32 protein-coding genes (1 of these 32 only partly in view) are annotated in these 41707 nt (G+C 67.2%); 8 read left to right on the forward strand and 24 right to left on the reverse strand.

Going from position 1 to position 41707, the window contains the following annotated elements:
• From VVD47_RS16620 to amrB, 10 genes are all read right to left on the reverse strand, one after another.
• Positions 1-1529, reverse strand: partial view of a methyl-accepting chemotaxis protein gene (locus tag VVD47_RS16620; RefSeq protein WP_327604602.1) — the 5' portion only. The gene continues 85 nt to the left of window position 1, outside the view; 1529 of the gene's 1614 nt are visible here — the first part of the coding sequence; the start codon lies at positions 1527-1529; the stop codon falls past the left edge of the window.
• Between the two features lie 261 nt (positions 1530-1790).
• Positions 1791-2096: a hypothetical protein gene (locus VVD47_RS16625; protein WP_327604603.1), complete on the reverse strand. Its 306-nt coding sequence runs from the start codon at positions 2094-2096 to the stop codon at positions 1791-1793.
• A gap of 247 nt (positions 2097-2343) precedes the next feature.
• Positions 2344-3819, reverse strand: coding sequence for a metalloprotease TldD (tldD, locus tag VVD47_RS16630; RefSeq protein WP_327604604.1), 1476 nt, complete (start codon positions 3817-3819; stop codon positions 2344-2346).
• A gap of 97 nt (positions 3820-3916) precedes the next feature.
• Complete coding sequence (locus tag VVD47_RS16635; protein ID WP_327604605.1) at positions 3917-4456, reverse strand: DUF2059 domain-containing protein; 540 nt, start codon at positions 4454-4456, stop codon at positions 3917-3919.
• A 112-nt stretch (positions 4457-4568) separates the two neighbouring features.
• A complete protein-coding gene (locus tag VVD47_RS16640) occupies positions 4569-5396 on the reverse strand; it encodes a carbon-nitrogen hydrolase family protein (RefSeq protein WP_327604606.1) in 828 nt (275 codons plus the stop codon).
• Complete coding sequence (locus VVD47_RS16645) at positions 5393-9511, reverse strand: YhdP family protein (RefSeq protein ID WP_327604607.1); 4119 nt, start codon at positions 9509-9511, stop codon at positions 5393-5395. The genes VVD47_RS16640 and VVD47_RS16645 overlap by 4 nt, the downstream gene beginning before the upstream one ends.
• Positions 9512-9576: 65 nt before the next feature.
• Positions 9577-10293, reverse strand: coding sequence for an alpha/beta hydrolase (locus tag VVD47_RS16650; RefSeq protein ID WP_327604608.1), 717 nt, complete (start codon positions 10291-10293; stop codon positions 9577-9579).
• A 22-nt stretch (positions 10294-10315) separates the two neighbouring features.
• Positions 10316-11389, reverse strand: a complete 1074-nt coding sequence (gene amrS / locus VVD47_RS16655) for an AmmeMemoRadiSam system radical SAM enzyme (protein WP_327604609.1) — start codon at positions 11387-11389, stop codon at positions 10316-10318.
• Positions 11390-11391: 2 nt separating this feature from the next.
• Positions 11392-11973 (reverse strand): AmmeMemoRadiSam system protein A, encoded by a 582-nt coding sequence (gene amrA / locus VVD47_RS16660; protein WP_327604610.1) that lies wholly within the window; start codon positions 11971-11973, stop codon positions 11392-11394.
• A gap of 14 nt (positions 11974-11987) precedes the next feature.
• On the reverse strand, positions 11988-12803 hold the full coding sequence (gene amrB / locus VVD47_RS16665; RefSeq protein ID WP_327604611.1) for an AmmeMemoRadiSam system protein B: 816 nt from the start codon (positions 12801-12803) through the stop codon (positions 11988-11990).
• Positions 12804-13030: 227 nt separating this feature from the next.
• Here amrB and VVD47_RS16670 point away from each other — a divergent pair, with 227 nt between their 5' ends.
• Positions 13031-13354, forward strand: coding sequence for a hypothetical protein (locus tag VVD47_RS16670; protein ID WP_327604612.1), 324 nt, complete (start codon positions 13031-13033; stop codon positions 13352-13354).
• 37 nt (positions 13355-13391) lie between these two features.
• Positions 13392-14051, forward strand: a complete 660-nt coding sequence (gene pssA, locus VVD47_RS16675) for a CDP-diacylglycerol--serine O-phosphatidyltransferase (RefSeq protein WP_327604613.1) — start codon at positions 13392-13394, stop codon at positions 14049-14051.
• Positions 14052-14061: 10 nt separating this feature from the next.
• Here pssA and VVD47_RS16680 read toward each other — a convergent pair whose 3' ends face one another.
• The 11 genes from VVD47_RS16680 to VVD47_RS16730 form a co-directional block, all read right to left on the reverse strand.
• Positions 14062-14640, reverse strand: coding sequence for a DUF1003 domain-containing protein (locus VVD47_RS16680; RefSeq protein WP_327604614.1), 579 nt, complete (start codon positions 14638-14640; stop codon positions 14062-14064).
• Between the two features lie 24 nt (positions 14641-14664).
• Complete coding sequence (locus tag VVD47_RS16685; RefSeq protein ID WP_327604615.1) at positions 14665-16197, reverse strand: YiiX/YebB-like N1pC/P60 family cysteine hydrolase; 1533 nt, start codon at positions 16195-16197, stop codon at positions 14665-14667.
• The gene (locus VVD47_RS16690) at positions 16194-17216 is read right to left on the reverse strand and encodes a hypothetical protein (protein WP_327604616.1); all 1023 of its coding nucleotides are present in this window, start codon (positions 17214-17216) and stop codon (positions 16194-16196) included. Before VVD47_RS16690 ends, VVD47_RS16685 begins: the two co-directional genes overlap by 4 nt.
• Positions 17217-17423: 207 nt before the next feature.
• Entirely contained in the window at positions 17424-18458 is a 1035-nt protein-coding gene (locus tag VVD47_RS16695) for an HD domain-containing phosphohydrolase (protein WP_327604617.1), read from the reverse strand.
• On the reverse strand, positions 18455-22219 hold the full coding sequence (locus tag VVD47_RS16700; protein ID WP_327604618.1) for a PAS domain S-box protein: 3765 nt from the start codon (positions 22217-22219) through the stop codon (positions 18455-18457). Before VVD47_RS16700 ends, VVD47_RS16695 begins: the two co-directional genes overlap by 4 nt.
• Positions 22220-22489: 270 nt before the next feature.
• A complete protein-coding gene (gene pelA, locus VVD47_RS16705; RefSeq protein ID WP_327604619.1) occupies positions 22490-24031 on the reverse strand; it encodes a pectate lyase in 1542 nt (513 codons plus the stop codon).
• A gap of 324 nt (positions 24032-24355) precedes the next feature.
• Complete coding sequence (locus tag VVD47_RS16710; RefSeq protein WP_327604620.1) at positions 24356-26098, reverse strand: polysaccharide lyase; 1743 nt, start codon at positions 26096-26098, stop codon at positions 24356-24358.
• 194 nt (positions 26099-26292) lie between these two features.
• Complete coding sequence (locus VVD47_RS16715) at positions 26293-26895, reverse strand: PqiC family protein (protein ID WP_327604621.1); 603 nt, start codon at positions 26893-26895, stop codon at positions 26293-26295.
• Positions 26892-27887 (reverse strand): MlaD family protein, encoded by a 996-nt coding sequence (locus VVD47_RS16720; RefSeq protein ID WP_327604622.1) that lies wholly within the window; start codon positions 27885-27887, stop codon positions 26892-26894. The genes VVD47_RS16715 and VVD47_RS16720 overlap by 4 nt, the downstream gene beginning before the upstream one ends.
• Entirely contained in the window at positions 27884-28690 is an 807-nt protein-coding gene (locus VVD47_RS16725; protein ID WP_327604623.1) for an ABC transporter ATP-binding protein, read from the reverse strand. Before VVD47_RS16725 ends, VVD47_RS16720 begins: the two co-directional genes overlap by 4 nt.
• A gap of 4 nt (positions 28691-28694) precedes the next feature.
• On the reverse strand, positions 28695-29816 hold the full coding sequence (locus VVD47_RS16730) for an ABC transporter permease (protein WP_327604624.1): 1122 nt from the start codon (positions 29814-29816) through the stop codon (positions 28695-28697).
• 130 nt (positions 29817-29946) lie between these two features.
• Between VVD47_RS16730 and ispD the strand changes: the two genes are divergently transcribed.
• The 4 genes from ispD (at position 29947) to VVD47_RS16750 (ending at position 34061) form a co-directional block, all read left to right on the forward strand.
• Positions 29947-30651, forward strand: coding sequence for a 2-C-methyl-D-erythritol 4-phosphate cytidylyltransferase (gene ispD / locus VVD47_RS16735; protein WP_327604625.1), 705 nt, complete (start codon positions 29947-29949; stop codon positions 30649-30651).
• A gap of 1 nt (position 30652) precedes the next feature.
• The gene (gene ispF, locus VVD47_RS16740; RefSeq protein ID WP_327604626.1) at positions 30653-31228 is read left to right on the forward strand and encodes a 2-C-methyl-D-erythritol 2,4-cyclodiphosphate synthase; all 576 of its coding nucleotides are present in this window, start codon (positions 30653-30655) and stop codon (positions 31226-31228) included.
• Positions 31229-31234: 6 nt separating this feature from the next.
• Positions 31235-31792 (forward strand): 2'-5' RNA ligase family protein, encoded by a 558-nt coding sequence (locus tag VVD47_RS16745; RefSeq protein ID WP_327604627.1) that lies wholly within the window; start codon positions 31235-31237, stop codon positions 31790-31792.
• A gap of 211 nt (positions 31793-32003) precedes the next feature.
• On the forward strand, positions 32004-34061 hold the full coding sequence (locus VVD47_RS16750) for an Ig-like domain-containing protein (protein ID WP_327604628.1): 2058 nt from the start codon (positions 32004-32006) through the stop codon (positions 34059-34061).
• A 73-nt stretch (positions 34062-34134) separates the two neighbouring features.
• On the opposite strand, the gene VVD47_RS16755 is transcribed toward VVD47_RS16750, so the two are convergent.
• The 3 genes from VVD47_RS16755 to VVD47_RS16765 form a co-directional block, all read right to left on the reverse strand.
• Positions 34135-34962 carry a methyltransferase domain-containing protein gene (locus VVD47_RS16755; RefSeq protein WP_327604629.1) on the reverse strand — a complete coding sequence of 276 codons (828 nt, stop codon included), beginning with the start codon at positions 34960-34962 and terminating at the stop codon, positions 34135-34137.
• 575 nt (positions 34963-35537) lie between these two features.
• Positions 35538-36968: a pectate lyase family protein gene (locus tag VVD47_RS16760; RefSeq protein ID WP_327604630.1), complete on the reverse strand. Its 1431-nt coding sequence runs from the start codon at positions 36966-36968 to the stop codon at positions 35538-35540.
• 133 nt (positions 36969-37101) lie between these two features.
• Entirely contained in the window at positions 37102-38181 is a 1080-nt protein-coding gene (locus VVD47_RS16765; protein WP_327604631.1) for a pectate lyase, read from the reverse strand.
• Positions 38182-38876: 695 nt separating this feature from the next.
• Between VVD47_RS16765 and VVD47_RS16770 the strand changes: the two genes are divergently transcribed.
• Both VVD47_RS16770 and VVD47_RS16775 read left to right on the forward strand, forming a co-directional pair.
• The gene (locus VVD47_RS16770) at positions 38877-40994 is read left to right on the forward strand and encodes a TonB-dependent receptor (RefSeq protein WP_327604632.1); all 2118 of its coding nucleotides are present in this window, start codon (positions 38877-38879) and stop codon (positions 40992-40994) included.
• 68 nt (positions 40995-41062) lie between these two features.
• Positions 41063-41515, forward strand: coding sequence for a Fur family transcriptional regulator (locus tag VVD47_RS16775; RefSeq protein ID WP_327604633.1), 453 nt, complete (start codon positions 41063-41065; stop codon positions 41513-41515).
• The last annotated feature ends 192 nt before the right edge of the window (positions 41516-41707 follow it).

Consider the following 41707-nt stretch of genomic DNA (forward strand, 5'->3'; position numbering starts at 1 on the left):
GACGTGTCGGACTCTTCCACCATGCGTGCGATGTGTTCCACGTTGTTGGCGATGCTGTTGCTGGCCGCGGTCTGCTCGGCCGTGGCGTGGGCGACGTCACGTATCTTGGCAAGCGTCTGCTGCGTTTCCGAGGTGATGCCGGAGAGCGCCTCGGCGGCTTCCTCCGACAGCGCCACGCCGCGTTCCACCAGCGGCCGCACCGCGTGCATGCTGGCCACCACCGAGTCCGTGTCGTGCTGCACGGCGGTGATGGTCGTCGCGATTTCCGCGGTGGCCTTGGTGGTGCGTTCGGCCAGCTTGCGCACCTCGTCGGCGACGACCGCGAAACCACGGCCCTGTTCGCCGGCGCGTGCCGCCTCGATGGCCGCGTTGAGGGCCAGCAGGTTGGTCTGCTCGGCGATCTCCTGGATGGTGCTGGCGATGCCGCCGATCTGTCGCGTGCGCGCCGCCAGGTCGGTGATCCGGGTCGAGGCCTCGACCACCGTGCCGGACACCGCGTGGATCGCCTCGGAGGCGGAGCTGACGCGATCCCCGCCGCTGCTGGCGAGCTCGGCAGAGCGGCTGGAGTTGGCGGCGGTGTCGCGCGCGTTGTCGGCAATCTGCCCCACGCTGACGGTCATCTCCTCGATCGCCGCTGCCGTCGCAGCCGTGGCCTCGGAGGACTGCGCGGACGCATCGCGGATCTCGTCCATGCGGTCGGCGATGCCGGAGGCGGCATCGTTCAGCTCGGACGCGCTCTGCTTGATGCTGGCGAGCATGCTCTGCAGATTGGCCTGCATCCGCGTCAGCGAGCTGATGAGGCTGCCGGCCGGTGCGATGGGCAGGGCTTGCCCCAGCTTGCCTGCGGCGATGCGGTCCGCCGCAGCGACGACCGTGGCCGGCTCGCCGCCGAGCTGGCGGTAGATGCCACGGGCCATGACGACGGCAAGCCCGGTGGCGATCGCCACGATGACGGCGCCGGCGAGCAGCAGCAGGAAGGCGTAGCTGCGGAAGGCGTTCTCGATGTCGTCGACGAAGAAGCCGGTGCCCAGCGTCCAGCCCCAGGGCGCGAAGCGGGTGACGCCGTTGAGCTTCGGAAACTCTTCCTTGCTCTGCGAGCCGGGCTTGATGTTGTAGATGACGACGAAGGCCGGATCAGCCTTCGCCAGCGCATCGCGGTAGGCCTGCACCACCTTGCGGCCGTCGGGAAGGGTGGCACCGAGATCCTTCTTGCCGATGCGCTCGGTGGTCGGGTGCGCCACCATCACGTCGTCGTCGTTACGGGCGAAGACGTAGTCGTTGCCATTGCGGAAGACCTGCAAGGATTCGGCCGCGCGCTGCTGGGCTTCCTCGCGGCTCATCTTTCCGCTGGTCTCCAGCGCGTGATAGTGCTTCAGGGTTCCCAGCGAAAGGTTCAGCAGCGTCCGCGTCTGCATCTCCCGTTCGGCCTCCATCGTGGAGCGGATTCCCTGCAGGGCAATGCCGCAGATCAGCAGCAGGCCCAGGGCGGCACTCAGGATGATCAGGCCGAGGCGCGTCGACAACTTCATGGTGGGCGTCCTTGTAAGTGGAAACCCGCATATCGACCGCTTTGTCTTACAAGTTGAGGCTTGAATCTGTCTTTATGTGAAACCCTTTTGCGTCAATGGCTTGGGCGGACGCTATTTGTCATTTTTGTGACAGAAAAGTGACGGCAGGATAGGCCGCAGCACGCCGCGATGCCCGCCTGGAGGCGTCGGGGGATGCCTCGGGACGCCAATTCCCGCGCGGCGACTGTCTGGTATGACGGGCGTCGCGCGACACCCGCCAGCTCAGCAGGCCGGCAGGTCGGACCAGTCTCGCAAGGTGGCGTCGGCAGCCTTGAAGCCGACGGTCGCGCCACCGGTGGAGAGCGCCTGCCTGACGATCTCAGGTCCCAGCGAGAAGCCGTTCCCTGCGGGCTTGCGGATCATGGCGCGATGGCCGTGTTCGATGGCATCCAGGACTTCCTCGACGGGCTGGACGGCAGGCTCCCGCTTCCAGGTCGTCGACTCCGAATCGGCAAGGCCCACGCAGAGGTGCGTGGGCTCGCCCGTACCGGAAGGCACCCGCGCGGCGGTGATCATCAGCATTTCCATGTCTCGCTCCTTCGCATGCTCGCCGCATTCCGGGGAATGGTGGCGAGCGGAATCAGAAGGCATCTCCGAAGACGGGATACCCGGAGCAGCCACCGGTGGTAAGCGGCGGCCTGCAGAGATTCGTGTGCGTGGAGGGAGATTGGTTCCGGGCGTGCTTTGAACGGCTGACAGCATGATGCCGGCCGTGTCGTGGCCGCTCTTGCCGTACTACCTGTAGCCGTTCTTCGAGCGTTCTTGCGTCGGGCGGTCAGCCGCCCGTGCCACCCACCGTCAGCCCGTCGATCCGCAGCGTTGGCTGACCCACGCCCACCGGCACGCTCTGGCCTTCCTTGCCGCAGGTGCCGACGCCGGAATCCAGTGCCATGTCGTTGCCGATCATCGACACGTGGGTCAGCGAGTCGGGGCCGTTGCCGATGAGGGTGGCGCCCTTAACGGGCGTGGTGACCTTGCCGTTCTCGATGAGGTAGGCCTCGGCGGCGGAGAACACGAACTTGCCGCTGGTGATGTCCACCTGGCCGCCCCCGAAGTTGGCGGCGTAGATGCCCTTCTTCACCGAAGCGAGGATCTCTTCCGGTGCCTTGTCGCCGTTGAGCATGATGGTGTTGGTCATGCGCGGCATCGGCAGGTGCGCATAGCTTTCGCGGCGGCCGTTGCCGGTGGCGGGTACGCCCATGAGACGGGCGTTCATGCGGTCCTGCATGTAGCCGACGAGGATGCCGTCCTCGATCAGCACGGTGCGGTTGGTCGGCGTGCCTTCGTCATCGACGGTCAGCGAGCCGCGGCGGCCGGGCAGGGTGCCGTCATCCACCACGGTGACGCCCTTCGCCGCGACGCGCTGGCCGATGCGGCCGGCGAAGGCGGAGCTGCCCTTGCGGTTGAAGTCGCCTTCCAGGCCGTGGCCGATGGCTTCGTGCAGCAGGATGCCGGGCCAGCCGCTGCCCAGCACCACCGTCATGGTGCCGGCGGGGGCGGGAATCGCGACAAGGTTGGTGCGTGCCTGGTGGACGGCGCGGTGGGCGTAGTCACGCAACACGGCGTCGGTGAACAGGCGGTAGTCGGCACGGCCACCACCACCGGAACTGCCCTGCTCGCGGCGGCCGTTTTCTTCCAGGATGACGGTGAGCGAGACGCGCACCAGCGGGCGCACGTCGGCGGCGACATGGCCATCGGCACGGGCCACCAGCACCACCTCCCAGGTGGCGGCGAGGTAGGCCATGGCCTGCACGACGCGCGGGTCTTCGGCGCGGGCCGCGGCTTCCAGGCGTTCCAGCAGGCGGATCTTCTCGGCGTCGGGCAGCGAGGCGATGGGGTCGGCGCTGGCGTACAACGCGGGCGGCAGCTTGCCGGCGGCCACCTTGACGCGGCGCGTCTTGCCTTGTGCGGCGATCGCGCGCGTGGCGCGGGCGGCCTCCTTCAGCGCCGTGAGGGTGATGTCGTCGGAGTAGGCGAAGGCGGTCTTCTCACCCGCCACTGCGCGCACGCCCACGCCCTGCTCGATGTTGAAGCTGCCGGACTTCACGATGCCTTCTTCCAGGCTCCAGCCTTCGGCACGCTGGTACTGGAAGTAGAGATCGGCATCGTCCAGCTTGTGGGCAAGCATGTCGCCGAAGACGCCGTCGAGCGCGCCGAGGCTGAGGCCGGAGGGCGCCAGCAGGGTGCGTTCGGCGAGGCTCAGGGCGTCGGTGGCGCTGCTGGTGGCGGGGGCAAGGGTCGGTGCGTTCATGCGGATGTCCGGACGGAAGAGGGGAATCTCGGGGGAATCTCGGGGGTGATCTGATGCATCTGGTGACGCATGCGGCCAGTTTAAAGGGCTGGCGGTTTCATTGCTGGGGTGCCGGTTGCGGCGGCTGGGCTTCCATGGGACGGAAGCCCTCGGCCTTCAGGGCCTCGTTGGCCTGCAACACGAAGCCGGGCACGACTTCGCGGCCCCAGGTGCTGCCGACGGTCTGCGTCTCCTTCTGGATCGCCGGCAGGGCCTGCAGCAGCCGGGCGCCGGTGGGCGAGCGGTAGAAGGCGATGATGGTGCGCAGTTCGTCGTGGGAGAACAGGCGGTCATACACGGGCACGAGGCGGTCGCGCAGGCCGCCGCTGACGGCGTAGTGCTCGCCGAAGACGCGGTGGGCGTTCTCCATGATGATCTGCTCGGCGCGTGCCGGGTTCTGCGGATTGCTGCGGCGCGCCCACTCCTGCGCGCGCGGGCGCAGCGATTCGGCTGTGGTGGCCGGGATGCGGCCGGAGCCCGTCAGGTCCATCAGCGTGAGGATGTCGGTCTGCTTGGCGGGATCCACCGTCTGCGCGGCGGCAGGCAGGGCCAGGGTGGCGCACAGGACGAGGCAGGCGATGTGCATGGCGGATCGCATGGCGGGTCTCCGGGTCGGGCTGGTGGAGGTGGGTCTGGTGGGGGGCCGGCGGCGCGGGCTTACCCGGCTTGGGCAGTGGGCGGGCGGAAGCGTTCGATTCGCGCGTGGCCGCTCAGTCCAGTCGCCGGTGGGCGAGCGCCGGCAGTCGCGCCCGCACGTCGGCGATCCGCGCCGGGTCCACTTCGCCGGTGACGACGCCCTCGCCCGTCGGCAGGGAGGCCAGCACCGTTCCCCAGGGGTCGATCAGCATGCTGTGGCCCCAGGTCTGGCGGCCGCCGGCATGCGTGCCGCCCTGGGCGGAGGCGAGCACGTAGCACTGGTTCTCGATGGCACGTGCGCGCAACAGGACCTCCCAGTGCGCCTGTCCGGTGGTGGCGGTGAAGGCGGCCGGCAGCACCAGCAGCTGCATGTGGCCCAGGTGGCGGAAGAGCTCAGGGAAACGCAGGTCGTAGCACACCGACAGGCCGGTGGGGCCGCAGGGGCCGTCGAAGCTCACCACCTCGCTGCCGCATTCGATGGTGGCGCCTTCGTCGTAATGCTCCGTGCCGTGGCGGAAGGCGAACAGGTGCAGCTTGTCGTAGCGCGCCACGCGTTCGCCCTGGTCGTCGTACACCAGGCAACTGTTGCGCACGCGTTCGGCATCCCCCGCTTCCAGCGGCACGGTGCCGCCGACCAGCCACACCTTGTGGCGGCGCGCGCAGTCGGCCAGCGCGCGCTGGATGGGGCCGTCGCCATCGGCTTCGCGGATGCCCAGCTTGTCGCGCGGGTCGGCCGACAGCATCACGCAGTATTCCGGCAGGGCCACCAGGCGCGCGCCGGCCGCCGCGGCCTCGCCGACCAGGCGGTCGATGGCGGCAAGGTTGGCGGCGACATCGGGGCCGGACACCATCTGCACGGCGGCGACGCGGACGGGAGTGACGGAGGTAGTGCTGGGGGTCATGGCGTTCTCTCGGGCACGGACGAGCGGGGCGAAGACTGGAGCGGCGATTGGGCAGGCGATGGTGGTGGCGACTGCGTCGGCACACCCGCCGGCGCACTCTGCAGCGCCGGTGGCAGGGAGGCCAGGCCCAGGCGCACCACGCGCGGTTCGGCCCAGTTGCCGGTAATGCTGTAATCGTAGGCGAACAGTTTCTCCACCGGGTCGCTCAGCAGCTTCTGCGCAAGGTAGGTGGCCACGCCGAGAACGGGGTTCACCACGCCGACCGCCGCCGCGCCGACCGCCACGCCTTCCGACAGGGTGGGCTGCACGTTGATGCGCAGGTCGTGCTGCTCGCGGGCGAGGTCGGTGTTGCCACGCATGCTGACCTTGGCCGCCGGACCACGGATGACGAGGTCATCGGTGTGCAGCACGCCCTGGCGCACGTTGACGTGGCCGTTGATGGCGTCGAAGGCGAATCCCTGCGAGAAGATGTCGCTGAAATCCAGCGTCGCGCGGCGCGGCAGCGACTGCAGGCTGAGGATGCCGAGCAGGCGGCCGGCGCCCGGGTTGAGCTTGACGAACTGGCCGTTGCGCACCTGCAGTTCCATGTCGCCGGTCAGCGTCGGGTAGTGCAGGCGCGTCGGCAGGCCGCGCCAGCCCAGCTTGCCGTTCAGCTTCGCCTCGCCACGGTTGACCGAATCCGGGAAGCCGAAGCGGGTCAGCAGGCCGCCGACGTTGCTGCTGTCGACGCGGAATTCCAGCTGGGTCTGGGCGCCCTGCGCACCGCGGCGGTAGCTGCCGCTGCCTTCCATGCGCGCGTCCTCGTTGCTCAGCAGGATGTGGCTGAGCTGCCAGTTGTTGCCCTGGTTGCTGGCCTGCATTTCCAGCCTTCCCAGCGGGTGGCCGTACAGGGTGAAGTTCTGCGCCGTGACGTCCAGTTCCGGCAGGCTGTCCTGGCGGTCTGACGGCGGTTCGGCCGCGGCCGGCATGCTGGCCGAGGGAGCGGTGGCGGAGCCGGTGCTGCTGGTGGTGGCGGAAGTCAGGGTCAGCGTGTCGAGACGCGCCTGCACGCGGCCTTCGTTGGCGCTGCTCCAGTCGATCTGGCCGGCGACGTCCGGCCCGCTCAGCTGGATGCGCCAGCGCGCGCCCTGCGGCTGGAGGTGGGCGGTGACGTTGCGGAAGAGGTGGCCGCCCGCCACCACGCTGCGCGCCTGCAGGTTGATACCGGCCAGCTTGCTGGCGTCGCCACGGCCGGACTGTTCGCTGCCGGCCAGGCGTGCCGCTACCGTCCGCCAGGCATCCAGGTCGAGATGCTCGAAGCGGCCGGACAGGCCGAAGCCCTGCGCCGGCTGGGCGGCTTTCTCGAAGGCGGCGGCGCCACCGCTGGCCAGCGTGCACTCCCGGCCCTTGCACTGCTCCGTCCATTGCGCGTCGAAGACGTTCTCGGCGCTGATGCTCCAGGTGTCGCGGGAGGCCTGGGCTTCGGTCGTGTCGGGTTCGTGGTGCCAGCCGAACCTGAAGGGCAGGGCCTCGTTCGCCTTCTTGGTCAGCGGCGCGGGCAGGGTGGAACTGATGCCGACCAGGTTGCTGGCGAGTTGCAGGTCGAGGGTGCCGCTCCTGGCGGTGACGCTGCCCTGCACCGCGGCCTCGCCGTTCAGGTAGTCACCCACCGGCAGATTGAGCAACTGGCGGATGCCGGTGGTGGGCAGGTTGCCGGACAGGGCCACACGCAGCAGGCCGCCTTCCTCGCTGGCGCCACTGGCCTTGACGCGGCCGCCGGCAAAGACCGCGGCGGCCTCCAGTGCCGAGATGCTGCGTTCGCTGAACCGTAGCGAACCCGCCGCCTCGGTGAACGGCGGCAGGCCCGGCATCAGCCGGACCTGGTTGCGGTCGAAGCGGAACTCGCCCGTCACCTGCGCCGGCGGCGGATTGGCATACAGCGGGATGCGCAGTTGCAGGTCCAGGTTGCCGTTGCCGGCAGCGGTGACGTTGCGCGCGAAGCCGCCGAGGTGGGTGTCCAGCGGGCTGCTGCTGATGTAGCTGAGGAAGTCCTGGCTGGGGCCGCCGGCCTTGCCGCGGATGACGACGTTGTGGAGCGGATCGTGCAGGTCGTCGATGCGCGCCTGCACGCCACTGAGGGTGACGTCGCGGTAGCGCGCGCTCTGTGCGTTGATGAGCATGCGCCGGCCTTCGAACAGGAAGCTGCCGTCGATGCGGTCCAGCTCCGGCCAGTTGTTGGCGTAGTGCAGGCGGCCGCCGTGGATGCGCCCGCCGACGCGGAAGTCCACCCGCTTGCGCATCTCCGCCTCGCTGAGGGCATGGTTGGCCAGCGCCTTCGGATCGCCGCGAAGATGCATGTCGACCTCGGTGGCGTGGCCATCCAGCAGGGCCATCTCCAGCCAGGCGCCGGTGTGGGTCAGCACGGCCGGAATGTAGCGCCACACGGCTTTCGCGTCGCCGCGTTTCGCGCTGGCGGTCATGTCGATGCGGCCGGTTTCGCCGGCACGCTGCGTCCATTCGCCGCGTGCCTCGGCATCGATGTCGGCATTGCGCAGCTGTGCGCGTTCCACCTTGATGCTCAGCGTGTCACCGGCGTGGCGCCAGTTGCCGCGCACCTGTGCGGCCTGCAGTTCCACCAGCGGGTCGCGGAAGACCGTGGGCATGTCCAGCGCACCATCCCTGGCTTCCAGCCGGAAGCTTCCTTCCTTCTCGTTACCGTCGATCTCGGCGCTGATGCCCTGCATGCCGGGCACCTGGCCGGTGCTGGCGAGTGCAAGGCCCGTCAGGCGTGCCGACAGTTTCCAGGTGTCCGGCCGGGGCAGCTCGCCCTGCCAGCTGGATTCCAGGCGCTCCACCCAGCCGCGTGGCTCCAGCGTGGCGAGCTGCTCCTGCCAGCTCGCCGGCAAGGGCAGGCGGGCGGACAGCTGGGCCAGCACGCGCACGTCCAGGCGCGACGCGGAAAACTCGCCGCGCGCCGGCTCCCGCGCCTGTCCTTTTTCCTTTTCGCGTGCCGCTTCCGCCCGCGCGGCGAAATTGGTGGCCGGAATGCGCAGGCCATCGGCGGTCGCCAGCGTGACGCGCTCGCCGGCGATGGCGACGCTGCCCTCGCGCGCGGCGAGCTTCAGGCGGCCGCGCAGTTCGGTGAGATGCAGCATGGGCAGGCGGGGCTCGAAGCGTACCTGCACGTTCTGCAGAGCGAGGTCGGTCGTCAGCGCGCCGACGCGCAGCCCCTCGAAATTGAGCCAGGCGCGCACTGCGCCCTGGCCCTGCGGCAGTTCGACCGGGTAGTCCAGCCACGGCGTCCACGCCGCCATGTCGGTGCGTTGCAGAGCGAGGTAGACGGTGCCGCGCCAGCCGCCGGCATCGGTCAGGGTGTCGCCGCGCAGATCGCCACGGATGTCCAGCGGGCCGCTGTGATCGGCCGGCGGTTGCGCGGTGATGGCGAAGCGATGGCGGTCGCCGTCGTTGTCCAGGCGCAGCGACAGCTTGTCCAGCGTCAGCGTGGGCGCCTTGCGCTTGTGGTCGGTCCAGTCCACCTGCGCGTCGCGGATGACGATGTGGTGCTGGCTGAGCAGGAAGTCCGAGAAGGCGCTGCCCTGGTCGCCCTCCTTCTTCTCGATCGGAATACCGGCCACGACGAAGCGCCCGTCGGCCTCGCGGCTGATATCGAGGTCGGCGCCGGCGATGACCAGCTCGTGCAACTCCAGCCGGCGACGCCACAGCGAGGTCCATGCGATCTCGGCGGTGATCTCCGGCAGTTCCAGCACCGTGCGCTGCTCCGCATTCACCAGGCGCAGCTGGCTGATGCGCAGGCGCGGGCGCAGTCCGTCCCAGCGGGCGTCCAGATCGTCCATCTGCACCTGCATGCCGAGGCGCCGGCCGAGCTCGCCGGCAATGTCGTCGCGGTGCGCCTCGATCTGCGGGGCGGCGACGTAACGCAGCAGCAGGAAGACGATGCCGATCAGGAAGTAGGCGACGACCAGCAGGCGCAACACCTGGCGCGAACACCACAGGGGCACGTGCCACCAGCGGAACAGGCGCTGCGGCAGGTCTTCTTCGGGCGGCGAGGGGGCGGCAGGGCTGGCGGACATCGACGGCAGGCTGTGGCCGGTCGGCGCCGGCTGCGAAGTCGCCATTTTACCCCCCGGGCCCCGGTGTGCCGGCCCGCCGGGCGGTCAGACGCGCGTCAGAAGCGTCTGATTCAGCTGTCGGTGGCGCTGTCGGGGTGGCGTTCGCCATCGGCCGGCGCTGCGATGGCCGGCAGATGCTGCAGGAACCAGTCGCGGGCGCTGCTGGCCGCGGCCTCCAGCGAGCCGGGTTCGATGAAGTCCACGCTGGCATAGGGCACGACCTTCCAGGCCTTGTCGGCGCCGATCAGGGCGTAGGCCTGTTCGGCCGGTGGCAGCAGGGCGGCTTCCTGGCCGGGCATCACCATCAGGGTGGGCACGCGCAGGCGGCGCAGGGGTTCGGCGCCGGCCAGGTCGGCCCGCGCGCTGCGCGCGACGATGGCACCGATGCGTTCGCCCATCGTTTCCGGCTCGCGGGCGATGGCACGCACGCCGGCCGCCGCCACCGTGCCCAGCGCCTGCAGGCCCAGCGGCAGGCCGCCCAGTTGCGGCTGGTGTTGCACCCACAGCATCACGGTCTGCAGCCGCGTGGCCAGCAGCGACACGTCGTAACGCAACTCCGGGTCGCGGCTTTCCTCGTAGGCGCTCAGCAGGCTGACCAGCAGCGTGGCGTAGCCGGCGTCGCGCAGCACGCGGGCGGCGTAGTCCTCGCGCGAGTCGCGCAGGCGGCCGAACCAGGGCGAGACGCATAGCACCAGGCCGCGTACGTCGGGCGCGTGGGACAGGAAGGCGTCGAGCCAGACCTTGTCGGCCTGGATGCGGAGATCGGTGTGGCGCAAGGCGTAGCTCATTCGGAGTGCAGGGTTCCTCTGTTCAGTGCGCGGCCTGCAGACGCACGGGGATGCGGCGGTTGCCGAAGTTGCCGGCGTGTGCGGCGAAATGCCCGGCGATGCGTGTGCCGCAGTCAGGGCAGCGTCCGTCCGCACCGATGCGGCAGCTGAGGATTGCATAGCCGTCCCGCGCTATCAAGGCGCCTGCGCAACCGGGGCAGTAGGTGGTGGCGCTTTCCGGGTGGCGGATGTTGCCGCAATACACATGGTGCAGCCCGGCCTCGCGGGCGATGCGGCGGGCACGCAGCAGCGTGGCGGCCGGCGTCGGTGGGCGGTCGGTGAGCTTGTAGTCGGGGTGGAAGGCGGTGAAGTGCAGCGGCACGTCCGGCCCCAGTTCGCGCATCACCCACTGCGCCAGCGCCTGCAGTTCGGCATCGCTGTCGTTGGCGTCCGGGATCAGCAGGGTGGTGATCTCCAGCCAGGTGCGGCTTTCGTGGCGCAGCCACACCAGCGTGTCCAGCACCGGCGCCAGCCTGGCGCCGGTGAGCTTCTCGTAGAAGCCGTCGCTGAAGCCCTTGAGGTCCACGTTGGCGGCGTCCATGTGGGCGAAGAACTCGGGGCGTGCCGCGGGGCTGATGTAGCCGGCCGTCACCGCCACCGTGAAAATGCCTTCGGCATGACAGGCACGGGCGGTGTCGATGGCGTACTCGGCGAAGATCACCGGGTCGTTGTAGGTGAAGGCGGCGCTGAGTGCGCCCGTCTTCCGCGCCGCCACGGCGATGGCGGACGGCGAGGCGCTGTCCATCAGCCTGTCCATGTCGCGCGACTTCGAGACGTCCCAGTTCTGGCAGAACTTGCAGGCGAGGTTGCAGCCGGCGGTGCCGAAGGACAGCACGCCGCTGCCGGGAAAGAAGTGGTTCAGCGGCTTCTTCTCGATCGGGTCCACGCAGAAGCCGGAGCTGCGGCCATAGGTGGTGAGCACCAGTTGCCCGCCTTCGCGGGCGCGCACGAAACAGGCGGCGCGCTGTCCGTCGTGCAGCCGGCAGTGGCGCGGGCACAGCTCGCATTCGATGCGGCCATCGTCCAGCGGGTGCCACCAGCGGGCGGGGTGATTCATGCTCAGCCCTCGCTGAATTTCTCCACCCGGTAGCGGCCGAGCAGCATGTCATCGGGCCAGTTGCGCAGGCCCGCCTTCAGCAACAACTGGTCGAGGAAGCGCTGCGGCTCCGGCAGTTGCTCCCACACTTGCGGCAGGAAGGTGGCGCTGCGGCAACCGCCGGACAGGATGATGCCGTCCTGGCCGGCGACGATCCGTTGCAGGGCCTCTTCCCGTGTCGGGCAGGGCTGGATGTCGGCGTCGCCGAGCAGCGAGACCTCGACCTCCAGTCCCGGCCATTCGGCCGCCGTCAGCGGTGGAAAGCGCGGGTCGCGGAAGGCGGCGGCGCGGGCGTTCTCCTGCACGTCGCGCAGCAGCGGGCGGCTGGCCTGCAACTGGCCGATGCAGCCGCGCAGCGCGCCGGCGCGCTGCAGGGTGACGAAGGTGGCGCCGCGTTGCTGCAGGGCCGGCAGGCCGGCGTCCACCGCCATCTGCGGCAGCGCCAGTCGTTCGGCAATGGCATTGCGCGCCAGCGCCAGCAGGGTGGTGCCGAGCGCGGGGCTCACGGCTGCGGAGGAGGGGGCGGGCGGAGCCGGCTGGTTCATGGTGGCCGCGCTGCTCAGTGCAGCACCTGCGCCTCGGCGCTGAAGGCGACGGAGGCGTAACCGACCACCCGGCTGCGGTCGCCCGCGGTGTCGCCGGAGTTGCGCAGGTCCAGCAGTTGCGGGCGCAGGCCGTGCTTGCGTGCGGCGTGGAAGAAGCCATTGAGCGGCATCGCGCCGCAGGCATCTTCCGGGCGCAGCGTCGGGCTGAGCGACAGTACGCGTTCGATGGTGGCGTGGTCGCGCTGCCGGGCATCGGCATAGGCGTGGTAGTGGGACAGGTCGGAGCTGACGAGGACCAGGGTCTCCGGCCCGCCCCAGACCGCCTCCAGCACGGCCGCCACCTGCTCCGGCGCCGCCTGGCCGACGCTGATCGGCAGCACGCTGGCGTGGTCCAGCACGGTCTGCAGGAAGGGGAGCTGCACTTCCAGCGCGTGCTCGGCGGCATGCGGACGGTCGTCCACCACCACGCCGGGCAGGCGGGCGAGGCTGAACACGCCCTCCGCGTCGACTTCCATTTCGCCCAGCGGGGTGGCCATGCGGTTGCAGCCGGGCAGGGCCATGCCGTTGAGCGGTACGCGGTGGCTGGGCCCCAGCAGCACGACGCGGCGGATCGTGTCGCGCAGGGGTTCGAGCAGGGCGTAGGCACTGGCCGCCACCGCCCCCGAGTAGACGTAGCCGGCATGCGGCACCAGCAATGCCTTGGGCGTGGCCGGTGGCACGGGGTGCGGCGCGCGGACCAGCAGGTCATGCACCTGTGCGCTCAGGACGCCGGCGTCGGCGGGATAGAAGCTGCCGGCGACTGCGGGGGGACGGACGATGTGGGATGCCATGGCGCGCGGAGGGGAGGATGTCTGCTGCGAGGCTCGCAGCGGTAGCTGCAGTATAGCCAGCCACCTGCGGGCGCCTGCCGGCAGGGCCGTGCCACGGTGGCGGCGTGCGGCGGGACGTCCCTCCGACAGCCGAATCTCACACGCGCTTCGGTCATCGCCGACAGGTGCGCACGGGTGCCCTGCTTACGCTGGAAACATCGAGCATCGAACACAGCGGGGAGACGGCCATGAGTACATCGATCAATCCGGAATCTGTCGGGGAACTGCCGCGCATATCCAGCGGCGTGTTCGGCCCCAGCGATTCCTCAGACTCCGCCAGCGACGTCACCGGCACCGTCGCGCAGGCCCAGGGCAGCGATGCCAACGGCACCGGCGAACGCCGCTCCGTGGAAGACCTGCCGGGTGACAACAGTGGTGCCGACATCGAGCCCGACCGGATCTTCCAGGCGCCCGAGTTCGGGCTCGCCGATGTCGAATCCGACGCCGACATGCCGGTGGACATCCAGGAGCCGGCGGACATTCCAGAAGGTGACGACGATGATGAAATCTGAACGAGGGGCGACGATGCCGGCGGTATCATCCGGAACCATGAGACGGAACCCCGGCCCCGAGGACGAGCGCACAGCAACCCGCCCGGCACACTTCGCCATGCTGCGCGAGTTGCAGCTTGCCGACTTCTTCACGCTGGGCAACGCGGCCAGCGGCATGGCGGCGGTCTTCTTCGCGATGTCCTTCATCGCGCACGGCCACGGCGACCACTTCTTCGCCGCGGCGCTGATGGCGCCGATCGCCTTCGTGTTCGACATGCTGGACGGTCGCATCGCGCGCTGGCGGCACCAGCACTCGGCCTTCGGCCGTGAGCTGGATTCGCTGGCCGACATCGTGTCCTTCGGCGTGGCGCCGGCCGTCCTCGCTTTTGCGGCCGGCATGCGTGGCGGCTGGGACCTGATGATCCTGACCTACTTCGTGTGTTGCGGCGTGGCACGCCTGGCGCGCTTCAACGTCACGGCCGAGAAGCTCTCGGAGGGCGGCGACAAGGTGGCCTACTTCGAAGGCACGCCGATTCCTACCAGCGTGCTGCTGGTCGGGGTGCTGGCGCTGTGCGCCTGGCAGCAGCGTATCGGCACCGACATGCTGTTCGGCGGCGTGTGGGTCATCGGCCCGTGGGAGCTCCACGCCATGAGCCTGCTGTTCCTGCTGTCCGGCACGCTGATGGTCAGCAAGACCCTGCGCATCCCGAAGTTCTGACGCGCGCCGCTCAGGGCGGCGGGGTGTCCTGCGCGGCGGGTGGGGCCGCGCCCTGCCGGTCCTGGAGGCTCCGCTTGATGTCGTCCAGCCCGCCCAGGGTCTGCCAGGTCAGGTGGTCGATGCGCTTGTGGAGGTCGGCGATCTTCGCCTCCGCCTTCAGGTTGACCTCCAGGTCGCGCAGCATGGTCAGGCGGTCGCGGGCGGCCTGCCGGTTCTGCGACATCATGATGACCGGCGCCTGGATCGCTGCCAGCATCGACAGCACCAGATTCAGGAACACGTACGGGTAGGGGTCGAAGGCCTGGGCGCGCAGCAGTTCGGTGTTGAGGATGGTCCAGGCGACCAGGAAGGCCCCGAACAGCGAGATGAATTTCCACGAGCCGCCGAACTCCGCGACGCGATCGGCCAGGCGTTCGCCGAAGCTGATCCCGTCTTCGCTGACCGGTGCTTCGTTTCCATCACTCAGGCTGGCCTGCAGGCGTTTCGCCACGCGGGTGAGCGCGCGACGCTCCTGCGCGCTCAGGTCGCTGACGCCGGTGTGCAGCAGGTGCTCGGCGAGCTGGCGGATGTGTCGGTCGTCGCGTTGCATGCCGGTGCTCCTGTTCGTGACGGCTCAGCGTCCTGCCGACGCCGTGGTGCTTGCGGCGGGCGCGGCGATCAGCGTCGCCACCGCAGCCGGCAGGCTGTCATTCACGCGCTTGCCGCTGCGATACAGGATGGCCGGCTTCAACACCGCTGCGGTGCCGACCGCCATCTGCGCCACGTTGTCCGGGCTGATGGTGTAGCGGCCCATGGTGCGTGCCAGCGGCCAGCCCAGGTCGGGGAAGACCACGTAAGCCAGCTCAGAGCAGACGATGCGGGCGTGCGAATACACGTCGAAGTTGAAGTCGTATTCCTTGCCCACCTGCGCCAGCGCGGTGAGCACCGCTTGGCGGCGGTAGTCGTCGGTGAGCGGGCGCGTGTCGCGCAACACCAGGAGGTCGTCGATGTTCAGGAAATGCGGCAGCGTGCTCATCGTGACGCCGACGCGCAGCGCCTCGACGATGCGCCGGCCGTCGCGGATGTGGGCCTGCAGTTCGGGTGCGATGCTGTCCCACACGCCGAGCGCACGCAGTTCTTCCTCGCTGCCCAGCCAGATGGCGACGTGGCCGTAATAGCCGGGGATCATCTTGTCGGTGAGCCGGAACGGCGTCTTCTCCAGCAGGATGTCCAGCGGCTTCAGTTCGGTCGCCAGCGCGTCCATGTCGCTGGCGGGCATCTTCTTCAGGTGGCCGCTGCGCGTCTGCACCAGCCCCACCATGTTGCCGAAGCCCATGGACAGGCCGTGGCTCAGCAGGTTGCGCAGGTAGGCGCGATGCACGCGGATGTCCTCGTTGGCGAAGCGCAGCGATTCGCCGAGGCCGATGCCACCCGCCTCGCGGATGTCCTTGTACCAGTGGGCGCTCTGCACCAGCGTGTAGAGGTATTCCTCCTCCAGGTTCACCGGCATCTGGCGCCGGCGCCGCCACCCCATGTAGCCGTCGACGAAGCGGGTGGCGCTGGCCAGCTGGGCACGCATGTCGGTCGAGTAATAGTTGCGCATCAGGTCGCGCAGGCGCGGGCCGTTGCCGACGTCGAAGGTCAGCGCGTACTGCATGTCGTTGTTCTCGGCGTAGGGCATCACCGCGACGCGGTAGCTGTCCCACAGCACCATGGCTGCGGCGGTGCCGCGCAGGATGTCCGTCAGCTGCGTCTGCCCGGCCTCGTCCTGCGGGTTGATCCAGTGCTGCTCGCGGATGACGTCGATGCCGACGATGCGCGTTGCCGGCATGGAGCTGGTGGCGCGGTGCTGGGTGATGGTCGGCGCGGTGTCGTTGCCGAACAGGTGGGCCACCTTCGCGGCGTCATCCAGCAATGGGGCACGCGCGTCGATGTAGCGCTGGGCGAGCTCGCGCAACTGGTTGGACTGTGCGCGCGTGAGTTTCGGCTGGCCGTTGCGCGTGATGCCGTTCGCCTCGGCGAAGCGGTAGGCCTCGGTGCGGACCGCCAGCATGCGTGCGATGTCCTGCTCGAAGCGCTGCTGCGCGGTCGCGGGCGGGTCCGCGGCAAACGCCTGGGTGACCGTCACCAGTGTGGAGGCGATGAGGAAGCTCAGGTACCGGATCATGATGTTGAGGCGTGGGCAGCCTGGTCGCTCACGCTGCGTGCGAACAACCGGCGGAGGCGCACGGGGAGGCGTTGAAGGACGAGTTGCCGGCTCTTGTGCCAGTAGGCGGAAAGGATCAGCAGGGCCGAGCCGATGATGAATGCCGTGATGGCGAAGCTCAGGCTGACCACGCCGTACTCATTCAGGAAGGCGGTGAACGCGTACAGCACATAGGCCAGCGCGGACACCATCAGCGCACGCCGGTCGATGCACAGCGACACGAGCGCGATGAGGACGTAGATCGCCGCCGCCGCGCAGGCCTGCAGCAGTCCCGCCTGGCCGTCCAGCATGCCGAGCGCCGCGAACACCGGATGCACGATGAGTGGCGCGGCGAGCAGGTGCAGCCAGAAAGCCACGTCGGTGCGTCGGGTCTGGCGGCTGGTGTCGCTGGCATCCCACTTCAGCGCCAGCGCGAAGGCGATCAGGCCGCACAGCAGGGCAACGCCAGTCAGCCAGTTCTTCGCCTCGGGAAATGCGGCCAGGACCACCAGCACGCAGCCGCCCAGTGCGGTGGCGAGCCCGGCCGCGACGGATATCGGCACGCGGAAGCGGCGCCAGTGCATCCACGCGCCTGCCGTGCCCACCAGCGTGGCGACCAGTGCGGCGACGCCCTCGTTGCCGAATGCAATGAAGGCCGCGGTGGTGATGCCGCCGACGAAGCCGAGCAACAGCAGGATGGCGGGCAGCGCCATCCGGCGCTTGCGCACGAATACCTCTGCCAGCATCCAGGACGTGGCCGCGACTGCGAGGCCGCCCAGCCAGTGGACGAGGCTGCTGCCTATGCCGCCGACGGCGCCCAGCAGCAGGGCGCAGGCGAGTGACACGAAGATGTCATTGAAACTGCTGACCAGGCGTAGCGGTTCGTCGTCTTCGTTGGTGCGGTGGCGGAGCTTCGCGATGTGCGCACGGAAGGCTGCCGTGCTGTCGGCACTGAAGATGCCGGCGGCGACGCCGGCGTCGAGGTCTTCGTCGGAGTACATCGAATTCCGGACACGGGAATGGAGGGTCCGGCAAGCTTACACCGCCCGAGAACGGCGTCGTCCCGGGGACGTCCGGACCGGCGAGCCTGGGCGATATGGCCGATGCAGCCGATGAAGCAGATGCAGCCGACGTGGAGCGACCTCGCCGCCCGTGCCGTCGCGCTCGCGTGCCGTGTCGTCGCGGCAGGTGTGTCGGCGGGCCGTTCCTCAGGCCGCGACCGCCAGGGCCGGGCTGGCGGAGGGGTCGTTGTCTTCCGCCCAGCGTTCCTTGATCTCGCACAGCGCCGGGAGTTCCTGCAGGAAGAGTTCCACCAGCGCGGGGTCGAAATGCTGGCCGGCGCCGCTGCGGATGTGCGCCACGGCTTCCTCCACCGTCCACGCGCGCTTGTAGGGGCGGACGGAGGTCAGCGCATCGAACACGTCGGCCAGGGCCACGATGCGGCCTTCTAGCGGGATCTCCTCGCCGGCGAGGCGGTTGGGATAACCGCTGCCGTCCCATTTCTCGTGGTGGGTCAGCGCGATGCGGCGGGCCATCGCGAGCATGCCCGCAGGGTGGTCGCCGATGATGTGCGCGCCGATGGCGGCATGCGTCTGCATGATGGTCCATTCCTCGGCGTCCAGCTTGCCGGGCTTCTGCAGGATGCGGTCGGGAATGCCGATCTTGCCGATGTCATGCATCGGCGCGGCGTTGAGCAGGTCTTCCGCGTCCTTGCTGCTCATGCCGGCGGCGAGGCCGAGGCGGTGGGAGAAGTGGCTCATGCGGATGACGTGCTTGCCGGTCTCGTTGTCCTTGTACTCGGCTGCCAGCCCTAGGCGCTGCACGATCTGCAGGCGGGTCTCGCGCAGTTCCTCCATCCGCACCAGCGACAGGTGGGTGCGGATGCGGGCACGCACGATGGGCGGGCTCAGCGGCTTGGTGATGTAGTCCACCGCGCCGGCGTTGAAGCCGGCCAGCTCGTCCTCCACCTGGGTCAGCGCGGTGGCGAAGATGACCGGCGCCTGCGCGCTGCGCGGGTCGGCCTTGAGGCGGCGGCAGACCTCGTGACCGGTCATGCCCGGCATCATCACGTCCAGCACGATCAGGTCCGGCCTCTCCTGGCGGGCCAGTTCCAGCGCGCGCGGGCCGTCCTTGGCGAACAGCAGGCGGTAGTCCTGCTGGAGGATCTGGCGCAGCAGCTGGAGATTGGTCGGCTCGTCGTCGACGAGCAGCAGGCAGGGCCTGTGGTCGGGTGCGTCAGTCATGGCGTTGTCTCCAGCGGTTGCAGGCTTGCCGTCACCGCGGCGCGGGTGGGTTCCAGCTCGTCGAGGGAGCCGAGGTAGAGGGACAGGTGGGCGTGGGCGGCGGCCAGGTCGAACTCGTCGATCAGGCGTCGCAGGCGTAGCAGGGTGTGCGCATCGGCCGGCAGGGCGCGGGCGAAGTCCGCCAGGGCGGCATCGTCCAGCGTGCCGTGCCTGAGGGCTTCCAGCAGGTGCTGGGCGCTGGCCTTGGCGATGGCGACATCGAAAGGCCGCGTGCTTGCGGGCGTAGCGTCGTTCGCCGGTTCGTCCGCCGCGGCATAGCGCGCGATGGCGTCGCGGGCCTGGGCGATCTGATGCAGGAAGGCGTCCAGCGCCTCGCCACGCAGCGGCTCGCCACCGTGGCGCTCGATCTCGTTGAACTGCTGCGACAGGGTGTCCAGGCCGAGGTTGGCACCGGCGCCACCCAGCCGGTGGGCGAGGCGCAGCAGCTCCTGGTGCGGTGTCGGGGCGTCGTCCTGGCCTGCAGCCTGCCTGAAGGTCCGGGCGGCGTTCGACAGTTCGTCGGCGAACTGTCGCAGCGCGCGGACGTAGAGCGGACGGGCGTCGCCCCAGCGGGCCAGGCCGGCGCGGTCGTCAAGGACGCGGGGGCCCTGCTTGCCGGTTTTCCTGTCGATGACGGGCATGGCCGGCAGGTCCAGCACGCGTGCCATCTCGCGGGTCAGCGCGGGCAGGTCCAGCGGCTTGGAGGCGAAGCCGTCCATGCCGGCATCGCGGGCGGCGTTGCGGTCGGCATCCATGACACTGGCGGTCAGGGCGATGATGGGCACCCGGCCGCGCGCCTCCTTGTTCTCCTGGCTGCGGATCCGGCGCGCGGCTTCCAGCCCGTCGATGCCGGGCATCTGCACGTCCATGAGGATGAGGTCGTAATCGGCGTCGCCAGCGAGGCGGACGCCGGTCTCGCCGTCCGGCGCGGTGCTGAGCTGGTGGCCCAGGCGCTTCATCACCACCGTCAGCAATTCCAGGTTGAGCGCGACGTCGTCGGCGGCCAGGATGCGCAGCGGCGGCAGGGCCAGCGGCGCGTCGAGGTTGCTGTCGGCGTCGTCTCCCGTGCGGGCCGGCGCGAGCGGCAGGCAGAAGTGGAAGGTACTGCCCACGCCGACGATGCTGCTGACGCCGATGCTGCCGCCCATCAGTTCCACCAGCTGCTTGCTGATGGTCGTGCCCAGTCCGGTGCCGCCGAAGCGCCGGCTCATCGAGGCATCGGCCTGCGTGAACGGGTCGAAGATGGCGTCCAGGCGGTCGGCCTCGATGCCGATGCCGGTGTCCTCGACGGCGAAGTACACCTGCTCGCCGCGCGGCAGCACGCGCAGGGCGATATGGCCGTGCTCGGTGAACTTGATCGCGTTGGTCAGCAGGTTGGTCAGGATCTGGCGGATGCGCAGCGCGTCGCCGCGGTAGCGCACCGGCAGGCTAGCGTCGTAGTCGACCGTCATGCGCAGTTCCTTCTCGCGCACGCTGGTGCTGAGCGTGGAGCTGATCTCGTCGATCAGCGCCAGCAGGTTGAAGTCGTGCTCCTCCAGCTCCACCGCGCCGCGGTCGAGCTTGGCGGAATCCAGCACTTCGTTGAGCAGGCGCAGCAGGGCGCGCGAGGCGCCGTTTACCGCGTCCAGGTCGCGACGCTGGTCGGCCGACAGCTGCGTGTCGAGCAGCACTTCGGTAAAGCCGATGATGGCGTTCATCGGCGTGCGGATCTCGTGGCTCATGTTGGCGAGGAAGGCCGCGCGGGCGGAGGCGGCCTGCTCGGCGCGCTCCTTGGCTTCGCGCAGCTCCAGCTCCATCTGCTTGCGGGCGGTGATGTCGGTGGCGTACTTGGTGATCTTGCGCAGCTTGCCGTCGGCGCCGTACACCGGGTTGTAGGTGGCCTGGATCCAGAACGGCTCGCCGTCCTTGCCGAAGCGCTGGTACTCGCCGCCGTCGAAGTGACCCTGCGCGAGCCGCTCCCAGAAGCCCGCGTAGGCCGGGCTGCGCACGTAGTCAGGTGCGCACAGCAGGGCGTGGGGATGGCCGATCAGCTCCTCCGCCTGGTAGCCGCTCAATGCCAGGAAGTTGTCGTTGGCGAACAACACCGTGCCCGACAGGTCGAACTCCACCACCGCCAGGGCACGGCCCAGTGCATGCACCGTGCCTTCGTACTCCGCCGCGCGCAGCCGGGTTTCGGTGATGTCGACCAGCACGCCGTCGAGCCATTGCGGGGTGCCGTCCGCGTCGCACTGGGCGGTGCCGGTCTCCCAGATCCAGCGTTCGCGGCCGTCGCGGTCGCGCAGGCGGTAGGTCACTTCGTAGTTGCGCTTCTGCTCGATGGCGTCCACCACGGCGTCGGCGACCGGGTCGCGATCATCCACGTGGATGAGGTCGTTCCAGGCCACGCGCCGGGCGATGAAATCCTCGGGCTTCCAGCCCGTCAGCGCGGCGACCGCATCGCTGATGAACAGCATGCTCCAGTCATGGTCGAGCAGGCAGCGGAAGGTCACCCCCGGGGTGTTGCGGATGAGCGTGCGCAGTTGCTGCTCGCTGGCGCGCAGCGACTGTTCCATGGTGTGACGTTCGCTGATGTCCGTCACCGCCGCGACGAACAGCGGCTTTTCCGTGTTCGCGGTGCGGTTCATGGCGACGCGGATCGGCACCAGCGCGCCGTCGCGGCGCACCGCGGTGACGTCGCGGCCGCCGTTCAGGTTGTCACCGCGGGCACCGGCCAGGCTGGCCTTGCGTTGCTCGGTGTACAGCGCGGCCTCGTCGGGCACCAGCAGCATGGCGGCCGGCTGGCCGATGATTTCGCGCGCCTGCCAGCCGAAGATGCGTTCCGCCGCCGGGTTGACGTCGCAGATGCGGCCGTCGCCGTCGATGGTCACGATGCCGTCGGCAACCGTGTCGAAGACCGCGCGCAGCTGCGACTCCTTGGATTGCATCTGGCGGTACAGCTCACGGAAGCGCAGCAGGTTGTTGACCGTCAGCACCAGCACCGTCAGCGTCACCACCATCAGGGCGACCGCCACGGCCAGGAAGCCGGTGTTGAGGTCGGAACTGGCCTCGGGCGCGGCGACGCCGACGAAGCGGGCGGCGGCCATGCCGGTGTAGTGCATGCAACTGATCGCCAGGCCCATGATCAGCCCGCTGGGCAGCAGCGCCCAGGTGGGGCTCAGGCGGCGCGACAGCCAGCCGCGGCCACCGTTGCCGAAGCGCACGCCCAGCGCGATGACGCTCAACGCCACGGCGACGAGGATGGACAGCGCGAAGCCGATGGGGTCGTAGCGCAGGTCGGGCAGCATGTCCATGGCAGCCATGCCGCTGTAGTGCATGGCGCCGATGCCGGCGCCCACAAGGATGCCCCCGCCGATCAGCTGCCACATGGTGATGCGCTGCCGGGCCAGCAGGCTCAGCGCCACGCCGGAGGCGGCCAGGCCGGGCAGCAGTGACAGCAGGGTGATGCCCGGCGAGTAGGACACCGGCGTGCACAGGTCGAAGGCCAGCATGCCGATGAAGTGCATGGCCCAGATGCCGCCGCCCAGTGCCAGCGCGCCGGTCGCCACCGCGGTGTTGCGATGCACGCGCGTGTCGCTGCGGCGGGCCATGGCGGCCATCTGCAGGGCCATCGTGGCGGCGAACACGGCGATGCCGATGGACAGCAGGACCAGCCACGGATCATGGCTGCCGTATACGAGCGGGCTGCTGTCGTCGAGCTGGAAGAAGGCGTTGGCGTCGGGCATGGGCTGGCCGGCCTGAGGCCGATCCTGGATTCGCAATGCCCTTACTATCGGTCAACCAGAGGCTAGATTTATTAAAAACATCAAAATCAACACAAATTGACGGTGGCAAGAAATCGTTGCAGCGGGGAAACCCGCCTGCCGCCGGGCTTGGGGCCGAATGCCCGAGCTCCAGCGAAAGCGGCATCGAAGCCCATGGACAGCGCCGCCACCGCTGGCGAGCAGAAAGCAGAAGGCCGCCCGGAGGCGGCCTTCTGTTGCGGACTCCGGCGCTTACTTCAGCACGCTCTTGCCCGGTGCCCACTTGGCGACCCAGGCCGGGTAATCCTTGGCCAGCAGGTCGCGCGGGGTGTCGGCATACCAGTTGTACTTCACGCGGCGCTCGTAGCTGACGTCGGCGTAGTTGTCGCGCTTCACGCCGTCACGGGCAGTGAACAGCGGCTTGCCGGTCTGCAGGTCGTAGAAGCGGGCCCACAGCGGCGGTGCCTTGGGGTCGGCGACGACGCGGCGGTCGAAGCCGAACTCCAGGGTGTGGTCGTCCTTGCGCTCCAGCTTGATGCCGGTGAGGCGGGCGTCGTCGAACCAGTCGATGGCGCTCTGCACGGCCGCGATGATCTCCGGGCTGGGCTTGTCGATGCTCATCAGGAAGCGGGTGATGTTCACGCTCTCGTTGCCGCTGATGGACGCCAGCTCGAAGGCGCGGCCGGTCACCGGCTGCAGGGTCTTCTCGTCGTACTGGGCGCACCAGCCGGTCTTCTTGCCGTTCACCACCAGCTGGGTCTTGAGGATGAGGGCGATACCACGCTCGTAGGCGCCACGGGCCAGGCCGGCACGCGGCACGTCGACGAACTGGAACTCGGGCGAGCGGCTGGCCACGTCGCGGAGCATTTCCAGCACGTTGGCGATGGCGTCGTCATTGAAGGTGATGCGCGCCTTGTAGCCTTGCGGTTCCGGCCAGAACTGCTGCCAGCCGCCGTTGGCCTGCTGGGCGCGCAGCACGTAGTCGAGGCCACGCAGGTAGCCGTCGGCGTACTTCTGTTGCTTCGTGGCGTTGTACACCTTCGCCAGCACGGCCATCTGCTTCATGGTCGAGTCGTTGTCGATGGTGGACTTGATGCGGAAGCCCGTCATGGCGGCGGTGTTCACCGGCACCAGCAGGTTCACGTCGCGGTCCACCTTCGGCCAGCCGCCGTCGGCGTTCTGGTAGCCGAGGATCACGTCGCCCAGCTTGATGCCGTCGGCGCTGCCGTAGAACTCCGGCTTCTGCGTGGTGATCGTGCCTTCGGTGACCGGGCCACCGCGGGTGAAGTCTTCCAGCTTCTGGCTGGGCGGCAGGATGAAGGCGCCGGACAGGCGCTGGCGGGTGTCGTCCCACTTCACGAAGGCACCGAGCTTCTCCCACACGTTGGCGACCGGCACCCACACGCTGCCGGCCTTCAGTTCCGGCGCGAGGTCCAGCTTGAACGGCTGGCCGTCGGCGCTGGCGTCCGTGCTGCCGACGGTGACCTGCACGTTGTGGCCGCCCAGGCTGTAGGTGGCGACGTTGCCGTTCAGGCTGTATTCGCCGCCCAGGAAGGGAATGATGTCGCCCAGCGGTGCGAAGACCTTCTTGCCGGCGCGCAGCTCGGGCTGGGTGTACAGGCCTTCTTCCAGCTCCTGGTAGGCACCGTCCACCGAGAAGTTCGGCTCGCCCTGGATCAGGGCGACGGTCTTGAGGGTGTTGCCGTTGGCGTTGTGAAGGCCGGGGGTGGCGCAGCCGAAGGCCGCGAGGGCGGCGATGGCAACGGCCACCGTCGTCTTGATGCTACGTGCCATGCAGGAACTCCTGAGTGAACTGCAAAAGTAAGACGGTGAAACTATTGATGCGAACCCTGAGCCTACCAAACAAATTTGTCGTTTTGTAGGGGTTTTCCCGTATCCGCGTTTGCGGCCTGACGGGTGGTCAGACCAGAACGCCTCCGCCAGTAGCGGCCGGACGCCGGCGGGCTGAATCCATGCGAGGCCGGGTGCGCGGCCCGGCCAGACAGACGGGCCGGGCAAAGAAAAAGGGAACGCCGTGGCGTTCCCTTGCAGGTGGAGCCGGGCGGCGGCATGCACCGCCGTGGCTCCAGGTGCCCCGCGTGATGCGGGGTTTCGTCCTCAGTAGCCGATCTGGCCCGGCCCCTTGTAGCCCTGCGTCACGATGATGTTGTCGAAACGCGCGGCCGACGCCGTCTGCGGCTGCCAGCTGTAGTTCGGCAGCGCGGTCGTCAGGCGTTGCGAGGCACACAGCTCGTCATAGCGGGCCTGGGTCAGCTGGCTCGGCACGCTGGGCTTGGTGGCGTTCAGGCAGGTGAGGCGCTTGGTCTCGTTGCCACCGTAGAAGGTGCTGAAGAAGAAGCCGTTGATCCACGTGTCCGCGCTGTCCGGCACCGTGCCGCCGCAGGGGCCGTCGCACTCGTCGCGCATCGCCACGCCGCTGAACACCAGGGTGCGGGTCACGCTGCGGCTGGCGTTGGCCACCCACAGGGTGATCTCGCCGTTGCCGCCGGTGGGGTTGCCACTGGCGTCACGGGTCACCGAGTTGTTGGTGTTGATCTTCGTCGAGATGCGGAAGGTGTACCACTGGCCGGCCTGCAGGCGGAACTTGCCGTCGTTCGGGATGGTGCCCGGCACTTCGTTGGGTTCGTCGTCGGCGCCGTCGATCACCTTGCGGATGCCACAGCTGCCGGACGGGCGGGTCTGGTCGTAGGAGTACAGCTCCAGCCGGCCGTTGGCGCGCCACATCAGGCGGATGCTCCAGTTCTTCGGCGAGCGCTTGTCGCTGCCGTCTTCGGTGCAGCCGCTGTCGAAGTCCATCGAGGCCAGGCCGGGCAGCTTGCCGCCCTTGGCGAAGTCGAAGCCGGGCTCGAAGTAGATGTCGTAGCTCAGCGTGTACTCCTTGGCCGGCACCACCGTGTCGTTGTAGCGACCGCTGTCATCCGTCTTGCCGTTGATGTTGATGTTGCGCTGGGTCACGTCGGTGCCGGTGTTGGTGTGCGTGGAATCCGCGGCCACCCAGCTGACGTTGCCATTGACATACTCGAACACCGGGTCGGACGCCGGATGCTTGAGGATGCCGGAGGGGTGGCGATACACGATGCGCAGGCACTTGGAGCCATCCGCGCCGCAGCCGCTGGTGATCTGCGCGTTGGAGGGGTAGGCCTTGATCTTCGCCGTGTCGATGTTGTAGTTCCACAGGCCGTTGGCCAGCGAGTTGAAGGTCTGGCGATAGGCCATCACGCCACCGCCGCCGGAGCTGCTGGACGACGACGAGGAGGAACTGCTCGACGAACTGGAGGAGCTGGAAGAGGAGCTCGAAGAAGAACTCGACGAGGAGCTGGAGCTGCTCGACGAAGAGCTGGAGGACGACGAACTGGAAGAGCTGCTGCTGGACGACGAGCTCGACGAGGACGAGCTGGAGGAGGAGCTGGACGAAGAGCTGCTCGAACCGCCGCCCACCGGCACGCCATTCACCTGGAAGCTGCAGGCCTGGCCGTTGATGCTGCAGTTGGCGAGGTTGGCGGCATTGAAGACGCCATTGGCGGTGAAGCCGAAGCTTACCGTCCCGTTCACCGGGATGTTGCCGTTGAAGCTGGCGTTGGTGAAGGTGAAGGGATCGCTGCCGCTCCGGGTGGCGCTGTAGATGCTCTTGATGCTGTTGCCGAGCTTGAACGACAGGCCCCAGCTGGTGATGGCCGTGGTGTTGGTGTTCTTGATCTCGACGTCGGTCGTGTAGCCGTCGGCCCAGGTGCTCTTCATCTTGAAGTTCACGGTGACGGCCGCGTGGGCACTGCCCAGGGCGCAGCCGGCAGTCAGCAGGGCGCCCAGCAGCAGGCGCCGGGGCGCATGCAGTGTGTTCATTTGTCTACCTCCATTGGTTTCGTGGGCGGCCAACTCTGCCCGACCGCAGGTAGACGTTAAACGGTTAACTTTTTTCCCTGTTATAGGGGTTTGCCCTAGACAAAAGCCAAGGATTTAACGGGTGCCACCCGGAAATTAAGCGTTTTATCTGAATGGAATGCGGGCGGGTCGCCCGCATCCTGGCGGATGCCGCCTCAGCGCGTGCCCTGCAGGGCGCTCGCCAGTTCGCGCGACAAGGCTGCGACGGCGCGCGTCTGCGCGGCCACCGCGGCTTCGCCACCCAGGCCCTGGCTGGCCTCCACGATGCGGCTCTGGCGACGTTGCGGCAGCAGCGGGCGGCCCTCGGCGTCGACGATCTGCCAGCGGGCTTCCAGCGTGGCGGTACCGGCGGGGTCGCTGTCGAAACGCAGCACTTCCATGCGCACCTGCCGCGCCGGGCGCTCCTGTAGCGGCCAGGGGAAGCCGATGACCTGCGGGTTGCCGGTCAGGCGCACCAGGTTCTCGCGCAGCACGCGGTTGAAGCTGGCTTCCAGCGGCTCCGCCCAGCGTTCGTCCTCGCGCACGTCCAGCACCACCTCGCTGCGCCGGACCACCCGCTGGCTGCGCTCCAGGTACTCCGGCCACTGCACCGGGCCGACGCCGATGCTGGGTGTGAAACCCTGCTCGGGCGCCGCGAAGCTCTGTGGCATGAGCTGGTAGTAGCGCGCCGGCGGCGTGGTGCCGCAGGCGGCGAGCAGCAGCACCAGCGCACAGGGCAGGGCTGCGCGCAGCAGCGGGAGGCGGGATGGCGCGCTCATGGCTTGCGACCTTTCAGCAGGGATTCGGGGTGGCGTTCGATGGAGTCCGCGAGGTCGCGCAGCGCGCCCGCCGCGGTGCCCATGTCTTTCAGGGCGCGGTTGAACTGCACGACGGAGGGCGACTCCTCGTGGGTCAGCGACTGCAGCGAGGCCGCCGTCCTGCCCAGCTCCTCGGAGGTCTTGATCAGGCTGGCCTGCAACGGCGAGTCCGGGTCGGCCAGCTTGCCGAACTTGTTGGAGGCGTCCTCGAAGCGGGCCATGGCCTTCTCCGTCGCCGCCATCGCGCTGGAGGTGTCCGCCAGCGCGGTGCGCAGGTCGCCGACCGCCGGGTCGATGGCCTTGTCCAGCTTGGCGCTGATGCTCTGCAGGTTCTGCAGGGCCTGGTTGATGTTGATGAGGCTCTGCTTGAGCTCGGGAGACTGCACCAGCTCGCGGGTGCTGGATGCGATGGTCGACAGGTCGTTGGCGATGCTGGCGATGTCGATCTGTTCCAGCTTGGAGGCAAGCTCCTGCACCGGCGAGGGGATGGTGGGGATCTCGCGGTTGTCCGGGGGCGTGCTGCGGAAGACGGCGGCCTTGTCCGGGTGGAAGTCCAGTTCGACGTAGAGCTGGCCGGTCAGGAAGCTCTGGGTCGACAGGCGGGCGCGCAGGCCGCGTGCCACCAGTTCGCTGGAGTCGGGCAGGGCACGGCGTGTCTGGCCGTTCTCCGCCGCCTGCTCGGGGTCGGTCTCGACCGTGACCGGGATGAGGAAGCTGCGGCTACGTTCGTCGAAGCGCAGGTTGATGCTCTTCACGCTGCCCACGCGCACACCGCGGAACACCACCGGCGCGCCGACCTGCAGGCCGTACACCGAGCCCTCGAAGAACATTACGAAGCGGTCGCGCTCCTGCAGCAGGCTGCCGCCGGCAAACAGGAAGAGGCCGCCGAGTATCAGCAGCAGGGCGCCGATGATGAAGGCGCCGATGACGGTCGGGTTGGCTTTGCGGCTCATCCGTTCCCCCGTGCCAGAAAGCGGCGCACCTGTTCCGGCCCGCCCTCCAGCAGTTCGCGTGGCGGCCCCCAGGCGGCCAGGCGCTTGCTGTCGGCGTCCAGGAAGATGGCCTGGTCGGCCACCGCGAAGATACTTGCGAGTTCGTGCGTCACCATCACGATGCTTGCTCCCAGGCTGTCACGCAGTTGCAGGATCAACTCGTCCAGCCGCTGCGAACTGAGCGGATCGAGGCCGGCAGAGGGTTCGTCGAAAAACAGGATGTCCGGGTCCAGCGCCATGGCGCGGGCCAGGCCGGCGCGCTTCTTCATGCCACCGCTGATCTCGGACGGATAGTAGTCTCCGAAGCCGGCCAGGCCGACCAGGGCGAGCTTGAAATTCACCACTTCGGCAATCTCGGCCGGCGCCAGCCCGGTGAATTCCTCCAGCGGCAGCGCCACGTTCTCGGCCAGGGTGAGCGAACTCCACAGCGCGCCCGACTGGAACAGCACGCCGAAGCGGCGCTTGATGAGGGTGCGTTCGTCTTCGTCCGCCGCCCAGAAATCCTGTTCGCCCTGCGCGTCCACGTAGCGCACGCGGCCGGCGGCGGGCTGCTGCAGGCCGATCAGGTGGCGCAACAGCGTGCTCTTGCCGCTGCCGCTGCCGCCCATGATGACGAACACTTCGCCACGTCCGACGGAGAAGCTGATGTCTTCGGCGATCACCCGCTCGCCATAGGCCATCTTCAGGTCGTCCACCAGGATGATCCTGTCATCCTCGCGTGCGGCGGGGGCGGGGGGGGCAGCGGTGATGAGCGGGGCGTCCATCGTCTCAGATTCCCAGCTTCTGGAAGATCACCGTCAGCACCGAGGCGAAGATGGTGATCAGCAGGATGCCCGTGACGACCGCGGAGGTCGCGGCATCGCCCACCGACTGCGCGCTGCGCCCGCAGTGGATGCCGCGCAGGCAGCCGGCGAAGGCCACCAGCGCGCCATACACCGCGCCTTTGACGAGGCCCACGCTGATGTGGGCGAAGGTCATGACGCTGAGCGTCTCGTACCAGTACTCGGCGATGCCGACGTTGAAGACGGTGTTGGCGACCAGCAGGCCGGCGAGGATGCCGACGAAGCCGGCATACAGTGTCAGCAGCGGCGTCATGATGACCAGCGCCAGCATGCGGGGCAGCACCAGGTGGTCGATCGGCGAGATGCCCAGCGTGGTCAGCGCATCCACCTCCTCGCCGGCCTGCATGCTGCCGATCTGCGCGGCGAAGGCGGCGCCGGTGCGTCCGGCCAGGATGATGCCGGTCATCAGCGCACCGATCTCCCGGGTCATGCCGATGGCAACCAGGTCGGCGATGTAGATCTGCGCGCCGAACTGGGCGAGCTGCACCGCGCCCATGTACGCGAGGATGGTGCCCACCAGGAAGCTGATCAGCGACACGATGGGCAGCGCCCGCGGGCCGACGAGGTCGATCTGCAGCCACAGGTCGCGGCTGCGCATCTGTGCCTTGCCGCGCACCAGGCGCATCAGCGACAGCGCGATCTCGCCGGCAAAGGCGGCGTTGCGCGGCAGGTTGTGCCAGCTGTCCAGCGCAAGGTGGCCGACCTGCGCGAACAGGCGGCGCTCCTCGCCGGCACACGCCTGCGTCGTCGGGGGCACCGCCACGGCCAGCGCGAACAGGCGGGCGAGGCGTTCGGGCAGCGCGCTGGCATCCAGTGCGATGCCGCGGGCTTCGCTCTCGCGCTGCAGGCGCAACAGGAATGCCGGCAGGCTGCTGTCCCATTCGCCCAGGCCTTCGGTCACGAGGCTTGCGGGCTGCCCTTCGGGAAGGCGGCCGATGCAGGCCTGTGCGTCCGGAATCTGCCCGTGCAGTTGCCAGTCTCCAGCGATGACCAGGCGGTGGGTCGCGTCTGTCGTCACGACTTCGCAGCGGGCACTGGAATCGGTCATGCGCGTGGGGGGCAGGGTGTTGGCGATGTTGGTCGAAAGCCCGGTGAATGGCGCGGTTCCGGGGCAGCACGCTGAAGATTACCTCAAGTCTCCGGCTGCGCCGTGTCGGCCTTTCCTTACAATGCCGGCCATGCATAGCTTCTACGCAATCGTTCCTGCTGCCGGCAGCGGCAGCCGCATGGGAGGCGGGCTGCCCAAGCAGTACCTGCCACTTCTGGGCAGGCCGCTGCTGTGGCATTGCCTCAACACGCTGGCAGGCGTGTCACGGATCCAGCGTGTGGCGCTGGTGCTGTCGCCGGATGATGCGCACTGGCGCGATGCCGCCGCGGACATGGCCGGGCTGCGCGGCCTGCAGCCGGTGTTCACCGGCGGGGCGACCCGGGCCGACAGCGTGAAGGCCGGCCTGGCCGCCTTGCGCGATGTCGCCAACGAGGGCGACTGGGTGCTGGTGCACGACGCCGCGCGCGCCTGCCTGTCGGTGGCGCAGGTGGAGTGCCTGATCGACACCTTGGCCGACGACCCGGTGGGCGGCCTGCTGGCGGTGCCGGTAGCCGATACGCTGAAGCGTGCGGACACCGGCTCGCGCGTGGTGGCCACCGTGCCGCGCGAGGCGATGTGGCAGGCGCAGACGCCGCAGATGTTCCGCTACGGCCTGCTGTGCGAAGCGCTGGAGCGCTTTCCGGCGGTGACCGACGAGGCCGGTGCGGTGGAGGCCATGGGGCTGTCGCCGCGACTGGTGGCGGCGGACGCGACCAACTTCAAAGTGACCTACCCGCAGGACCTCGCGCTGGCCGCGCAGATCCTGCAAGCGCGGCGAGACGCCGCCGGAGACTGACATGGTTTCGACTTCTTCTGCTTCCTCGTCCGGCACGGCTGCGGCCGCCTCGGCCTCGGCTTCCACCACGACCACGGCGTCCGCAACGCATTCCGCCGTGCCGTTCCGCATCGGCCAGGGGCTGGATGTGCATCGTCTGGTCGAAGGCCGCAAGCTGATTCTCGGTGGCGTGCTCATTCCGTATGACAAAGGCCTGCTCGGTCATTCGGATGCGGATGCGCTGATGCACGCCATCACCGACGCGGTGCTGGGCGCCGCCGGCCTGGGTGACATCGGTCGCCTGTTCCCGGACACCGACCCGGCCCACAAGGACGCGGACAGCCGCGTGCTGTTGCGCGAAGCCATGCGCCGCGTGCGCGAGGCGGGCTGGCTGGTGGTCAACGTCGACGCCACCATCATCGCCCAGGCGCCGACGATCAAGCCGCATGCCGCGGCCATGGTCGCCAACATCGCCGAGGACCTGGGTATCGATCCCGCCTGCGTGAACGTCAAAGGCAAGACCAATGAAGGCCTGGGCCATCTCGGTCGTGGCGAAGGCATCGCCACGCAGTCGGTGGTGTTGCTGGCGCGCGCCTGACCTGCCATGAGCCCTGTCGGCGGCGACCTCTTCGGTGGTGATCTTTTTGGCGATGTACCGTCGCAACCGCTGCGCCTGTTCTACGCCCTGTGGCCGACGCCGGAGATCGCCCGCGAGCTGAACACCGTCGCGCGTGGCCTGCAGGGGCGGGTGATGAACGAGCAAGGTCTGCACGTCACCGTCGGCTTCGCCGGCGCACAACTGCCCGAGCGCATCCCTGCGCTGTGCGGCCTTGCGCTGCGTTGTCCCATCCCGCGTGTGACCTTGTGCGTCGATCATCTGCAGTACTGGTCACAGCAGTTCGTGGTGGCCGTGCCACGCGCAGTCCCACCGGAGTTGCGCGAGGCGGTGATGCGCATCCATGCCGAGATGCGCGGCTTGGGCATGACGGTGGAGCCCCGTAGCTGGTCACCGCACATCACCCTGCTGCGCAACGCGCCACAGCAAGTGCTGCCGGACATCGCGCCGATGGCCTGGGACATCGACGCGCTGCACCTGGCCGTCTCGGACGGTACCGGCGCCTACGAAAGGCGGCCGGAGTGGACCTGGCCGGCGTCCCGCTGAGGCGCATTTCTGTCCTCGTGGCCCGGACATCTCGTCGTCCAGGCTTACACCCCTGCGGCCGCTGCCCGCCGCCATCTCCCTGAAACTTCAGGCACAGCGTCGCCGCCCGCCTTGTGGCATGTCGTTTGCTCCTGATTGCAAGGTGTCTGGATGTCGGGTTGATGCAGGCTGAGGCGGGGGGCGTATGTCTGAAGGTAGAGCAAGAGTGTGGGTGTTCAGTCTGGTCGCGCTGGCGCTTTGTGCCTGCGGCGGTGGCGGCAGTAGCAGTGGCGGGGCGGGGAGCGCGCCAACGCCAGGTAAGCCGGAAACGAGCAATGTCGTCGAGCTGAAGCCGACTGTCATGCGCATCGACGACGCCCAGGCAAAGCACTACGAAGTGGCGGACGGAGGCGTGATCGGCTTCGCGGGCAGTGCCGCGCCGCCTCTCGGAACGGTACTGATCCTGAACGGTACGGCCTACAAGCTGGTGGAGATACTGCCCACCATGGATGGCAAGTCGCGCTACCGGTCCGAGCCGCCCGAACTGGAGGAGGTTTTTGACCGATTGCTCGTGACGGCAGATGTGTCGGTGGCCGGCATACAGTCCTCCGGCCGCGCGTCGCCAGCGCTGACGCTGCCTTTCCCCGAAACGAAGCTGTCTTTGCTGGACCCTGACCAGTCTCTCGGGATCCTGGCCGACGTGGGCGTCAAGGACGGGCGCGTGACGGCGGAGCTCGACTACTCGTCCCAGCGGGGATGGACCAGGAAGAAGCTGCTGTTCGAAGGCACGATCACCCTGAAGGCCGATCTTCAGCTCAAACGTTCAAACAAGGACGAACCGATCGTCTTTCCGTTGGCGATACCGGTCAATCTGCCGATACCGACGACCTTGGGTGCTCTGAGCTTTTACATGCCCGTCGAAGTGGCGGTCACGGTCAAGTCCGAGAACGAGTTGCGCTTCGGCCTGTTCGATGGTGCATGGCGCACTGCTGTCGGGCTGGAGAAAGATCCCGTCAGCGGCGAGTGGAAGAACCTCTCCAGCATCGTGCCGCTGCATGCGGTGTCCTTCATTCCGCAGGAGGCGTCGATCGCGTCACTCGTCGCCAGCCTCGAACTGAACTTCTCCGAACGCTGGACACCTGTGAGCATTACCGTCGCGCCACGGATCAGCCCGTCAATCTTCGCCTTTGGCGCGATCGGCGTCGTCGGCGCCCGGCACGAACTGGGGGTCAAGGGGAGCCTGCAGATCAACGGTCTCTTTCCTACCCGTCTGGACTGCACCGAGGTGCCGTTCAAGGTGGAGAACAAAACCTCACTCTTCCACAGCATCAGGCGGTTCGATTCGCTGTTCGATTTCGATGGCGAAGAGATCGAGACGCCTATGTTCAGCTTCAAGACAGAGCACCCTTTACATACCTTCCGGTTCGGTTCCTGCGTGTCAGCCAACCTGACGGTGGCAGGTGCAGCCTTGCCGGCTGATCCGCCTGCCAACACGCCCGTCACACTGTCTGCGACGGTGACTGTGGACACCAATGGACAGTCCCCGACGGGGCGGATGGATTTCCTTGAGGAGGGCGGTACCACGCCGCTGTGCAGCGCGTCCGTTCAGGCGCTGAATGAAGGCGTCGCGCGGGCAGAATGCACGGCCAGCTTCCCGGTAGTGGGCACCCGCAGGATCGTGGCGAAGTTCTTGGGTACAGGAGACTTTGCACGTTTCCAGGGCAGGGCGTCGCCGGGTTTTGTTGTGCATGTGGGCTATTGCGAGACGAGCGAGTACCTTGTTTCAGGCAGCTATCGGGAGCGGGCCCTGCATTGCTACCGGGACAGCACGAAGACCCAGATCGTGAGAACGGAGACGGCACCGGCGCCTCTGTCGCAAGGCGGGAGCGTCTCCATTTCCACGTATTCCCCCGAAGACCAGGAGAGCCGCTTCGTTCGCATCTGGCTCGACGGTAGCGCCAGAACAGTTAGCTGGCACAAGCATGGAGTGCTGCAGATCGACGCCAACTATCTTCCCAGCACGCCAGCACCCGGTACGACCCCCGATTTTCTGTCCATTTTTCGCCACGACTACGAGCCTTCCGGGGCGTATCTGAGAACGAACCGCACCTGTGGGATGGCCCCGGCAATTACCCAGGCGCCATGGAATTGGAGCGGATCCTATCGGCACCCGAACGGTGCCATCTACAGAAACGAAATTCCCATCAGTGAATGTCCGACCCGGCAGGAGATCGACGCCATCATCCCCTGGCGCCTGAGCGACTCGTTGCTGTACCAGCAACTGCAGTAGCGGTCCTGCCGGACTACAAAGCGATGGATGTCGCTGCGCTGGGGTTCAGTCCCGTTGGGTCAGCCGCTGTCTGCTACTTCACTTCGACTCGCTGGGCTATCCACGGCACACCGCCGGCGGTGGTGCCGCGCATCTGGTTGCCGTCCACCACGCCCATGTACTGCGTGTTGCCGATGGAGAAGCTGATGTTGGCGCCGTCGATGCGGCTGTCGTTGAGGTGGGTCGTCCTTGCGCCGTCGCGCAGGGCGCCGTCGATGCGCTGGTAAGTCTGGGTGAATTGCAGCGGCTTGCCATCGAGCGTCCAGGTGCCTGCCACCTTCGCCGGCACGATCCACAGGTGTGCCTCGCAGTAGCTGGTGCAGCCGTCCGCCACGTGCGAGGTGAGGTCCGGCTCCCAGTCGCCCATGCGGAAGGAGTTGGCCACCACGCGGGTGCCGGGGCGCATGTCGAGGAGGATGGGGCGCAGGCGTTCGTTCAGGGACGGCAGCAGGAAGAGCGTCACCACCGTGGCGTCCGAGAACTGCGACTTGAAGATGTCCGCATGTTCGAAGCGCGCCCGCGCCGCCACACCTTCAGCCGCGGCGGCACGTTGAGACATGGCGACGAGGTCCGGGTTGAACTCGATGCCGCGGGCCATGGCACCGCGCTTGGCGGCCGTGATGACGGTGCGTCCGTCGCCGGAACCCAGGTCCACCAGGATGTCCTGGGGCGTCAGTTTCGCCATGTCCAGCATGCGATTGACCAGCGCCTGCGAGGTGGGCACCCAGATCACGTCCTTCCCGGCCTGACCCACTTCCGGCGTATAGGCCGCGGCTGGCTTGGCGTTGCTCTGTGCATGGAGCGGACTGACCAGCACTGCCAGGCCGATGGCGGTGGCGAGGAAGTTGTTGCAGATACGCATGGGTTTCTCTCCTGTAACAAGCGCAAGGGACTCGGACATGACGTTGAGCGTGGCATCCGGAGATAGTTTCCCGACGGCGCCCATGGTCCGCCATGCTGCCTGAGCCGCTGCTTCGCCACAGCGAGATACCGGCCTGTCGTTTCGGTGAGGTGCCCGCTGCGCCGGTGGGGCGACGCACTGCCGGGGCCTTGTCGACAGCCATGAACCGCGTGCGATGCTGATCGTCGATCTGCAGGGATCCATGCTGGCGGGCTGGCCGCGTTGGCGGAGCAGTATCGGGGCGTGCCGAATGTAGGGGAGGACTTCATGGCAAGCGCTGCTCCCTGACGGGCAGGTGGGAGGTCGCGCGGAAGTGCAAAGGAACGACGCGCTTCGGGCAATCGGTGTGGAAAGCCGTGGGCGGGCAGGATGCGGCGAGGGGTGACCGGACGTGGTCAGGCGACCACGACCTTGCCGGAATCACCCCTGCCGGATCGTATGGGTACGGCATCGGTACGGCATGGGTACGCGAGCAGCCCGCGAACTACACGCGGGGCCCGCAAAGGGCCAGAGGATCTCTGGCCCTGTTGCTGCGATTACATCTTCCCAGCGCCCGCACCACTCGTCACGATGGCCGGGACGTTCTCTGCGCTGTCCAGGCCGTACGAGTAGGGAATGCTGATCGAGGTGGTGGACACCACGTTCGGGCCGGCCGGGTGCTCGTCTGCACTCGACACCCAGGTCACGCCCGTGCCGAAGATGTTGCCACTTACCTGCCAGTAACCCATGTCGTCGGTGTAGAAGGTGCCGAGCGGGTTGCGGGCGTTCACGAAGTAGTTGTTCTCCGCCTTGATCTTGCCGCCGATGCGCGGGTTCATGCCGGACTCAACGATACCGTTGTAGTAGTTGTTGAAGGCATGGGCCGTCGCGAAGCGCAGCAGGGGCACGCGCGAGTTCAGGTTCTGGAAGTGGTTGTGGTGATAGGTGATGAAGTTGTTGGCACTGTCACTGTCACCCGAACCGACCAGGCCACCGCGCTCGGAGTTCTTCAGGTGGCTCCAGGACAGGGTCACGTACTTGACGTTGTTCTTCATGTCGAAGAGGCCGTCGTAGCCCTGCGATTCGCCACCCGATGCTTCCAGGGTCACATGGTCGACCCACACGTTGGACACGCCGTCTTCCATGCCGATCGCGTCGCCACCGTTGGAGGTCGGGGAGCCCGACTTCTTCACGTTACGGACGTGCACGTTCTGGATGATGATGTTGCGCGAGTCGCGGATGTGGATGCCGATCTGGTCGAACAGTGCGCTGCCACCGACACCGATGATCGAGATGTTGCTGATGCCCTTGAGTTCGATCACGTCGGCAGCGGTGCTGCAGCTGCCGCTCGCCTTGCCGGTATTGCCGTGGTTGATGGTGCCGTTCACGCGGATGATCAGCGGGGTGCTGACGCTGGCACGGTTGCAGATGGCCTGATGGAGTTGCAAGCCAGTGCTGACGGTCACCGTGGCGCCACCGGCGCCACCCGTCGTGCCGCCGTTCTGGGTGGACCAGCCGACCTGTCCGCCACCCGTTGAGGTGGAGCTGCTGGACGAAGACGAGGAAGAGCTGGAGGAAGAGGAAGACGACGAAGTCGATGAGGATGACGACGAGCTGGAGCTGCTGGAGGAGCTCGACGAACTCGACGAAGAGCTGCTCGACGAGGAAGAAGAGGAGCTGCTGGAGCTGGAGGACGACGAACTGGACGAGGAGCTGGAAGAGCTGGTCGTCTTGTTGTACGAGCACCAGGCCGACGAGGGGTAGCTGTTGCTCGGGAAGTTGCCGCTGGAGCACGCCACACCGTTGGTGAACGTGCCGTATACGAAGCTGCCGGATTTGCCCAGCGCGACCTGGCGCGTACCGCTGAAGGCGCAGGCGGCACCGGTGTACTGCGCGCACTTCTGGTAGCCGGACGGGTAGTCCGTCGCGGCGTGTGTGCTGAACGCCATGGCGGCGAGGATGCCACCGACGAGTAGTCTGATCTTCATGGTTCCTGTCTCCTGTACTGCATTGTTATGGTCAGTACTGCACTGTCTCCACCGCGGGGAAAAAACACCGACGCCCACTGGGCGTCGGTGGCGGATGGGCAGGCCGGGCACTCACCGGCCTGCCAGGAGACAATCAGAACGAGGTGACGTCCGACTTGCTCACGTCACAGGTGGAGGTGTTCCAGAACTCGCCGTACTTCTCGGTCGAGCCGTTGCCCTTGACGATGCCTTTCCACTCCACGCAGACCTTCGGGCTGCCCGACTTGTAGCCCTTGATCTTCAGGTTGCGGATGGTGGCCTTGTCGCCGTAGTTGCGGTTGGCACCCACCACGTCACCGATGCTGCCGTTGATGGTCACGTTGTTGATGCGCACATAACGCGGGCCGCCGTTGTTGCTGCAGTCGCCGCACGAACGCCACAGCTTGCCGTTGCTGCCGTTCACCGCGAAGTTCTCGATGACGATGGTGCTGTTCTTCGAGTTGTGCTGGAACACCTTGTCGTCGGCGTTGTTCGACGAGCCGCCCGAAACAGTCAGCGTGCCGCCATTGCTCAGGTTGGTTGCCGCGTCTTCGCAGACGTCCTGCCACACCACGTTCTCCAGGCGGCAATCACCACCAGTGCAGTGGATACCGTCGGCTGCCTTGCTGTTGATGACCAGGTTCTTCACCGTCGCGTTGTTCAGCGACAGCACCGGTGCCTGACCTTCCGTGCCGCCGCCGCACGCGGTGCCGATGACCTTGCCCTGGCAGTCCACCGTGGCGTTGCTGATCGTGCCGCCCGCCACGCACGAACCGCCGGAGCTGGTGGAGGAGGAGCTGCTCGTCGAAGACGAACTCGAGCTCGACGAAGACGAACTGGACGACGAGGTCGAGGAAGATGAGGACGAGGACGAGGAGGACGTGCTGGAGCTGGACGACGAAGAGCTCGATGAGGAGGAACTACCGCCCGAAGAGCTCTTGTTGTACGAGCACCATGCAGAGCCCGGGAAGCTGTTGCTCGGGAAGTTACTGCCGGAACAGGCAACGCCGTCCGTGAAGGTGCCGTATACGAAGCTGCCGGACTTGCCGAGCGCCACCTGGCGCGTACCACTGAAGGAACAGCTGGCGCCGGTGTTCTGGGCGCACTTCTGGTATCCCGAGGGGTAGTCCGTAGCGGCGTGCGAACTGAACGCCACGGCAGCCAGCAGGCCGCCGATGAGAAGCTTGAACTTCATGAGTCTTGTCTCCTTGAACATTGATGGCCAAGTGGATCTCATGACGCCGCCCGAATACTTCGCCGTCGGATGGCGCAGCCCGCTTGGTGGTTTGGAGACTGGATCAAAGAATATATTTCGCAAAGCTGCAGTGCACCGCAACTCGATAAATACGGTTTTGTATTAGGTGTTTAGTAGGTGTGCGATGCGATATTTCCAGTTCTGGCGTTGTGACGGGCGCCGCTTCATTGCTCCCGTCTCCGGGGAATGCCCGTCGGGCAGCCCGACTCTTGCCGATGGTGTAACGCCGAAACGTCGGCGGTCAGCGTCGGGCATCACGGCCGGGATGTCATCCCGACCCTCATCGTTCACATGTCGCGTGGAGTCCGCGGACCTCGCAGCAAGCCGCTACCTGGCCGCACTCACTTCCCTGTAGGCGCGAGTGCGGCGAAGCAGGCCACGACCAAGGCGTCTTCAATTCGCCAGGTCATTCTCATGAGTGTCCGCAACAGATCCCGATCTAAAGGTGAGTAGACGATAGGAGTACGAAAAGTAGTTATTGACAGTACTACTTTTGGTGTTTTACCGTATCCATAGTGCGAATCAGTTGCATTTGCGCATTTATGGTTTCCGCCCTGACACCAACTCGTCCTGTTTCAATGAAAACCAATCTTTCTCCTGTGGTGGCGTCCTCGCCCCGCGTCGCTCTTACGCCCTTGAGCAAGGCGATCCAGGTGTTCCTCGCCGCCAGTACGGCGCTCCCGGCCGTGGTGTATGCCCAGACCAGCCCGCAGACACTTCCCACGGTGGTGGTGAGTGGCCAGCAGGATCAAGGCTATGCCGCCACCCAGACGACGACGGCGACGAAGACCGATACGCCTCTGCTCGACACTCCCCAGTCGGTCACGGTGGTGACGCCCGATCAGATACGCGACCAGTCCGCCCAGAGCATCGCCGAGGCGACGCGCTACGTGCCGGGCGTGAGCTTCGCGCAGGGCGAAGGCAACCGCGAGACGCCGATCATTCGCGGCATCAGCAGTACCGGCGACTTCTTCATCGATGGCATCCGCGATGACGTGCAGTACTACCGTGACCTCTACAACATCGAGAACGTCGAAGTGTTCAAGGGGCCCAACGCGATGATCTTCGGGCGCGGCGCCACGGGCGGCCTGATCAACCGCGTCAGCAAGCAGCCGATGTGGCAGGCCTTGTACGGCGGCTCCTTGACCCTTGGGTCCGACAGCAACCGACGCCTGACGGTAGACGTAAACCAACCGTTCAACGACGTCTTCGCAGCGCGAGTGAATGGCCTGTACGAGAACTCGGAAAGCTATCGCGACGGCGTGACGCTCGAGCGCTCCGGTATCAATCCGACCGTGTCGATGCGCCCCAGCGCGAAGACCCTGGTGACATTGGGATACGAGTACTTCAAGGATGACCGCATCGCCGATCGTGGCATCAGCTCGTATCGTGGCGCCCCGGTGGACACCGACCCGTCGACGTTCTTCGGCAATGCCGAGGGCAGCCCGACCTGGAGTCAGCTCAATGCGTTCAACGCATTGATCGAGCACCGGTTCGACAACGGGCTCTTGCTGCGCAACCGCACCCGCTTCTCTGACCAGGACAAGTTCTACCGGAATGTCTTCCCGGGCGCGGTGAACGCCACGGGTACAACGGTGGCCATCAGCGCGTACGACAATGCGACCAGTCGCGACAGCCTGTTCAACCAGACCGATGCCATCTTCGATGTGACGACGGGGCCTGTCCGCCACAAGCTGCTGGTCGGCACCGAGCTGGGACAACAGAACACCGACAACTTCCGCAACACGGGCTACTTCCCTGGCAACGTGACCAGCGTGCAGGTGCCACTGTCCAGTCCCACCACCAATCTTCCGGTCACCTATCGCCAGTCCGCGACTGATGCGGACAACACCAGCGAGTCCTCGGTCGCAGCCCTCTACGTTCAGGACCAGCTGGAGCTGACCGAGCAGTTCCTGGTGGTGGCAGGGCTGCGCTATGACCGGTTCGAGGTCGACTACCGCAACAATCGCAATGGCGAGAAGATCAACACGACCGATCATCTGCTGTCGCCACGCATCGGCGTGATCTACAAGCCCGTCCAGCCGGTTTCCCTCTACGCAAACTACAGCATCGCCTACCAGCCTCGTGCCGGTGAGCAGCTGTCTTCACTGTCCGCCTCCAACGCGGCGCTGGAGCCGGAGAAGTTCAACAACTACGAGATCGGTGCCAAGTGGGATATCCGCCCCGGCCTGGCCTTGTCTTCCGCGCTGTATCAGCTGGACCGCACGAACGTAGTGGTGCTGGATCCGACCGATCCGACCAATACCCGCACGATTCTGAGCGACGGTCAGCGCACCAAGGGCTTCGAGCTGGGCGTGGCAGGGCGCATTACCCCGGCCTGGACGGTGTCGGGCGGCTACTCCTATGTGGACGCCAAGCTCACGGCCAACACGTCCGCGACGCTGCGCGAAGGGGCGACGCTGGGGCAGGTGCCGCAGCACACGTTCGCGCTATGGAACCGCTATGACTTCACGCCGATGTGGGGAGCTGGCCTGGGATTGATCCACCGGACAGAGATGTTTGCCTCGACCGAGCAGACTGTCACCGCGTCCAACCCCTATCCCAACGTCACCTTGCCTGGCTATACCCGCGTCGATGCGGCGGTCTTCATGAAGATCAGCAAGGCGCTGACGGCGCAGCTGAATGTCGAGAACCTCTTCGACAAGAAGTACTACAGCAACGCCCACAGCAACACCAACATCACCCCCGGTTCGCCGCGTGCCTTCCGGGTCTCGCTGAACGCAGCGTTCTGATCGCCGCTGTCACCTGTCATCAATGTCGGGGGACAGGTGACAGCGGATGCAGGCATTCACTTTCCACCATGGACCCGATCCAGGACCTGTTCAAAGAAAAAGGGCTGAAACCTACCGTCAACCGGATTGCGGTGTTCACGGCCATGCTCACGGTGCCGGACGGTCGATCAGCGGTCGAACCGCTTTTCCAGGCGCTTTCCAGAAGCGGCGTCCACATCAGCATGTCGATGCTCTACGTGACGCTGCGAAAGCTCAGCGACCACGGTTTGCTCGGATGCGAAAGGGACGGCGGCCCATCCGGCGAAAGGGTGACGTACTCGCTGCCTTCCGCAGCATGCGGTTTTCCCTTGCGCGTGGTCTGCCGGAACTGCAGGAAAGAAAGCCATCTCAACGATGAGCGCCTCAAGAAGGCTTTGTATCGCGCTTCGGAAGCCAGCGGCCTGAAGCTGACAGACCAACCCATCACCGTTTCGGTCAGTTGCGAGGCTTGTGCCGAGCTAGGCCGTCGGCGCAGATACTGATACTTGAACCTGTAATTCTCACGAAGGAGTATGACGAATGGCAATTACGAAGAAGGCGATCCCGCTTGGCACCATTGCGGTGTGCGCGGCAATGCTCACAACCAACGCACTCGGAAACGAAATCAACCTCTACACCACCCGCGAGGCCGCGCTCGTCAAGCCGCTGCTGGACGCCTACACGGCGAAGACCGG

The organism is Uliginosibacterium sp. H1 (genome assembly GCF_036017065.1).
Classification (GTDB): Bacteria; Pseudomonadota; Gammaproteobacteria; order Burkholderiales; family Rhodocyclaceae; genus Uliginosibacterium.

What these genes read in the sequence shown, in the direction of transcription:
- amrS (WP_327604609.1), bottom strand. Translation starts at nt 11,389, where the DNA reads ATGAATCACCCCGCCCGCTGGTGGCACCCGCTGGACGATGGCCGCATC.
- pelA (WP_327604619.1), bottom strand. Translation starts at nt 24,031, where the DNA reads ATGGCACGTAGCATCAAGACGACGGTGGCCGTTGCCATCGCCGCCCTC.
- VVD47_RS16635 (WP_327604605.1), bottom strand. Translation starts at nt 4,456, where the DNA reads ATGCGATCCGCCATGCACATCGCCTGCCTCGTCCTGTGCGCCACCCTG.
- VVD47_RS16650 (WP_327604608.1), bottom strand. Translation starts at nt 10,293, where the DNA reads ATGAGCTACGCCTTGCGCCACACCGATCTCCGCATCCAGGCCGACAAG.
- amrA (WP_327604610.1), bottom strand. Translation starts at nt 11,973, where the DNA reads ATGAACCAGCCGGCTCCGCCCGCCCCCTCCTCCGCAGCCGTGAGCCCC.
- VVD47_RS16725 (WP_327604623.1), bottom strand. Translation starts at nt 28,690, where the DNA reads ATGGACGCCCCGCTCATCACCGCTGCCCCCCCCGCCCCCGCCGCACGC.
- VVD47_RS16680 (WP_327604614.1), bottom strand. Translation starts at nt 14,640, where the DNA reads ATGCAACGCGACGACCGACACATCCGCCAGCTCGCCGAGCACCTGCTG.
- amrB (WP_327604611.1), bottom strand. Translation starts at nt 12,803, where the DNA reads ATGGCATCCCACATCGTCCGTCCCCCCGCAGTCGCCGGCAGCTTCTAT.
- VVD47_RS16695 (WP_327604617.1), bottom strand. Translation starts at nt 18,458, where the DNA reads ATGACTGACGCACCCGACCACAGGCCCTGCCTGCTGCTCGTCGACGAC.
- VVD47_RS16730 (WP_327604624.1), bottom strand. Translation starts at nt 29,816, where the DNA reads ATGACCGATTCCAGTGCCCGCTGCGAAGTCGTGACGACAGACGCGACC.
- VVD47_RS16775 (WP_327604633.1), top strand. Translation starts at nt 41,063, where the DNA reads ATGGACCCGATCCAGGACCTGTTCAAAGAAAAAGGGCTGAAACCTACC.
- VVD47_RS16700 (WP_327604618.1), bottom strand. Translation starts at nt 22,219, where the DNA reads ATGCCCGACGCCAACGCCTTCTTCCAGCTCGACGACAGCAGCCCGCTC.
- VVD47_RS16685 (WP_327604615.1), bottom strand. Translation starts at nt 16,197, where the DNA reads ATGATCCGGTACCTGAGCTTCCTCATCGCCTCCACACTGGTGACGGTC.
- VVD47_RS16670 (WP_327604612.1), top strand. Translation starts at nt 13,031, where the DNA reads ATGAGTACATCGATCAATCCGGAATCTGTCGGGGAACTGCCGCGCATA.
- ispF (WP_327604626.1), top strand. Translation starts at nt 30,653, where the DNA reads ATGGTTTCGACTTCTTCTGCTTCCTCGTCCGGCACGGCTGCGGCCGCC.
- VVD47_RS16720 (WP_327604622.1), bottom strand. Translation starts at nt 27,887, where the DNA reads ATGAGCCGCAAAGCCAACCCGACCGTCATCGGCGCCTTCATCATCGGC.
- VVD47_RS16690 (WP_327604616.1), bottom strand. Translation starts at nt 17,216, where the DNA reads ATGTACTCCGACGAAGACCTCGACGCCGGCGTCGCCGCCGGCATCTTC.
- VVD47_RS16755 (WP_327604629.1), bottom strand. Translation starts at nt 34,962, where the DNA reads ATGCGTATCTGCAACAACTTCCTCGCCACCGCCATCGGCCTGGCAGTG.
- VVD47_RS16710 (WP_327604620.1), bottom strand. Translation starts at nt 26,098, where the DNA reads ATGAACACACTGCATGCGCCCCGGCGCCTGCTGCTGGGCGCCCTGCTG.
- VVD47_RS16765 (WP_327604631.1), bottom strand. Translation starts at nt 38,181, where the DNA reads ATGAAGTTCAAGCTTCTCATCGGCGGCCTGCTGGCTGCCGTGGCGTTC.
- VVD47_RS16745 (WP_327604627.1), top strand. Translation starts at nt 31,235, where the DNA reads ATGAGCCCTGTCGGCGGCGACCTCTTCGGTGGTGATCTTTTTGGCGAT.
- VVD47_RS16760 (WP_327604630.1), bottom strand. Translation starts at nt 36,968, where the DNA reads ATGAAGATCAGACTACTCGTCGGTGGCATCCTCGCCGCCATGGCGTTC.
- VVD47_RS16715 (WP_327604621.1), bottom strand. Translation starts at nt 26,895, where the DNA reads ATGAGCGCGCCATCCCGCCTCCCGCTGCTGCGCGCAGCCCTGCCCTGT.
- VVD47_RS16645 (WP_327604607.1), bottom strand. Translation starts at nt 9,511, where the DNA reads ATGGCGACTTCGCAGCCGGCGCCGACCGGCCACAGCCTGCCGTCGATG.
- VVD47_RS16640 (WP_327604606.1), bottom strand. Translation starts at nt 5,396, where the DNA reads ATGACCCCCAGCACTACCTCCGTCACTCCCGTCCGCGTCGCCGCCGTG.
- tldD (WP_327604604.1), bottom strand. Translation starts at nt 3,819, where the DNA reads ATGAACGCACCGACCCTTGCCCCCGCCACCAGCAGCGCCACCGACGCC.
- VVD47_RS16625 (WP_327604603.1), bottom strand. Translation starts at nt 2,096, where the DNA reads ATGGAAATGCTGATGATCACCGCCGCGCGGGTGCCTTCCGGTACGGGC.
- pssA (WP_327604613.1), top strand. Translation starts at nt 13,392, where the DNA reads ATGAGACGGAACCCCGGCCCCGAGGACGAGCGCACAGCAACCCGCCCG.
- ispD (WP_327604625.1), top strand. Translation starts at nt 29,947, where the DNA reads ATGCATAGCTTCTACGCAATCGTTCCTGCTGCCGGCAGCGGCAGCCGC.